Genomic DNA, 57,671 nt, shown 5'->3' with positions numbered 1-57,671 from the left:
CCGATCTCCTACTCGATGTTCCGCATCATCCGCGTGGCGAACAAGTGCATCGAGAATATCGACATGGTGCAGAACGCCAAGCAGATCGACAAGGACGACCTGATCGGACAAGCCTATTTCGTGCGGGCGTTCGCCCACTTCACCCTCTGCCGGATCTTCGGCGGCATGCCCTACCTCGACAAGGCGCTCGAAGCCGACGACGAATGGGACATGACGCGCCTCTCGGCCTGGGAGACCTACACGCGCTGTGCCGAGGACCTCGACCGCGCCTACGACTATCTCCTCGCCGCCGGGAAAGTGCGCCGCGACGCGGGCCCCGGCTCGGAAGGCCACCTCACCAGCAGCGACATGGCCTATCCGAACGGCGTCGCCGCCAAAGCGCTGAAAGCCCGCTGCCTGCTCTACGCGGCCAGCGAACTGAACAACCTGCACGGACAGAGCGACTGGGAGGACGCCGCCGAAGCCTGCGCCGAGGCGATCCGCATCGCCGAGGAGAACGGCTACGAAATGCTGCCCTTCTCCGAATGGAACAGCAACTTCTACGGCACGAAATACACCAACGAACACATCTGGGCCTGGAACTACGGCAGCAGCAAGATCAACACGAGCACCTGGTCGGGGACTTTCGCCTATCCCGCTTCGAACTACACGAACGGCAGCGGCGACTGTCCGACGCAGAATTTCGTGGACCGCTTCGAAACGCTCGACGGCGACCCGCTTCTGACCGAGGCCGACCGGGAGGCCGCCGCGAAACTCGGCCACTACAACGAACAGGCTCCTTACTCGAACCGCGACCCGCGGTTCGACAAAACCATCCTCCACGACGGCAGCGTCGTCGGCGGATGCCCGACCGGAATCAACATCCACTACGATCCGGCGACCGGAACCTATCCCACCTCGTCGCTCAACAACAACAACCGCTCGTTCGGCATCGCGTGGGGTTCGAACGACTCGAAAGGGTATTCCAACACGGGCTATTACGTCAACAAGCTGTGGAACGGCCAACTGGGAACCTCGGCCGCTCACCAGCACACCGACCCGCTGATCCGCATGGCGGAACTCTACCTCAACTACGCCGAGGCGGCCAACGAAGCCTACGGCCCCGACGGCAGTGCCGGAGGGCTGTCACTGACGGCGCTGGACGCCGTGAACGAAGTGCGCAACCGGGCCGGGATGCCCGACGTGCTCGACAAGTTCACGGGCAGCGCCCCGCTGCTGCGCGAACGCATCCGCAACGAACGCTGCGTGGAACTGGCCTTCGAGGGACACCACTACTACCACGACATCCGCCGCTGGAAGATCGCCCCGCAGACCATGTCCCAGACGCTTACGGGCATGTACATCGAGAAGGTGCCGGTTTCGGACGAATACCCCTGCGGACGTCGCTACGTCCGCCAGCCGATCCCCAACAACCGGCAGTCCAACTGGAAAAACGCCATGTACTACCTGCCCTTCCCCGCAGCGGAGGCCAACAAGATGAAGAATTTCGTCAACAATGAACTTTGGTAGAATCTTAGCCCGAATATAAAACCATGAGAAACCGCAACATACTCCTGACCGGCACGATGCTCCTGCTGGCGGCCGCAACGGCCGCGGGCGCCCCGCAAGGCGGCGGGCAGGGTTCCGAAGGACCGGTGCTGACCGCCGAACGGATCGCCGCAGACTCCGCGATCCGGGCCCGGCGGACCCTGCGCGTCTATCAGACGCTCGAACTGCCTTACGCCCGCACCTTGAACAAGGCGGTCGCCACGGGCAACTCGACGACCTATTACGAACACGACATCGACAAATACCCGACCAACGATTTCCGCAACTCGCTCACGGGTGTCGTCGCAGGACTCACCGTCCGCGAAATGACGGGAGTGCCCGGCATGACCTACGGCACGGAAGGGGGCCGTACGGCAATCTCCGCCCGCGGCGAGACGCCCACATACGTCGTGGACGGCATGCCGGTCTACATCACCCAGCTGCAACTCGATCCCGAGGAGATCGAGAGCATGACTTTCATCCGCGACATCGCCGACAAGGCGCTGCTGGGCTCGCGCGCCGCCGGAGGCATACTCTACATCACCACCCGCCGGGGAAGGACTCACGGACGGTCGATCCGCGTCGGCTTCGAAAGCGGCGTGAGCGTCGTAGACCGCTTCCCCGAATGGGTCAACGGCGTCGAGTACACCCGGCTCCAAAACCAGGCGCGCATCAACAGCGGCTATCTCCCGCCCTACTCGAACGAGGCGATCGAAAACTACGCCCGCAAAGACCCCTACGACCTGACCTATCCGAACGTCGACTACCGGTCGATGATGTTCAAGGACACGAAACCCTATTACAAAGCCAACGTCACCATCGACGGAGGCACCCAGAAACTCCAATACAGCGCCTACGTGGGTTACGCCGGCGAGGGCGACATCTACAAGGTGGGCAGCAAGGCCGATTTCAACCGGGTGAACGTCCGCACCTATCTCAAAGCGGCCGTCACGCAGGACCTCCTGATCGACCTGGGATTCAGCGGAGGAATCAGCTTCCGCCGCCAGCCCCGCTACGGCTACGGCAGCTCCTCGGCCACGGAGTTCGAAAGCGCTCTCAGTCAGGTCACCACGATCCCTGCGATCGCGTTCCCGCTGATCGTCTCGCACGACGAGGAGACGGGCAACAAGATCTACGGCGTCAGCACGGTCTACCAGGACAACCCCTACGCATCGCTGACCGAGAACGGCTTCTCGACTGAACGCGGCCGCTCGGGAGTGGTCAACGCCACGCTCTCCTACGACCTGCACGCGCTGGTCAAAGGGCTCAAATTCCAGTCCTACGTGGGGCTGAACCTCTTCAACATGAACCGCATCGGCAAGAACCCCGACTACACGGCCGTCATCTACGACCCCGTCACGGAAGAGACCGTCAAAACTTCGCACGAGGGAACGCAGGTCTCCGGCAAATCGAGCATGGGCAAATGGACCCATCAGGGACTCTACCTGCACGAACGGCTGAGCTACGACTACCGGAACGACGACCACCGCGTCGGGGCTTCGGCGACCTGGTGGCTGGAATCGGTCGAGCGGACGGGCAACGCGGTCCGCGAACGAATGATGTCGCTCATCGGCACTTTCGACTACGCTTACCGCGGCAAATACCTCTTCCAGGCCGTCGTGAATTACGCCGGATCGCCGATGTTCGCACCCGGCAGGCGTTTCGAAGCATTTCCTGCGCTGGGTCTGGGCTGGGTCGTCTCCGAAGAGGGATTCATGCAGGACGTGAAATGGATCGACTACCTCAAGGTGCGCGGGCAGGCCGGCATGATCGGCTACGGCTCGTTCGGCTCGCAGGACCTCTACGAAGACAACTACACGAAAAGCTCGGGCATCAAGTTCGGCCCCTACACCACAGGCTACCAGTGGATCGGATCGACCAACGCCAACCAGTCCTACGTCAACACCATCTCGCGGCTGGGCAATCCCGACCTCACCTGGGAGAAGCGCAAGGAGTTCACCGTCGGTATCGACGCCGCGCTGCTGGGCAACCGTCTTTCGGTCGAAGCCAACTACTACAACATCCTGCGCGACGGAATCATCACCGAGATGAGCGGCACGCTGCCAGGAATCTACGGCATGGACGGCATCAGCACCTATGAAAACTACAACCGCATCCGTTACCAGGGCTGGGAGGCGGCGCTCTACTGGTCCGACCGGATCGGCGATTTCCACTACACGGTGGGCGGAAGCCTCACGACGATGCGGGGAAAATACCTGCGCTACAACGAAAACGTCGTCTACGACTATCAGAAGGTCACCGGCACGGCGACCGGCTCCTACCGGGGATACGTCTGCCTGGGCAAATTCACCTCGCGGGAGGAGATCGAGACTTCGCCCCGCCAGCTCTTCGACGACGAAGTGCAAGTCGGCGACCTGAAATACGCCGACCTGAACAACGACGGACTCATCGACAGCAACGACCAGAAGGTCATCGGCAACAGCAGCCCCCGGTTCGACTACTCGGTGAGCATCAACCTGCGCTACCGGAATTTCGACTTCACGATCGTCGGAACGGGCCGCGCTTCATACGACACGGGGCTGACCAACAAGTATTTCTGGAACGGATGGAGCACGGGCACCTACTCGCACTTCGTGCGCGACAACATCGGCGGCGACTATCCCCGTCTGACGTACATCAAGCAGACGAACAACTTCCAGGCCTCGAACTTCTGGCTGCGCGACGGAGGTTATTTCAAGATCCAGAACATCGAGCTGGGCTACAACGTCCGCTTCCGCAGCCAGTCGGCCGTCAAGGGACTGCGCGTCTTCCTGCGCGGCGCCAACCTCTGCACCATCAGCGGCATCAAGGACGTAGACCCCGAAAACATCAATGCCGGCGTTACGACCTATCCGCTCTACCGGACCTTCACGGCCGGCTTCAAATTCACCTTTTAACCTGCAAGGACATGAAAAAACTGATAATCGCGCTGGCCGCCGTCCTGACGTTCGCAGGCTGCTCCGACTTCCTCGAACCGCTGCCCAACGGCCACTATACGGACAAAAACCTGCTGGAATATCCCTCGATGATCCGCGGTTTCGTGGAAAAGAGCTACGACCTGCTGCCCAAGCTCTACTCCGGCGGCGAATACGTCTACCTCGACGGCGCCACCGACGACGCGGTCATCACGGCGCAGACCCACGCCATGCGCCGTTTCGCGGTCGGCACGGGAACTCCCGCCAGCGACCCGTTCAAAACTTTCTGGATCCGCGACTACCGCGCCATCATGTACGTCAACAAATTCCTCAAAGACCGTCTGGGCATCAACACCCGCTACATGATCGACAACGAGCAGAACCGCCGCCTGCAACGCGCGTTGCAGGGCGACGCCTACGCCCTGCGGGCCTGGTACCAGTTCGACCTGCTGCGCAAATGGGGCGGCCGGGGCACCGACGGGCGGCTGCTGGGATTTCCCATCCTGCTCGAACCCGTCGATGTCTTCGACGCCGACGCCGGCTCATTCGAACGCGCCACCTACGAACAATGCGTGGAACAAATCCTGAAAGACTGCGATTCGGCGCTGGTCTACCTGCCCGCAGCCAACCGCGACTGGCTGGCCGAAGACATCTCGGTGCAGGGCGCCGTGCGCTGGCACCGCTTCGACGGCGTCGCCGTGAAGGCGCTGAAAGCCATGACCTGGCTGCAATGGGCCTCGCCGGCGTTCAACCCCGAGAACGATCCGAAGCGCTGGGAGAATGCGGCGAAATATGCCGCCGAGGTGATGGACTTCAAGATCACGCAGGACGGCGCCCACGGATTCGACCCGACCGCCGCTTTCACCTGGACCGATCCCAACAGCCCCGAGATCATCTGGTCGTCCGACTATTCGAAAGGCAGCACGATGGAGAATCTCTTCTACCCCGACGGGTTCCTCGGAACGGGCAGCGTGGGACCGACGCAAAATCTGGTCGATGCCTTCCCGGCAGCGAACGGATACCCGATCGACCATCCGGAAGCCAATTATAACGAGAACACGCCCTACGCCAACCGCGATCCCCGTTTTTACAGCACCGTCTTTTATAACGGCGCCGAAATCCGCCGCATCACCAACAACGAACTGATGTACACGTTCGACACCTCGGTCGGCGGACGCGACGAAGCGGGCGGCGTGAACAACACGATGACCAACTACTACATCCGCAAATACGTCTACCTGGGCTGGAACAAGGACGACGACAAGGTCCAGACGATGCCCAAGTCGATCTTTTTCATGCGCTGGACCCACATGTGCCTGATCTTCGCCGAGGCCGCCAACCGGGTGTCGGGTCCGACGACGGAACTCTACGGCTACACCCCCAAGCAGGCCATCGCCTATCTGCGCAGACGTCCGACCAACGACGGAATAGCGGGAGTCGGAGCGACGGCGGACCCCTATCTCGACGAGTGCGCCGCCGCGGGTCCCGAGGAATTCGAGAAGCTCGTGCGCAACGAACGCCGCATCGAACTCTGCTTCGAGGGGCAGCGTTTCTACGACCTGCGCCGCTGGGCGACGGACGTTTCCGAACTCAACGACGTAATCAACCGCCCCCGGATCACCCGCCAGTCGATCGCCTACGAAGAGGTCGAAAAGCGCAGCTATCCCTCGCTCTACGTGCCGATCCCCTACACGGAAGTAGTCCGCATGAAGGGCATCGTTCAGAACGCAGGCTGGTCCAACTGGGAATAAAACCGAAAAAACGATACTTATGAAAAAAATACTTGCAACACTGCTGGCTGCCGCGGCCCTTGCGGGATGCTACGACGAATACGTCAAAGATTACGATTACAGCGGCGTATACATCGCCTACCAATACGACTTGCGTACGTTCGTGGTCGGGGAGGGCATGAAATTCACGGTCGGGTCGGTGCTCGCGGGCGTCATGGACAACGAGCGCGACCGCTCGGTCTACTACGCGCTCGACGACGAACTGGTGACCGGGGACCTCGCGCCCTTCAACGGGCTCGACGAACTGGGACAGCCTTCGGCCCCGTTCACCGCCTTCGACGTGATGAGCGGCAAATCGACCTCCGGAACGGTGAGCCAGAGCTACGTCACCGCGGCCGTCAAGGCCAGCGGCATCAAAAAGTTGACGCCGCTGCCGCGCGAATACTTCACGGTCAGCAACGACGAGAAAATGACCATCCGGCGGGGCCGCCATACCGGAACGATCACCGTACAGGCCGATTCGGCGGCATTCCTGGCCGACGCCCAGGCAAGCCGCAACCCCTACTACGCCGTCGGATTCCGCATCACCAGCGCCGATGCGGACACGATCCTGCTTTCCAAATCGTTCGAGGTCATCGCCGTACGCTACGAGAACAAGCTCTTCGGCAACTACTACCACGGAGGCGTAACGCAGGTGGTGAATGCCCAGGGAGAGGAGCTTTCGAAAGAGGTCTACCCGACGGCCGTTCCCAGCGACGAGGGCACGCACGGCATCTACACGCTGACGACCGACGCGCCGGATGCGCTGACGACCAACTACATCGGCACGAAGGAGGGATCGGTGCGCCTGACGCTCGACGGCAAGGAGATCCGCGTTTCGGGATCGGTGGACGGAAGCAAGGAGATCGAGGACCTGGGGAGCGGCTTCAACGGCGCGCGGCTGCTCCAGAACCGGAAGCTGTACCTCCACTACCGCTATCCGAACGGCGACGGGACCTTTACGGAGGTCCGGGATACGCTGACGTTCCGCAACCGCATCCGCGACGGCGTGAACGAGTGGCAGGACGAGAATCCGAAAAACTACAACTGATCCCGGCAATGTTCAATCGAAACGGCCTTCGGCGGGATGAACCCGACCGAAGGCCGTTTCGCATCGCCCGGCGGCGTCACTTGCGGGGCCGGTTGCGGAACGGAACGTCCATTCCGACGCCCGTATCGCCCTGCCGCTTCATCCACCCTTTCAGTTCGCGTTTCATGCGGTCGATCCGGGCGCGGTACGCAGGGTCGCCGATGCGGTTGTTCATCTCCCACGGGTCGTCCGCAAGGTCGTAGAATTCGAATTCCGGGCGGTGCACATAACGTCCGACCAGCCTCCGGGCAACGGAATCCCGCTTCGCGGCGTCGGTCCAGACGGGCCACCAGCCTTTCCGGTTAGCGGGCTTGCGGAGATCCATGAAGGTTTTGTAGAACGAACTGTCGGGAAGCAGGTTCCAGATCAGGACGTAACGCCCGTCGCGGATACTGCGGATGGGATAGGCGTTGCCCGCAGTGCAGTTGTTGTGCATGGCGTAGGCATACCGGCGGGCTTTCGCCTGCTCGCCGAAGAGCACCTTTTTGAAACTTTTCCCGTCGAGTTCCCGCCGGCGGCGGCCTCCGGCAAGGTCGATGAAGGTCGGAAGCAGGTCTTCGTACTGCACGACGGCATCCGAAACGCGTCCGGGCCGGATGCGCGCCGGATAACGCGCCAGCAGGGCGCTGTGCACGCCGGGATACCAGCAGGTCCACTTGCCGCCCGGAAGCTGGGGTCCCTGCTCGCCGAGAAACAAAACCAGCGTATTGTCCAGCTCGCCGCACTCGGTCAGCGTCTCCAGCACCGAACCGACCTCGTCGTCCAGCGCCCGGACCTCGGCCAGATAATGGGTAAAAATCTCGCGCATGCGCCGGTCGCCGATGCAGTTTTCCGGCATGACGAGGCGATCCGGATCGAATTCGGAGGGGTCTCCCCAGGTCCAGGGGGCGTGGGGATGGATGCTGCACACGAAAAGCAGGAACGGCCTGGGATCGTCGCGCGCGATGAACTCCCGGATGCCGGAGGTGTCGTAGGAAGCCTCGCGGCTCACGCAGTTCACCGGGAATCCCGGCAGCTCCTCGAAGCGGTAGACGTCGGGATTGACGGGATGGTTCTTGCCCGCGCGGGCCACCCGGTAACCCTCCTCGGCCATGTATTCGCAAACGGTCTTCGTGCCGAGAAACGTGTCCTTGTGGTTGAGCCACGAGCCGTGGCGCGCAGGATAGAGCCCCGTATAGAGCGACGCCCGGATCGGGACGCTCATCGCCATCGAGGCATAGGCGCCGGTCATCCGCAGCCCTTCGCGGGCCAGGCGGTCGATGTTCACCGTTTCGAGGTTCCGGCCGCCGTAACAACTGATTTCGGACGACAGCAGATCGTCCGCGACGATCACTACGATATTGGGTTTTTCGCCCTGTGCGGCCGCCGCCGACACGGGAAGAAGCCCTGACGCCAGGGCTGTGATCCGGATAAACCGGGTTGCAGAGTCATGCATGACATTCGTTTTTTGATGATTGTAAATTTACAAACATATCCCCGCGATGGAATGCCAGAATATCGTCAATCGATAACAGAAAATCGGCAGGAGATCCGCTTCCGCACATCCGGGGACGGATGAAGCCCTCCGGCCGCCGGAAGGGCTGGCGCAAATCGAAAAAAATAGCTATCTTTGTTTGAACCCGAACCTATGGACATGAACCTCCGCACTGTTTGTCTTGCAGCGGCTCTTCTCACCGCCTGCACGCCCCGAACCCCCGATGTTACGACCGAACCTTTCGGAACCCTTTCGACGGGAGAGCCCGTCACGCTGTACCGCCTGAGCAACGGAACCGGCTCCTCGATGGAGGTCATCGACTACGGTTGCCGCGTGGTGCGGATCTGCGTCCCCGACCGCAGCGGCCGCATCGACGACGTGGTGGTCGGATACGGCGACATCACCTCGTTCGAAACGGGCAGCGAACGTTTCTTCGGAGCCCTGATCGGCCGCTACGGCAACCGCATCGGCGGCGCCTCGTTTCCGCTCGACGGCGACACGGTGTACCTCACCCCGAACGAGACGCTGGGCGGCAGGCCCGGCCATCTGCACGGCGGAACGAAGGGATTCGACCGCGTGATGTGGCGGGGCGAAGCGCTGCTCGAAGCCGACCGGGCCGGCGTGCGGTTCTCGCGCCTGAGCCCCGACGGCGAGGAGGGCTATCCGGGCAACCTCGCCTGCACGGTCACCTACTGGTGGACGAAAGACGACATATGCCGCATCGAATACGAAGCCGCGACCGACAAACCGACGGTCGTCAATCTCTCGAACCACACCTATTTTAATCTCAAAGGGCAGCACGGCGGCTATGTGATGGACCACGAACTGCAAGTCGAAGCCGACCACTACTTCCGGAACACGGCCCAGTACGTGCCGGACGGAGCGATGCTGCCGGTGGAAGATACGCCTTTCGACATGCGCAGCCCGCACCGCATCGACTACGCCATAGACACGCCCGACCCGCAGTTGCAAATCATGCGGGGTTTCTCGGTCTGCTGGGCCCTGCGCAACCAGACGGGCGAACTGACCCGGGCCGCGAACCTCTACTCCCCGCGCAGCGGGCGCGGCGTGGAGACCTGGACGACCGAACCGGGGCTGCTGACCTATACGGGACGCGGTCTGAACGGGCGGATGATCGGCAAAAACGGCGTGCCGCTCGAAAAATTCGGCGGCATGCTGCTCGAAACCATCCACTTCGCCGACTCCCCCAACCGGCCGGATTTCCCCTCCACGGTACTCCGTCCCGGCGAACGTTACCGTTCCGTCACCGAATTCCGTTTCTATGCAAAATAGGCTTTCGTTTTGTCCGCTCTTCGACATTACATACTCCTGGCACTGCTGACAGGATTTTCCGGGTCCGGCCTTCCGACAGCCGCCCGTGCCGCCGGGACAGCCTCCGACGCCCCGGATTTCAACTTCACGCACTACAACTCGGGAAACAGCGAACTGCCCTACGACCGGGTGAACAAAATCGTGCAGGACTCCCAGGGATTCATCTGGTTCGGAACCTCCTCGGGACTGAGCCGCTTCGACGGCATCCGCTTCCGCAACTACACCAAAGAGGAGATGGGGCTGAAATCGGCCTACGTGATCGCCCTCTGCACCGATTCCGAAGGCAATCTCTGGATCGGAACCGACCGCGGGGTCTCGGTCTACGACGTTGACCGGGACCGTTTCGAGCCGTTCCTCCGCGAGAGCGACATCGGAACGGTCATCCGCAACAAGGCCAACGTCATCCGCCGGGGCCCCGACGGGGTGATGTGGATTTCGGTCAACAACCAGGGACTTTTCGCCTACGACCCCCGCACGCAGTCCCTCCGCAACCACTTCTTCGAAAACGGCCGGCAGACACTCCCGGTGAACATCCGCACACTGCACATCGATGGCGACAACGGCCTGTGGATCGGGCTCTTCTACCATTCGTTCCTCTACATCGGCCACGACAGCACGGGCCGTCTCCGACTGAACAACTCTCTACAGATCACAGAGTTCCGAAACGACAACGTCGCGGCCGTCAACTCGGCTCCGGACGACAGCGAAACGATCTACGTGGCCAGCGCCCGGCGGGGGCTCTGCCTGCTGAACCGCAGCAGCGGCCGTATCCGGACGCTGATCCCCGTCCCGTCGCGGGGTTTCACGCCCGAAGACCTGTACGTCGGCCGGGAGGGCATCGTCTGGATGTCCACCAGCGAAGGCGTGTACCGCTACGACCCGCGAACGGATTCGGCCCGAAAACTCGCATACGACAGCCGCAACCGTTTTTCGCTCTCGGACAGCCACGCCTTCGCGGTCTTCGTCGACGCCTCGGACGGCATCTGGATCGGAACGAACGTCGGAGGAGTGAACTATTGCGGCGCTTTCCAGCAGCAGTTCGAAAAGTATTACGCCGTCGACGGGCATTCGCTGGAAGACTGCCTCGTGCGGGGCTTCGCGGCCGACGACGCGGGGCGCATCTGGATTGCAACCGAAAACGAAGGGCTGCTCCTTTACGACACGGAACGCCGCACGTTGAAGCGCATCGTGCACGGCCAACTCCCCAACACGCAGTTCTCGATCTGCTGCGAACCGGGAGCGCTGTGGCTGGGAACCGACAAGGGACTTTACCGACTCGACGTTCGGACCCGGGCCGTGCGTGAATACGAAACGCTCGGCTGTTCGGCGAGCATGCTGGACCAGCGCGTATTCGCCATCTACCGGACGGCAAAAGGCGAGCTGTTCGTGGGGACGACCGTAGGGTTGCTGCATTACGACCGTCAAAAAGAGGCGTTCGACCCGATCGACGGATTCGAGGGCGTTTTCGTCACCGGCATGGATGAAGACGAACAGCAGAGACTCTGGGTCTCGACCTATGCCAACGGGCTGATATGCTACGACCTGACGCAGGGTGAAATCACGGCCAACCACATCGGGACGGAGGACGACCCGGGTCCGCTCAACATGCTCTTCTCGGTATTCGCCGGCTCCGGAGGACGCATCTGGACCACGAGTTTCAACGGAGGGTTCGGGTGCCTCGACACCGCCACCGGACGCTTCGAGAGCTACGACACCCGCAGCTGCGACCTGCTGCCCACGAACATCTTCTTCCAGGTGCTCGAAGATCACGCCGGGACCGTATGGGTGAGTTCGGACAAGGGACTCTTCGCCTTCAATCCGCAAACCAAGGCCATCCGGCGTTTTACGATCTTCGACGGACTGCTGAACAACGATTTCAAGAACTGCGGACTCCGCTCCGCGGACGGCGACCTCTATTTCGGCTCCCGCAGCGGTTTCATCCGCTTCAACCCCGAGAAATTCGACCGCGAAAGCGGAGATCCCCGGCTGGCCGTCACCGAATTCCGCATCGGCAACGAACTGGTCGTCCCCTCCGACGACAGGTGTTCGCCCCTCGTCCGCAACGTGGACCGCACCCGGTCCATCCACCTCTCCCCGCGGCAGAATTCGTTCGGATTCGGATTCGCCGTCCTCAACTCGACGCTGCCGCAGCTCAACACCGTAGAGTGCCGGCTCGTGGGCTACGACACACAATGGCGCCGCACGGTCGCCGACAATACGATATTCTATTACAACGTGCCGGCCGGAACCTATTCGCTCGAAGTCCGCAGCCTGGCGCCGGGGACCGCACAGCCCATCAGCCACGAACCGCTGTCGATCGTGGTGGAGCAGCGCTTCTACAAGAGCACGGCCGCCATCGGGCTCTATCTCCTGCTGTTCGCAGGCGTGCTCATCGCAGCGTTCAAGGTCTACTACAAGCGGGCCATCGCCCGGGAGAAGCGCAAGCACGAAAACTACAAGAAACAGAAAGAGGCGGAGCTCTTCCAGCAAAAACTCACGTTCTTCTCGAATATCGTACACGAGATCAAAACCCCGCTGACGGTGATTCACACGCCTTTACAGCAGATACAGGCATCCGGGCACCTCAGTCCGGCCGACCGCGACAACCTGCAGGCGATCTGCAACGGCACGCACTATCTCGACCAGCTGGTCCGGGAGCTTCTCGACTTCGTGCGGGTCGAGAAGCGCGGCTACAAGCTCGACTGCAAGCCCATGAACATCGTGGAGCGCACCGGATTCCTCTGCTCGACGTTCCAGGAGACCGCCAAAGCACGCAACCTGCGGCTCTCGTTCACGGCGGAAAGGGACAATATCCGCATCGACGCGGACGAATCGGCCATGAACAAGATTCTCAACAACCTGCTGCACAACGCCCTGAAATATGCGGAATCCTACATCGAGGTAAACGTCCGGTCGCACGGCGGGACGGCGGCGGTCTCCATCACCAACGACGGGGAGCCGATCTCGCCCGAACAGCGCTCCGAAATATTCAAACCTTTCGTGCAGTACGACAAGTCCCCCGGGTCCCGGAGCTTCGGCATCGGACTCTCCCTCGCCCGTTCGCTCGCCGAAATGCACGCCGGGACGCTCGAACTCGCCGACGACACCCTCCGCACCACGTTCGTACTGACGCTTCCGGCCGCGGCGCCCCTTCCCGAAACGGCTGCCGGACAAGAGCCGCCGGCGCCGCAGGACCGGTCGCTGCCGCTGCTGCTGCTCGTGGAGGACAACCGGGAACTCACGGCCTATCTCAAACACAAGCTCGCCGCCGACTATCGGGTCATCGCCGTACACGCGGCCGAAAAGGCCGTCGCCGTATTGCAGGAACAGGAGGTGGACATCGTCGTCACGGACATCGCCCTGCCCGGCACGAACGGCATCGAACTCTGCCGCACGATCAGCTCGGATTTCGATCTCTCGCACATCCCCGTCATCGTAACATCGGCCATCTCGGACACGGCGACGAAGATCGCCTGCATGGAAGCCGGAGCCAGCACCTATATTGAAAAGCCTTTCGGGCTCGACTATCTCGAAGCCTGCATCCGGGCCATTCTGGACAAGCGCGCCCGGCTGAAAAAAAGCTACCAGAACACGCAGGAGCCGCTCGATCCCAAACAGTTCGGGCTGCACAGCGCCGACGAGGAATTCCTGCGCCGGATCGACGAACTGATCATGCAGCACCTCAACGAACCGGCCTTTTCCAGCAAACAGATCGAAGAGGCGCTCTTTCTGAGCCGCTCGACGCTGATCCGCAAGGTCCGGGCGCTGCTCGACACCACCCCGAACGACTATCTGAGGTCCAAGCGGCTCTCGATAGCGGCCCAGCTGCTCGCCCAGAACAAGTGCCGGATCAGCGAAGTCTGCTTCTCCGTAGGATTCAATTCCCCCTCCTATTTCGCCAAATGTTTCAAGGAGCAGTTCGGCGTATCGCCCGCCGAGTATCAGAAACAATAGTCCCGGGCCGTCGGAAAATAGCCGATAAGAGGATTTTTCCAACCGATGCGACGATTTTTCCATTCCCGGTCCACCCTGTTCCGTCGTAAAACAAAAGCTCCTACATTTGCCGATGAGGACCTCAACGCTGCCATGCAGCCGGCCGGACGGAATTCGGATCAACCTAAAATCAACCCTTATGAAAAATCTCAAACTATTCCGTGCAGCAGGAACGGGAGCCCGATGGCTCATCGTCGCCTGCCTCACGCTGTTCTGCTGTCAAAGCCTGTGTGCGCAATCGCAAAAAAACGCGGACCACTCCTGTACGGTCCGCATCCTGGACGACGACGGAAATCCCGTATCCGGCGCCGCCGTCGTCGTGAAAGGCTCGAATACGGGCGAAATCTCCGACGCCAAAGGCTTCGTCCGCTTCCGCAACATCCCGCGCAACGCCACGCTGCTGGTGACCTACCTCGGCATGGACAACCGCGAGGAGCCGGTCAACGGCCGCTCGGCATTCGACATCAGGCTCTCGCAGGGCAGTCTCGTGATGGACGAACTGGTCGTAGTCGGTTACGGCGTACAGCGCAAACGCGACCTCTCGGGAGCCGTGGCCCAGGTCAAGGGCGACCTGATCAACGAATTCGCCAACGTCTCGGTGGCGCAGGCGCTCCAGGGACGTGTCTCGGGCGTGCAGATCAACCAGCTCAACGGACAGCCCGGAGCGGCCATCCAGGTCCGCATCCGCGGCGCCAACTCGATCAAGGGCGACAACGAACCCCTGTGGATCATCAACGGATTTCCCGGCAACATCAACATGATCAACACGTCGGACATCGAGTCGGTGGAGATTCTCAAAGACGCCTCGGCGACGGCCATCTACGGTTCACGGGGAGCCAACGGCGTAGTGATCGTCACGACGAAGGGCGCCAAGGAGGGCAAGATCCGGGTGAGCTACGACGGCAGCGTCGGCATCCAGACCCTCTACAAGCAGATGGACGTGCTCAGCGGCGACGAATACATGACCTATCTGAACGAGAAGGCCCGTGTCAACGACCAGCCGGCGGTCTTCACGCCCGAACAGATCGCCGCCAACGTGTGGAACACCAACTGGCAGGACGAAATCTTCCGGTCGGCCGTGATCACCAACCACGCCGTGGACATCACGGGCGGCGGCCCGACCTTCAAGGGGTCGCTCGGCCTGAGCTACTTCGATCAGGACGGCATCGTCAAGAAGGGCGGATACGAGCGCATCTCGATCCGCACGAATCTCGAATACAACATCTCGAAATACGTCACCGCTTCGGCGAACATCATCTTCAGCCGGTCGAACCACGACCAGATGAACTCGCAGGGCGGCAGCCGCGGCACGACGGTGATCAACTCGGCCCTCACGGCCTCGCCGCTGGCCACGCCGCACTACGACGACGGCTCGTGGAACGACTTCCAGACGCAGCCCACCGCCGGCATGAATCCCGTGGCCTATCTGCACGAGGTGAAAAACCGGCGGTATGCGAACCGGCTGCTGGCCAACGCCGCCCTGACCGTAAAACCGGTCGACGGGCTTTCGATCCAGGTCGCCGCCAACGTGCAGAACAGCCAGGCGCGGAGCGACCATACCCGCTCGCTCGCCTATCCGAACTACGACGGTGCGGCGTCGATCAGCTTCGACGAGGTGGTCGACATCACCAGCAACAACATCATCACCTATGACAAGGGCTTCGGCCGGCACCACCTCAACGTCATGGGCGGCATCACCTACGAACAGAGCGTCTCCAAGTCCGTCGGCACGGGAACCGCATCGGGATTCCTGAGCGACGTGGTGGAATCCTACGACCTCGACGCCGCCGATGTCAAGGGCCTGCCCACATCGGGTTACTCCGACTGGCGGATGCTCTCGTTCCTGGGGCGCATCAACTACAACTTCGACAACCGCTACTTGCTCACCGTGAACTTCCGGGCTGACGGTTCGTCGCGTTACAGCAAGGGCAACAAGTGGGGCTATTTCCCCTCGGCAGCCGTCGCCTGGCGCATTTCGCAGGAGCAGTTCCTCCGGCAGGCCGACTGGCTGTCGGACCTCAAGCTGCGCGTCGGTTACGGCGTGACCGGCAGCACCGCCATCTCGCCCTATTCGACGCAGAACACGCTCGAATCGGTCAATATCGTGTTCGACAAGACCACCACCGTAGGCTACGCCCCCAAGAACACCTACCTCGGCGACCTGCGCTGGGAGACCACGGGGCAGTGGAACGTGGGTCTCGACCTGGCGCTGCTGAACAACCGCATCCGCCTGACGGCCGATTACTATCACAAGAAGACGACCAACCTGCTCAACGACGTCGAGATGCCCCGGTCGAGCGGCTACACCACCGCCCTGCGCAACGTCGGGGCGATCCGGAATGCGGGCGTCGAATTGCAGCTCGACACGCGCATCATCGACAAGGCCGTGAAGTGGGACTTCGGCGTCAACCTCTCGGTCAACCGGTCGAAGGTGCTTTCGCTCTCCGACGACAAGGACATCTTCGGAAGCACGGTGAGCAACACCATCATCAGCGACCAGCTCAACCTGATGCGCATCGGCGAACCGATGTACGTCTTCTACGGCTACGTCGAGGAGGGATACGACGACAACGGACAGCTCGTCTACAAGGACCTCGACGGCGTGGACGGCATCACCCCGGCCGACAAGACGATCATCGGCAACCCGAACCCCGACTGCCTGCTCAACTTCAACACGGCGGTCAGCTACAAGGGATTCACGCTGAGCGCATTCTTCCAGGGCTCGATCGGCAACGACATCTACTCGCTCAGCATGGCCTCGGCCGCCTACGATTACAGTTCGAACGCCAACACCCTGCGCGAAGTGCTCTACAACCACTGGACGCCCGAAAAGCCCCATGCCAAATATCCCAATCTCCGTCAGGACATCGCGCTGAAGATGTCGGACCGCTTCGTCTACGACGGCAGCTACATGCGTCTGAAAAACCTCGAACTGAGCTACAACATCCCGTGCAGCAAGAGCCGCGTCATCAGCAAGGCCCGCGTCTATGTCAGCGCGCAGAATCTCTGGACGATCACGTCCTACCCCTTCTGGGACCCCGACGTGAACGCCAAGGGAGGCAGCACGTCGCTCGCTCAGGGCATCGACGCCAGCTGCTATCCCGGAGCCCGGACCTTCACCCTGGGATGCCGGCTTGTTTTCTAACGACCTAACCTTCGCAAACCATGAAACACATCCTATTCATACTGCTGGCCGCCGCCGGTATCGCAACGTCGCTTCCGTCGTGCGAAAAATGGGAGTTCCTCGAAGAACATCCCAAAAAGGTAGACGCCACGACCTTCATGTCCAATGCGGCAGAGGTGCAGAGCGTCATCAATTCGATCTATTATCAGCTGCGCCGCCAGGTGGGATTCGGGCGCTATCTCTCGGTGCTGAGCGAAAGCCTGGCCGACTACTGCTACGGACGGGGAAACTACGCCACCTCCTACGCCACGGGCCTCACCTCGGGCGGAGTGAGCTTCACGAACGACACGTGGGCCGTTCTCTACCGGGCGATCCGCTTCTCAAACGAAATACTCTCGCAGATCGGCGATGCGAAGCTCTCGCAGCTCGAATACGACCATCTGAGCGGCGAAGCACGCTTCCTGCGGGCTTTCAGCTACTCGTATCTGGCCCGTTACTACGGCGCCGTGCCCTTCTTCGACGAGCACAACATGCACGACTTCAACAAGCCGCGCACGCCCGAACGCGACATTTGGGAATTCGTCGCCCGGGAAGCCGCCGATGCGGCCGGGCTGCTGCCCGAAAGCGTCGCCCAGGCGGGACGTCCCGCGCGCTATGCGGCGCTGATGCTGGAGACCGAAGCCCTGCTCTACCTCGAACGCTGGAGCGAGGCCGCAGCTGCCGTCGGCGAGGTGATCGACTCGGACCGCTACGGGCTGGTGGAGGTCTCGAAGGCCGACGACTACGAAAAAATCTACGGCACGACGGCCAACGCCACGCGCGAGGAGATCTTCTATTTCAAATACAACCAGGACGACGGCAACAACTTCATGTCAATGTATCTTTGCCGCCCGAATCCGGTGCGCGACGGCGGAAACGTCGGCATCTACACCGACTACGAGAAAAACCTCTTCGTCAAAGGATGGGACAAGGCCGACCTGCGTTACCAGTACAACCTCTGGATACAGACCGGCAACGGCACGCTCAATTCGCTGACGAAAACGGGCATGATCTGCCTGAAATTCCGCGACTACAACAGCACGGGAGCCGCCAACGACTTTCCGGTGTACCGTTACGCCGACGCGCTGCTCTACTACGCCGAGGCGATCTGCCGCCGCGACGGCAAACCCGACGAAACGGCCATGGAGGCGCTCAACCAGGTGCACCGCCGCGCCTACGGTCTGAAACCCACCCGTCCGCAGGGCTCGGACTTCCGGCTGGCCGACTACGCCACGCAGGACAAGTTCATGGAGCTGCTGCTTCAGGAACGCGGCTACGAAACCGCCTTCGAAGGAAAACGCTACTGCGACCTGAAACGCTGCGGCAAACTGGCCGAATACGCCGTCAGGGCGGGCCGTGTCGCGGCCGAATCGGAGGTGGGCCCCGCAGCCTACTGGTGGCCCGTACCCGCCGACGAATTCAACTACAACACATCACTCGATCCGACCAAGGATCAAAACCCCGGATATTGACAGACAGACCATTATGAAAAAGGCACTTATCTATTTCACGATCGCTCTCTTCACCGCAGCCTCCTGCGGCAAGGAAACCCCTGCCCCGGCGCAGCGCTGGTCGCAGGAGCGCGCCAACGCCTGGTATGCGGAGCAGGAGTGGCCCGTAGGCTTCAACTACGTCGCGGCCACGGCCATCAACCAGTTCGAAATGTGGCAGGCGGAGAGTTTCGATCCGGAGACCATCGACTACGAGATGTCCAAGGCCGAGGAACTCGGATTCAACACGGTCCGCATCTTCCTGCACGACATGGTGTGGGAGGCCGATCCCGCCGGATTCAAGCAGCGCATCGACGCATTCCTCGGAATCTGCCGCAGCCACGGGATCAAGACCATCGTGACTTTCTTCACCAACGGCGGCCGGTTCGAAAACCCGCAGCTGGGCAAACAGCCCGAATCGATCCAGGGCATCCACAACTCGCAGTGGATACAGAGCCCCGGAGCCCCGTCGGTCAACGATCCGGCTTCGTGGCCCCGCCTCGAACGCTACGTCAAAGACATCCTCACGACGTTCCGCGACGACGACCGCATCCTGTTCTGGTGTCTCTACAACGAGCCGGAGAACTTCAAACAGGGCGCCCAAAGCCTGCCGCTGCTGCGCGAGGTCTTTAAATGGGGGCGCGAAGCGAACCCCTCGCAGCCGCTCTCGTCGCCGCTCTGGATATGCCCCGGAGCACACGGCACGCGCAGCAATTTCCCGATCGTCTCGTTCCTCGGGGAGAACTGCGACATCATGACGTTCCACTGCTACTACGGACCCGAGGAGATGGAGACCTTCATCTCCCTGATGAAGCAGTTCGGGCGGCCCATGGTCTGCCAGGAGTACATGGGGCGTCCGCGCTCGACCTTCGAGGAGATCATGCCCATACTCAAACGCGAGCGGGTCGGAGCCATCAGCTGGGGACTCACCGCCGGGAAGTGCAACTTCCATCTCCAATGGTCGAGCAAGGCCGGCGATCCCGAACCCGAGATCTGGTTCCACGACATCTTCCGCCTCGACGGCACCCCGTACAGCCAGCGGGAGGTAGACTTCATCCGTTCCATGACGCAAGACAAAAACATGAATTAACCGCTAATTCCACCGAATATGAATCTTCGACACAACATATCCAGCCTCCTGCTGCTGGCGCTGGCCCTCTCGACGGCCGCCTGCTCCAAGCCGTCGGCTGACGAAAACCCCAATCCCAAACCGGGTACGGGCGGCAGCGACCCCGCGCCCGTCGATACGGAGATCACTTCGATCCACGACCTGAACGCGACGCAGGGATACCTCAATTCGCACGCCTCGGAGTGGCAGGGCAGTTCGCTCGAAATGGATTTCCGCTCCTTCATAAAGCTGGAAAAGCCCCTGCTTTCGGCCGTGAACGCCCGCTACCCCCGCATCAAGAAGCTCAAAGACAACACCTTTCTGCTTATCTACCAGCAGGGACCGTCGGCCCACGATGTCTATTACGCCCGCAGCAGGAATTTCATCACATGGCAGAACGCCGACGAACAGCTCTTCGCCAAGACGGACATGAAGCAGTACGAAAGCAATGTCGACGACCGCGTGCTTTTCACTTCGGCCGATGCCATAGTGCTCGACAACGGAGACATTCTTGCCTTCGCCTCGTTCCGGCTCAACAAGGGATACAGGCTCAACCCGCTGAACAACGGCATCATGATGCGCCGTTCGTCCGATAACGGAAAGACCTGGAGCGAAACTCAGATCATCTACCGCGGCACCACCTGGGAGCCGTCGGCCCTCCAGCTTTCGACCGGAGAGGTACACGTCTATTTCACGGATGCGAACACCACGACGGGCAATTCGGGCACGTCGCTGCTCCGTTCGACGGACCGCGGAGCGACCTGGACCACCGTCGGCAAGATCATCCGCCAAAAGGCCGGAACAGCCACAGACGGATCGGGAACGGTGATTTTCACCGACCAGATGCCCGTAGCCATCCAACTCAACGGCTCGGAGCGGATCGCCGTGGCGTTCGAATCGCGGTTCGGGCGCACGGGAACCTCCGAGGACAAATACCACCTGGGACTGGCCTATTCGAACGACAACTGGGCGGCAGGTCCCCCGGCAGGCGACGAAGACGGCCCCGCCGAGCGGCAGAACAACATCTTCCTGAATCAGGCAGCGCCCTATCTCCGGCAGTTCCGCTCCGGAGAGACCGTTCTTTCATGCAACATCAGCGGCGTATTCAACATGCGAATCGGGGATGCGAAGGCATGGTCGTTCAGCGATCCGATGCCGGGATTCCCCGGCAGGGGTTCATGGGGTTCGATCGAACCGGTCGACGACCACACGCTCGCCGCAGTCTTCCCGGATGCATTCACGCAGACGATCGACGATAAGGAAACCGCCAGCGCCCGCATCCAGCTGGCGAAATTCGTCCTGAACCACCGCATCAACGCCACGCAGTTCACCCCCGCCCTCACCGGTAGCAGCGCCCATTGGAAAGAGGTGCAGGACGCCCTGTTCATCGGCAGCGTCTCGCAGGCCCAGGCCGTTTTCCGCTTCGCTTACGACGACGACAACCTCTATTGCCTCGTGGAGCGGCTCGACAACGGGCTCGCCGCGGCGGACGGCATCGACCTGATGATTCAGAGCGGAAACGCCACCGGAGACCCGCTGATCCTGAAAATCACCCCCGATGCGGCCAAGGGCACGCTCGTATGCGACAATACGGCGGTGACATGCGCCGCGACCGTGCTCGGCACCTTCGACGAGACGGACAACGACCGGGGCTACGTGGTCGAACTCGCCATCCCGCGCGACCGGATCAACGCGGCCGCCGACCGCATACTTTTCAACGCCGTGCTGCACGACGCCGCCGGCGACGACACCTTCACGGGACTGGCCGCCGGCAACTACGACAAATGGCTGCCCGTCGAGCTTAAAGTGCCGGCAGAACCCGTTCCCGAACCCGAACCGGGAGCCGACGACGACAACGGCCGCGGCCCCGGATGGAGCAACGGCGAAGAAGTCAACCCCTGGAAATAACCGTTAACAACCGAAAACATCATGAAAACACACCATATCATCGTCATTGCGGCCACCATATGCGCATCGTTCGGATGTTCGCAGTTCGAGGAGGAAATCGACCTGCGGCAGCAGCCGGAGACGGACCTGTCGATCCGGTCGGTCGTCGCGGAGCCCATCGCGCAAACCCGCACGGCGCTCGACAACCAGCGCAACGTCGTCTGGAAATCGGGCGACCGCATTCAGGTGTTCAGCGCCGGGAATCCCTCCGGAGCGCCCTATGTCACCGCTTCGGACAACACCCGCACCGGCATTTTCAATCCGGTCGAAAGTTCGAAAACCGTCACCGACGCGCAGCGCTATGCCGTCTATCCGGCCGACGCCCTGACGAAAGGGCTTTCGGGCGACACGTTCGAAATCGACCTTTCGGCGCTGGCCGGACAATCCTACGCATCGGCCCTCGGCGCAGGGTCCGACATCGCGGCGCTGCCGATGGTGGCCGCGACCAATGACAATACGTTCGAATTCAAGAACGTCTGCGGCGGCCTGTTGCTGCGCGTCAACGACTATCAAGCGCTGGGCATCAAGATCGCACGTATCGAAGCGACGGCCCGCGGCGGGGAGCAGATCGCCGGAAAGATCACGGTGGAGGCCGCGACGGGAACCCCGCAGCTGAATCAGGGGACGACGGGAACCTCGGTCACGGTGGACTGCGGAAGCGGAGCCAACATCTCCTCGAACGGCGACCTCTCGAAACCGGACGGATTCCTCATCTTCCTGCCCGCCGGAACCTATGCGCAGGGATTCTCGTTCAGGATCACCGACACCGACGGCTGCCGCTACGAGATCGAGACGGCACAGGCCGTGACAGTGACGGCCGGCGTCGTAACGCCGCTGCAAAGCCTGCCGCTGACGCGCTATTACGGCACGGCGAACTGTTACCGGGCGGACGCCTCGGCCCAGACCCTCTCCATCGACGCCACGCCCTATTATACGTTCAGCCGGAACTACGTGCACGAGGGAATCCGCTGCACGGACGCTTCCGGAGCGCCGGCCGGCGTCCCGGCCAAGGCCCAAATCGTCTGGCAGCAGCCTGCGAACGGGGCTTCGGGCAGTGTGGTCGACGCCCCGGCGATGGAGGGCGCGACGCTGAAAGTGCCCGTCACCGGCACGAAGGGCAACGCCGTAGTGGCCGTATGCAAAGCGGACGGGACTATTCTCTGGTCGTACCATATTTGGGTCAGCGAGGCGCAGGACATAGCGTGCCGTTTCGAAGAGGCCGGTTCCTTCGAAATGCTCGACCGCAACCTGGGGGCCACGTCGACGACACCCAAGGACCGCAACGCCTACGGCGTGTTCTACCAGTGGGGACGCAAGGACCCGTTCGCCCGCAACCTGACGGCGACGCGTCCGGGCAAAACACCTTATGAAAGCGCTTCGAGCGACCTGGTGAAGACCGAAGACGCCACGGAGGCGACCGGAACCATCGCCTATGCGACGCGCAACCCGCAGACTCGCCTGCTGGCGGCCAAGGAGTGGTACGTCGGAGCGGGCGGCAACGACCTGCTGTGGGGCGGTGCACCCGAGGGGGGGGGCTCCGTCAAAACGGTGTACGACCCCTGCCCGGCGGGGTACCGCGTCCCCGATGCACGCCATTTCGCCGAGTTGAAATTCACGTCGAAAGCCGAATGCGACGCAAACTACGGAATGCTGTTCGCCCTCAACGGCGAGGATACGAAATCGTACTTCCCCACGACCGGTTATCTGGAAGCGGACAAACATATCACAAAATATCTGGAATACCGCGGATACATGTGGCTCAACGCCGGCGATCGCCTCTACTTAAACAATGCGGGCGTGAATACAAAGGCCGAGCCGCATGCGAAAGGCATGGCCGTGCGCTGCGTGAAGATCGAGCAATAACCGAACATTCAATATCCAACAAAGAACGAACAGCATGAAAAAAACGAAATTCGCACTCGGCGTTCTCGCGGTGCTGCTCTGCGGCAGCGCCGACGCCCGGAACGGCGAGGTGAAAATGCGCGAGGGAACCATCACGCTGCCCGCCTACCGGGTGAATGCGCCGGAAAAGGCTCCGCTCTTCGAACGCGACTTCGCCTACCAGCGGGCCAAACGCGGCGTCTATCCCTACGCCATGAACGACAATCCGACCAACGAAAAGGCCGACACCACCTACCGGGCCCTGTTCCTGGAAAACGACTATCTGGAGGTGTGCGTACTCCCGGACATCGGCGGAAGGCTTTTCTACGCCACAGACAAAACCAACGGATACGAGATTTTCTACCGTCAGCACGTCATCAAACCCGCCAACGTCGGCATGCTCGGCGCATGGATCTCGGGCGGCGTCGAATGGAACGTCTTCCACCACCACCGCGCGACCAGCCAGTATCCGATCGACTACAAGCTGGTGGACAACGGCGACGGTTCGAAGACGATCTGGGTCGGCGAGGTCGAGAAACGCCACCGCATGTCGTGGGCCATCGGCATGACGCTCTATCCCGACCGTTCCTACATCGAGGTGAAAGGCCGCTTCTTCAACAACAGCCCCGACCGGAACTCCATGCTGCACTGGAACAACGTCGCCACCCACGCCAACGAGAACTACCAGATCGTATTCCCGGAGAACACCGAATTCGGAACGTTCCACCACAAGAACAGCTTCATGCGCTGGCCCGTTCCCGATGCGCCCTACTGCGGCAATCCGGACTACATCGGCAAGGATGTCAGCTATTGGCGCAACCTCCCGGCCCTGATGGGCGGATCGGTGTTCGTCTACGACCTGCAGGACGACTTCATCGGCGGATACGACTACGGCAAGAACGCCGGCACGATGCTGGCCGGAAACCGCCACATCAACAAAGGCGGCAAATTCTGGACCTGGGGCCACATGAACTACGGCCACGAGTGGGACTGCAAGACCCTCACCGACGAGGACGGGGCCTACGTCGAACTGATGACGGCCGCCTACTCGGACAACCAGCCCGACTACTGCTGGCTCAATCCCTACGAGACGAAGGAGTTCACGGCCTACTGGTACGGCATCCGCGACCTGAAACACGTCAACAGGGGCAACGAACACGCGACGGTCAACATGGAGATCGGCGCCGACGGACGGCTGCATCTGGCCGCCAACGTGACCCGCATCCGGCCCGACGCCCGCATCGTCGTGCGGCGCGGCGGCAAAACGCTCTACGAGACGACCGCCCTGATCGCCCCGGACAAACCCTTCGCAGCCGACACGAAGGTCCCGGCCGCAGAGGTCGCCGAACCGTCGGAGGTGACCATGTACCTCTACGACTCGGAGGGCAACGAGCTGATCAGCTACCACCCCTACAAGCTGGACCGCACCAAGCCCATGCCCGATCCCGTCGTGCCGCTGAACCCCGATCCGAAAAGCGTGGAGAACACCGAGGAGGTCTACTACCTCGGCATGCGGAATCTCCAGTTCCACAACGCCCACGTCGATCCGAACGACTACTTCTTCGAGGTCGTCCGCCGCGACCCGGGCGACGTGCGCGCCAACACGCAGCTCGGCATCCACTACCGGAAGCAGGGCGATTTCGCCCGGGCCAAGAAGCACCTGCGGACCGCCCTCAAACGGCAGACCGCCAACCAGACCCGCGTCAGCGACGGGGAGTCGATGTACAACCTCGGACTGATCCTGAAGGCGGAGGGCAAATACGCCGACGCCGTCGATACGCTCTATCGCGCGGCCTGGGACTACGAGTACGCCTCGGCGGCCTATTTCCAGCTGGCGCAGATTTCGTCGCTCACGGGCGACAGCGGCCGGGCGCTTCAGGAGGCGCAGATGGCCGTCGCCTACAACGGCATGAACCTCGACGCGCGCAACCTGCTGACGACCCTGCTGCGCCGCTCCGGCCGGCAGGAGGAGGCCGCCCGAATCGCCGCCGACGTCGTGGCGTTCGATCCGCTCAACTACTACGCGACCTACGAACTGGTCCGCATGGGGAAACTCCCCGAGGAGACCTTCGCACGGCTGCTGCGCGGCGTGAGCGAATCCTATCTGGAACTGGCGCTCTACTACATGAACAACGGTTTCGGCGACGAGACGGACGACATCCTCGCCCGGAGCGAGTCGATCGCCCCCTACCCGACCGTGGAGTACTATCAGGCGTGGCGGGCCGACGCCCGGGGCGACCGGGCCGCCGCCGGGAGACTCTTCGCCAAGGCCGAGGCCGGAAGCACGGATTACGTCTACCCGTTCCGGCTGGAGACGGTCGCCGTCTACGAAAAGGCCCTGGAATACATGCCCGGGAGCGCCAACACCTGGTATTATCTGGGCAACCTCTACTTCCAGAAGCAGCCCGCACGCGCCATGGAGTGCTGGGAAAAGGCCGTCGAGCTCCGTCCCGACTTCGCCATGGCCCTGCGCAACCTCGGCTGGGGCAGCTTCTTCTTCGCCGGGGACTGTCCGGCCGCGGCCGAATGGTACCGCAAGGCGATCGAAGCGGACCGGGAGGGCAACGCCATCTTCCTGGCCGAGTGCGACGAGATTCTGGAACGCATGAACGCGCCGCTGCAAACCCGCTACGAACTCTTCGCCGGCAGGGAGGCGCTCTATGAAAAGCGTTACGACTCAGAGACGAAGGCTATCAAGCAGCGCATTCTCCACGGCGAATACGAGGAGGTGCTCCGGCCGCTGCTCACGCGCTTTTACAGCCGCCGCGAGCACATCGAAGACCTGCACGACATCTATGTCGATGCCTGCCTGCTCTCGGGCCTCAAGGCCCGGAAGGACGGCGACGACCGCAAGGCGCTCAAATACATGCTGATGATGAACGAATATCCCGAGAACCACGGATACGCCCATCTCGAATACTACGCCCGCGACGCACAGGTTTACTACAACATCGGACTGGCCTACGAACGTGTCGGCGACCGGCGCAACGCCCGGAAATATTTCAAAATGGCGTCGCAGGTCGAAGTCCGGGACGCGGACGGTATCTACAACTACGAGAAAGCGCTCGCAATGAGGAAAATCGACCCCAAAGCCCCGGTCGGCGACATGCTCCGCAAGATCGTCGAGACCGGAGAGGCCGGCGTGACGGACTATGTTCAGCGCTTCTTCGAGAGCTTCGGCTACGGAGAGTATCCCGAGGATGTGAACGCACGCGCCTACTACATGCAGGGCATCGGCCACAAGGCGCTGGGCGACGAAAACCGGGCAGCGGAGTGCTTCCGGAAAGCCCTGGAACAGCGCAACGACCATCTCTGGGCCAACTACTACCTCGGAACGATCCGATAACACCCATCCATGTTCAACCGCGGGGGCCGGCAGGCCCGGCCCCCTCTTTACCCTTCCGACCCCATGAATCCACGTATCCTTTCCCTGCTCGCCGCCTGCATCCTGACGATCGGTCCGGCCGCCGCGCCAGCCGAAGAGAGACCGGTGCGCCTGCACACGCTCGACGAAATGAACACGGCCGCCGCGCCGCTGAACTCCCACGCCGGAGCGGAGCGGTACAGCGTGCTCGAATCAGTCCGCGCCTACCGGCAGCTGCTCCCGGCCGAAAAACTGAAGACCGACCGGACGGCCATCTATCCGCGCATCAAACGCATGGCCGACGGACGCTACATTCTCTTCGTGCAGGGAGGGCAGATCGCCTCGCGCATCTACTACTGCACGAGCGACGACCTCCTGCACTGGAGCGACACGCAAATCCTGTTCGAGCCCTACGCCGTCACGACCTCCGAGGGCAGCGACACGCGCTGTTTCTCGACCGTCGATGCCGTCGTACTGGCCGACGGCGACCTGCTCGCCGCCTGCTCGTTCCGCGCCGCGAAGGGCTACAAACACAACGTCGGCTGCGGAATCATGCTCCGCAGGAGCCGCGACAACGGAGCCACCTGGTCCGACGAAGAGATCATCTTCGAAGGCACCAACTGGGAACCCTATCTGCTCCAGCTGCCCGACGGACGCATTCAGTGCTACTTCACCGACTGTCTGCCCGCCACCCGCAATTCGGGGACCTCGGTGATCACCTCCACGGACAACGGCCGCACCTGGCACGGACACATGCGCGTCTGCCGGCAGTACAAGTACGACGACAAGGGCGTGCGGATCTTCACCGACCAGATGCCCTGCTTCCGCCTGCTCAACGACGGAGAGACGCTTTTCGGGTTCCTCGAAGCGCGTCTCGAACCCGACGGCCCGCAGGGCAGCAGCATCTACACGATGTCGACCGTCCGCAACCGGGGATTCGACTGGCAGCCGCTCGGCGAGAACACGGCCGGGCCCGCGGACCGCGAAACGAACCTCTTCAAGGGATGCGCCGGATACGTATCGACCTTCCCGTCGGGAGAGATCGTCGTTTCGTGCAACATCGACCGGCTTTTCAGCCTGAAAATCGGCGACAGCCGGGGCCGCGTCTTCAACGGACGGTCGTGGGACGAGGACTGGTACCGGCCTTTCGACGGCAAAGGCTTCTGGGGCAGTCTGGAACCGATGGACGCCCACCGCGTCATCGGCACGATGCACTGCGACGAAGGCATCCAGATCGGCGTCTTCTACCTCAACCACCGGATCGACGCCCCGAAAGCCCGCATCCGCCCGGACGGCGACGGCCGGGAGTGGCGCAGCGACCAGGCGCTTTTCATCGGCAGCGACTCCCCGACCGAAACGATCTTCCGGGCCTGTCACGACGACAAACGGCTCTATCTGCTGGCCGAACAGCTCGATCCGGCGTCGACCGGAGGAGCGGAGATCAGGCTCTCCGTCGAGTGCGGCGGACGGCGCGTCGATCTGACCATCGCCCCCGAGGGTTCGGTCGCCAGCCCGATCCCCGGCGTTCGCGGCGCCAGCCGCGCGGGGCTCACCCCTGCGGGCGTTCCGGGCCGCGCCACGGAGATCGCCGTGCCGCTCGCCGCATTGCAGGCCCGACCGGGCGACACGCTGCGGTTCAATGCGACGGTTCGCAGCGGAGCGGTCGAAGACGGGTTCACCGCCGCGACGGACGACCCCGAAACATGGATGCGCATCGAACTGAAATAACCGCAAAACGAAACAACCCATGAAACGCGAACTTTTCTATCTGTCGCTGGCCGCAGCCGGATTCACCCATCCATCCGCGGTGTCTGCCGGAGAGAAGCCGAAGCAGCGCCCCAACGTCATCATCATCTTCGCCGACGATCTGGGGTGGGCCGAACTGGGGTGCTACGGCAACATGTTCAACGAAACGCCCGCACTCGACAGTCTGGCGCGGTGCGGCGTGCGGTTCACCGACGCCTATGCCTCGGCGCCGATCTCCTCGCCGTCGCGCGCAGGACTGATTTCGGGCCGTTACCCGCTGCGCGACGGAATCACCGACTACATCAAACCGAGCTCCCCGATCCACCTCGATCCGTCCCGCGCCTCGCTCCCCGAGGCATTGCGCCGCAACGGCTACCGCACGGGAATCATCGGCAAATGGCACCTTTCGGGATACAAGGCCAACGGGGCCCCCGTCGAACGGCATCCCGACGAATACGGTTTCGACGAGGTGATCCTTTCGGCCGAGGAGAGCATCGGCAACGGCTCCTATTTCTATCCGTGGCATCACCTGAAGTCGGTGACCGAGGCCGAAGAACACGAATTCATCGTCGAACGCATGAACCGCGAGGCGCTCGGCTTCATCGAACGGAACAGCGACCGGCCCTTTTTCCTCTACCTGAGCCACTACGCCGTGCACACGATGGTGCACGGCCAGCCCGAACTGGTGGATTATTTCCGCAGCAAGCCCGGATGCAGCCACAGCGCGCCCTCCAAAAACAACCCCGAAAACGATCCCTACAAGAAATGGCCGGCGGATTATCTGGCCAAACCGCACAATCCGCATCTCGCCGCCCAGTTAAAAGTGATCGACGACGGTGTAGGGATGATCGTCGAAAAACTGGAAGAGCTGGGGATCGCCGACAATACGATCGTGATCTTCACGAGCGACAACGGAGGTTCTCCCCAGGTGACCGACAACGGACCGCTGCGCGGCGGCAAGGGAACCCTTTACGAAGGCGGCACGCGCGAACCGATGATCGTCTGGCAGCCGGGGCGGATCTGCGGCGGAAGGGTCTCGGAACTGCCGACCAACAATTACGACTTCTATCCGACGCTCTGCCAGCTGACCGGAACACCGCTGCCCGAGGGATTCGAACCGGACGGGGCGAGCATCGCCGACGAACTGCTCGGCACCGGAAAGTGCGACGCCGAACGTCCGCTCTACTGGTATTTCAAGATACAGGGCCGGAAGAACGGCGGCCGCTGGTGCAGCTCGGTGCGGGCGGGCGACTGGAAACTGATCGAATTCCACGACACGGGGGAAAAGGAGCTTTACAACCTGCGCGAAGATCCCGGCGAAACCCGCAACCGGATCGGCGACGCCCCCGAACGGGCGAAACGCCTCGCAGAACAACTCGCCGGCTGGCGCCGGGAAGCGGAAAAATAGGGAGCCGCCGGCCGGAGAATGCAGGCAGCTCCCGGTCCGAAGGGCACGGCAGGCCGGAGAACGCGACCGTTCAGGGCTTGCCGTGCCCTTCGTTTCATCGAGGGATTGTCACCGGCCTGGAACCGGGATCATTCCGACACACGGGATTCCCGGTCAAAATAATCGATCAGCGCATAGGCGTTGACATGAACCTGCTTCATGGCTTTCAGAAAATCCGTGTAGGGTTGACAGTCCACCGAAACGATACCTTTGTTGCAATAAGCCTCTTCACCGCTCTTATTCCTGTAAACCGCATCGCGGTATTTGAAATGCACCCATCCGACGCAGTTCCGGGCACGCAACAGGTGAAGCGTGAAATTCTGGTAAAAACGTCCGCGATCGGCCTGCGTGCGCACAAGCCAGCCGCCGCCCTCCCTGTTCTCATACGGAATGCCGTTGCGGACGGCATCCTCCCCCTTGACATAGAATTCGGTGACGAAAAAGGGCTTGCCTCCGGACCATGCCTCCAGATCGCGCATGTATTTCTCTTCGGGCGTCCAGACCCCATAATAATTGATCGAAATCGCGTCGCAGTATCGGGCACAGGCCCGTACGGTGATCTCGTCATATTTCGGAAACCCGTGCAGGCGGCTTCCCAAAATCAGATGGTTCGGATCGTAACGCTGCAGCGCTTCGGAAGCAGTCCGGAAATAGTAATCGGCCACATAGGCACGGAACGCCTCTTCGTCTTCTTCGGTGATTGCATCGGGTGCGACGCCGCGGAGTCGCAGAAACTCAAGCGCCGCCTCCTTGGCATAGGCGCAGCTCTCGGGAAGCGGCGTCGGATTCCGGGCATCCGTTATGCCCAGAAAATTACGCAGCAGGATCGTCTGGTCGGCAAAATACTTGCGCCATCCGATAAATCCCAATTCATTGTCGAGGTAGTAGCCGATGCAGTGTTTGTCGTCGCGGAACCTGGTGCAGTTCTCGCGGGCGTACCGGTCCAGGTGATCCAGATAGTCGGGATGGAAAACCGCGATCAGCCGGTTGAGCTTCAGCCGGTCGATCTCCGTATTCCACACGAACGACCGCAGCATGTAGGCCAGGTCGATATAGGCCAATTTCCGACCGCCGGAATCGAGAATCCGCTCACCACACCCCGAGGCCATAACATCGGAGTAGTGTTTGAGGGTGAAAGCCCCGAAATTGGCATAGTTGAAACCGTTTTCCCGCAGCAGGCGGGCCGTTTCGCGGCTCCATTGCCGTTCGCCGGGCATCCCGGCGCAATCTCCGAGGCTCTGCGTTCCCATCAGCACGAGGCATCCGCCGTCGGGATCGATGAAATACCAGCGGCCGTCGAATCTCCCGAGGCGGAAATACCCCGGACGCCCGATGACAACCGACGGCTTCTTCAGGTCGCGGCGTCCGCCCCACCGGGTCAGGCGAATCCGGTTCGGCCGAAAATCGCGCAAGCTGTCGACGACGAGTGTCCGGTCCGACTCGCCGCTCTCCCAGCCGGTATATTCCAGATTCCGGATTTTCTGGTATTCCACCGTACAGCGGTTCCCGTAGGGCATTTGCTGCCCGAAACCGGGGTTGCCGAGGCTGAAAGCCATCGACAAGAGAAATATTCGGATTTTCATCGTTCGCTCTTTTCAGTATAGAAACGGCCGATCTCGGCCGCATATTTCGTATAGAGCGATCTGCAAAGCCTGAAAGCATCTCCCCGGGGCCTCTCCGCAAAACGTCCCTTCCGGCCGACCCACTCCCACTCGAAGTCCTGCAACTCCTGCAGCAACGCATCCTCGTCCGGCTCGCCGTCACTTTGCAGCCGGTCGTAGAAACGGCGCCAGCGCTCCTTGTAGTAGTCCGACACCAGTCCCGACCAGGTGCGGTTCGCATAGTCGTTCAGCGAATAGCCGCGGCCGCCCCAGGTGGTGAGGATGTTGCGGGCATCGCGTTCGAAATAGTCCTTCTCGGCGGGCGTCGCCCCCATCCTGCGGGCGTCGGCAATCCATTTCCCGAGCAGGAAATAGGCATCTGCGGCGACCAGCCGGTCGATATCGTCCAGCAACTCCAGCAGGCGCGCCGAAAGCCGGGCGACCGTTTCCCGGTCTCCGCCGCGGCAGGCGGCGATACACCGCTCGTTCAGATTCCCGAAGTAGTTTTCAAGACATTGCCGGGGAATGTTGACGCAATCGAAACGGCTGGATGCTGTCCGTTCCGGCCGGGCGAGCGTCAACTGTTCCCAGACTCTCAGCAAATCGCGGTTGTCGTAGTCGAGATGCGGACCGCTCCATTTCGAACGGCCTTTCATGTTCGGACGGGCGCAAACCGCCGCCGAACGGTTTCCGCTCGGAGCACAGTAGATCTTGTCGTAAAGGATTCGCCAGGCCTGTCGGTAATGCACATCGATACGTCCAGAATGGCGGTCGGCCAGCCGGTCGATCCACCCGGCATCGTCGTATAACTGCGTCCAGGCGCGGTCCAAGACATATTCATACATAAACGGATTGACATCCAGCCCTTCGAGCGTGCAGCCGATCCCCACGAAATTGCGCCCGGCCTCCGCATAGGCGCGGTCCAGTTTCCGGCTTACGTCCTTCACGTCGCCCGCAAGCATCGTATTGCCGCCGAAATTGCCCAGATAGGACCAGATGAAAGGCTGACCGTAGAAAGATTCCGTGCTGCGCCACAGCTCCACCTTGTCGCAATAATAGTCCAGCATCAGCAGCTTTCCGTCCGGAACGGCGCACAGATAGGCTTTCAGCCGTTCGGGAGTCCAATCCCTGCGCTTGTGGTAAAAGACCCAGGCCATTTGCAGCCAGACGGCATCCTTGTCGAACTGCGTGATCGACTCGTACGTCAGCCGGGCGGCCCGTGCCAGATACTCCGGGTCCCAGTTCGGCGGATCGAGCTCGTTGAAGGGATCGACCCCATAGACCGAACTCTCGCCGAACAGCCGCCGCTGTTCCTGCATGTAAGCCTGTTGTATCCGGTTGAAAAGCGGCTCGGCAGGGTTCAGGTAATAGCTGTTATACGGCCTCTCGAAACTTGTCCACGGATTGAGCCGTTCGATGTCAGCATCGGGGAAAAGCGTTTTCAGGGCTTTGGGCACATGCCCCGTGAAAGAGGTGAAGACCGGCTGAATACCGAGCTCCCGCTCCCGGGCGATGATGCGTCGCTGCAATTCCAGCTGCCCGTCGATCCACGACTGCGGCAGCGGCCCGTGCCAGGCGTCGATATTGGCCATGCGGTGCCAGGGCAGATAGGAAGGCCCGGTGAAATAACCGCGTATCGTATCGTCGTCCAGCCCGAACCGCCGCCAGACGCGCTGCCAGACGGCTTCCTGTCCCGTAGTCGCCAGCGCCATCGTGACGCCGTTCAAAGCCATCCAGTCGATGAAATGCTCCCACTCGTCCCACTGCCACCAGTTGAGCGAATAGCCGTAGGTGCAATAATTCAGAAAAAACCGGTTGCCGACCCGCGCCTCGCGTTCGACACGTCCTTCCACGGCCGGCAACCGCTTCGGCTCGTCGATCTTGTCGCGTCGGTACCATGTCACCGTGACACGGCAATATTCACGCAGGTAGCAGTTCAGGCCGAAGGCCATCGAGACCGCCGAATTGCCGGAGATATGCAACTCGTCACCGTGCATTTCGAGCACGAACCGGTCCCGGTCGGAAGGAACGTGCACAAACCGGATACCGGCTCCCAACCGCGGCAGGATACGCCGGGCCAATGCGGCGGCAGCTTGTGTTTCGGCCGTACCGGAGGCCGAGGCGGAGCGAACCGCAAGCAGCGGGATCGCCGCAAACAACAGAATAAGCAGTTTTTTCATGTTCGTATCTCATTCGGTGACGCGCAGGGCCTCGATCCGGCCTCCGCCCTCGGTAATCAGGATGCGCATTTCGCTGGCATTGGTCCGACGGAAGCGATAGAGGGTCCCCGACCGGGAGAAGCGTATCGGATAACTTCCGACCGTCAAGAACTGGCCGCCGCCCGACATGAGCTGCACCTCGAAAGTGCCCTCCGAATCCTTCGACCAGCGAATCTCCACCCCTTCGGGCCGACCATCGCCCCCGGTCGGCAGGATCAGCGATCCACCCTTGTCGAGCGCATACGGACAGCGAATCTCCTCTTTCGGCGCCACGGGTCCCTCGCCATCGACCGTGACGGTAGCTTTCAACCGGATGTCGGTGGACGACGCCCCGATCAGCACGTCGAAATCCCCGGGTTCGACCACCCGCTCCATCCGTTCGTTCAGCAGCGATAGGTCCTGCGGACGAACCTGCATGGTCACACGGCGCGTCTCGCCGGCTTTCAAATGCACGCGGTCGAAGCCGCGCAGGTTCTTTTCATAGGTGGTCACTGACGAAAGCACGTCATGAATATAGAGTTGCACCACCTCGTCCCCGTCCCGCTGCCCGGTGTTGGTCACGTCGAACGACACCCTAAAAGGCTCGTCCTGGCGGATCGTCTGCGGTTCGATCCGCAAGTCGGCATACTCGAACGTCGTATAACTCAGCCCGTAACCGAAATCATACAACGCCCCGTTGATACGGGTCTGGTTGCCGCCGGGGCCCGGCGTGAGTCCGCCGTCGGTATTGGCCGCAGGTTTGTACGGGAAATTGAAGGGTATCTGCCCGACATGCCGCGGAAAAGTGACCGTCAGCTTTCCTCCGGGATTGTACTCTCCGAACAGCACCTCGTAGACGGCCTGCCCGCCGTGAGCTCCCGGATACCATGCCTCGACGATGGCATCGACATGCGCATCGGCCCAATTGATAGAGTTCGGACGGCCGTTTATCATCACCAGCACCGTGGGTTTTCCGGTCGCCTCGACCGCCCGCAGCAGCTCCTCCTGGCGGCCCGGCAGGTCGAGGCTCGACCGCGAACAATTTTCACCGCAGGTGCGGGAACCGCCGCCCAGGACCACAACGGCCACGTCGCTCTCCGATGCGGCCTCTGCGGCCCGCCGAATCCCGGCTTTCTCTTCGGGAGTCATCTCCTCCCGAAAAATCTCGGACAAAGGCCAGGCGGCATCGACCAGCTCGCATCCTTTTTCATAGACGATCTCGCACCGCGCGCCCAGATTCCTTTTCAGTCCGTCGAGCACCGAGGTGACCTCGACGGCCAACGGACCGTAATGTCCCAGCGCGAATCCCCGGGCGTCGGCGTTCGGTCCCAGCACGGCGATGCGGCGAATCTTCCGGGCATCGAGCGGAAGCGTGCTGTTTTCGTTTTTCAACAATACGATCGATTCCCGCGAGGCTTGCAGGGCTACCTCGTTGTGCTCCGGACCGTCCACCTCACGGTCGGCAGCGGCCAGGTCGGTCTGATAAGGTCTGTCGAACAAACCGACGAGGAATTTCACACGAAGCACGTCCCTGACCCGGCTGTCCAACAATTCCTCGGTGATAAGCCCCTCCCGGAGGAGCTGCCGCAGCGGCATCACATAGGTCTCGGGGTGCCAGAAATTGCAGCGTACGTTAAGCCCGGCCTCGATGCTCTGCCGCACGGCATCCAACTGGTTGACAGCCGTATGGTGCTTGTTGTGGAGATACTCCACCGAACCGCTGTCGGAAACGACGTAACCGCGAAACCCCATCTCGCCGCGCAGGCGTTCCGTGAGCCAGTAGCGGCTGCCCTGGATCGGCACTCCGTCGTAGTCGTTGTAACTCGACATGACCCCGAGAATCCCGGCACGCCGGATAACCTCCCGAAAAGGCATCAGATGGATATTCTCCACCTCGCGCGGCGGCATCTGCGGATCAACGCGCGACATGCCCTCGCGGGCCCCCTTGTTATTGCTGTAAGCGGCGAAATGCTTGGCCGTCGAAGCGACCTGGTAATCGGTCTGCATGCCCGAGGCCATCGCCACGCCGAGTTCGGCCACCAGATAGGGGGATTCGCCGAAAACCTCTTCGTAGCGGCCCCACCGCTGGTCGCGCCCCACGTCGAGGACCGGAGCGTAGATATTCGTATACCCCAGCAGCCGGGCTTCGCGGCCGACAATGCGTCCGGTTTTACGCAGCAGTTCGCGGTTCCAGGTATGCCCCATGCCCAGCTGGGACGGGAAATTCGTCGCCCGGTAAGCCTCCACGCCGCGAATCCCCTCGTTGGTCATGTCGACGGGAATGCCCAGACGGGTCTCCTCGACAAAAAAACGCTGCGTTTCGTTGATGGCCCACGCATGGCGCGACGCCGGCCATACCAAGTCGCAGTCGAGCAGGGGCTTGCCCCACTGCACGAATCCGTTGAGGTGCTCGTCGATGGCCCCGAGCCCGTCCTTCCAGAGCTGATTCTTCCAACCGGGTGTCGGCAGCGAATCCTGCAGCACGCGCTTATAGCCGTAGAGCGTCACCAGCTGGCAGGTCTTCTCTTCAATGGTCATCTGCGACAGCAGGTCTTCGATCCGGTCGTCCAGGGCGGCCTCCGGGTCCTCGTAGACATCCTTGCGGCCGTTCTTGTTGAAATCGATCCAGCCTTTCCGGTAGATCGGATTATTCCCCGGATCATACCGCTCCGCAGGCTCCGACGCACAGGCCGGAGATTCCGTGCAGCAGGCCAGGCCGACCACGGCCAGACCTGCTGCGAATCGTTTGGTTATCCGCAAATTCCTCATCGGCGTTCCTGCTTTTCGAAGATTCCCAGCCGATAACGGGCTTCGGACTTCCACACCTCCCCGCGCGAAACGACCCGGTTCCCGCAATAATCGAAATAGAGTTTGTTGTAACCGTCCTGCGGCGTATACATGCTGCAAAAGAACCGGTTCTCGGGCATCCAAGGCTCATAATCCACTTCCACCTCCGCGAACAGTCCGCTTTCACGGCCCCAGATGCGGACCTTGCGCACGTCCCGGCCCTCGACCGAAAGCGTCCGGTCCGAACGGCTTACATCATAAACCCGTTCCGAATCGTCCATGACGAGCCGGTCGGTGATCTGCGTACCGTCGTTCAGGCTTCGGGCGATGGGCAGCATGGCCAGCTTCATGTTGTCCACTTCGACCTCTTCGAGCCAAGTTACCTGTTGTACAATCTCGATCCCGCCGGTCGAAAAGGTCAATTCTTTGATGTGTCCGGCAATGGGACGATCCGTTCCGTATTCATACATCTGCGATTTCTGCCGGAATTTCACCTCCCGGCCGACCCCGTTCCCAACCCGGGCAAGGTCCTGCGGCTCGCCGTCGAGCAAGAGACTCACCTCCGACAGTTCCTCGTAGCCGTGGAAGCCGCCCGTGAAATCGGGCATCCGCCGCCCCTCTTTCAGTTGCATGAACGCGCATTCCCACTCCCCGGGATAGACGAATTCTTTACTCAGTCGGTTCTGGAACGTATAATCCCCGGTCCGCTCCACGTCATAGGCCCGTGTCAGCCGCCATAGCCGGGTGCATTTGGCCGGATTGAGAAAATAGTCCATGTCCACCCTGATATAGCGGGCTTCATGTCCTGCGCAAGGCAGAAACAGGGAAACTTTCGAAGGCGTCTTCACCAAGAGCACTTCATCAGCGGCGGTCGTCTGGGCCGAACAACTTCCGAACAGTCCGGCAGCCAGTAAAAACAATATTTTTTTCATATCAGTCAGCATAAACGGCATTTTGTTCGAGGTTGGGATTCAGGTCTATCTCCAATTGCGGAACGGGAAGCCAGATCTTATAGCTCCGCCAATTGTCCTTCAGCAGGTCGATGCCGACGGCCACATTGTTGGGACCGCCCTCCGAAGGTAATTCTTCGATAGTCTCCGTAATTCTGCCGAAACGGATCAGGTCGATCTTGCGCTTCGATTCGTAGCAGAGTTCGCGGCCGCGCTCTTCGAGCAGCTCCTCGACGAAATCCGAACGGTAGTACGCCTCGTTGAGCTTTTTCAGCGAAACGTCGCCGGCCAGGACCCGTTCGCGGACCGGATCGAACTGCTTGCGGGCACCGGATTCATCGCCCGTGAAATAGAGCGCCTCGGCATATTGTAACCGAACTTCGGCCATACGCATCAATGGATAATTCATGACACATTGATTGGCACTGATACTGGAACGCTCCTTCGGGTCCGAGACCCGGAACTTGCCGGTACACCACAGCGCCGTAGAGGTTCCGGAGGCGACGCCCGACGATTCGGCCGGAACATAGTATCTGTAACCGTCGACCGTCTCCGAAGGAATCTTGCTCAGGTCGCTTCCGTACCGGTTGTTCGGATTGTAGGCGCCCGTGATATTGCAGTCGCGGCGCACATCCGCGTTGTCGTACGAACGATAGAGCTTCATCGTCGGGAACATGCGCTGGTAACTTCCGCCGACGGTCTTGGCATCGCCAACGGGACTCAGCACGTAGTACGACACCATACAATGCTTCGTATTTTCGGCGTATTCGGCCATCAGCAGGCACTCCTTGTACTGCGCCTCCTTCGACATTTCGTAATAGAGTTTCCGGTAGTTATTCTTGTCGAGCAGTTCATAGGGACTTTTTTCGACCACCTCTTTCAGAACGTCGCGCGCCGCAAGGCTCATCGCCTCCTCGTCGACCCACCCGAAATCATTCAACGGCTGGATGCCGACCAGCTCCTTTCCGACATCGTAACGTTTGCAGCTGGCCAGGTAATTATAGACCGATCCCAGATAGGCGGCTGCCGTCCAACGGTTAGCGCCCGACTTGAAAACACCCGCATCTTCCAGCTCGTCCCAGGCATATTTGAAATCGCCGATGATTTGGGTGTATACCCGTTCCAGGTTGTCTCGGGCCGCCGTCGAACCGACAGCCGGCGCATCGTAGACGGGAACGCCGCCGAACGTCTGCGCCAGATGCAGGTAAAAAAATCCCCGCAGGAACCGCGCCTCGGCTTCGTAGGCCGTGCGCCGCTCGGGAGTCAGATCGTTCTCGCCTTTCAGTTGTTCGATAAGCGTATTGCAGCGCGAAATGCCGCGAAAAAACAGAATCCAGAAGTTGCGAATCTCCGCATTGTCGGTTTGATACGAACCTCGCAGCAGGTCGTAAAGCGTACCTGTCGAAGCCGGATTGCCCACAATCTCGTCACTGCACCCCTCCAACACATAGATCAGTCCGTAATAATAAGACATCTGAGAAGAGTTGATCATGCTGTAACAACCGCTCAATGCCTGCCTGAAGTCGTCTTCGGTTTTGAAGAACGTCTCCGGAGAAGTGGTCGAATACGGATATTGAGTCAGAAAATCGTCGATGCAGGAAGATGACGACAGACCTGCCGTCAGCAGCGACGCATAGAATAATAATCGTTTCATATTCTTTGATCCTTGGAAATTAGAAAGTGATGTTTACGCCTGCCATATAGTTCCGGGTACGCGGATACGACGTTTGATCCAACGCCCGCAGGAATTTTTCGTACGAACGCACCTCGGGATCGAGTCCCGAATACCTGGTGAAGGTATATACGTTGTCGATGAGCAGATATACGCGCAGCTTGCTGATCCCCGAGCGGCCGAAATACTTTCGTCCGAAGGTGTAGCCGACATTCAGATTCTTGATGCGCAAATAGGAACCGTCCTCCACATAGTAGGTGGAAACCTGCTGGTCGGTCTGGTTAAGAAGCCGTGCATAGACGTTCGATCCGTTCTCAGGGGTCCATCGGCCCTCCCACGCCTCGGTCGAGAGATTGTTGATATTGTTGTTCAGCGAGGGTTCCAGCTGGCGGCGGAAGGCATTGAGTATCTTGCCGCCGTAGGAGCCGTCGATGAAGACGCCGACATCCAGGCTGCCGATGCGGAACTCGTTGTTGATACCGAAATTGAAGAGCGGATCGGTGTTGCCGATGGCCGTCCGGTCATTGGAGTTGACGACGCCTTCGCCCGTCAGATCCCGGTACTTGCGGTCGCCCGGTGCGACCGTCTTGCCCTCGAATGAGGGTACCCCCTCTTTAAGCGTATATTTGAACCGGCTCATATTTTCCGAGGTAATGACCGAGGGATCGACAACAGTCCCCGTATTGGGATCGGTCCAGTCGAAATCCGAGAGCTGGTAGTTCCCATCCCAGACATAACCGTACACCACTCCGATAGGTTCTCCGACAATGACGCGGGCGATCTCCTGCCCCGAGAACGAACCGTAATTCTGAGACACGGGGAAATAACGCTCCTGACCGCCCAGCGAGATAAGCCGGGTCTTGTTCGTATCGAAATTCACGGTCGTCGTCCAGCCGAATTTCTTATGGTTGACGTTCTGCGTGGTCAGCGTAAACTCGAAACCCTGATTGGTCATGCGACCGAGATTTTTCCACTGCTTCGAATAACCCGACTGCGAGGGAATACTGGCATTGTACAACATGTCGCGCGTGTCTTTGAGGTAGTAGTCGGCGGTCAGGGAGATGCGGCTTTTGAAAAGATCCAGGTCAAGACCCACGTCGTACTGATAGGTCGTTTCCCATTTCAGCCCGGGATTTCCCGAATTGGTGATGGCCATGCCGTAATTCAGGCTGCCGTTGGAAGCGTAATAACTCGATCCCATTTGCGAAAGGTAGGAGTAAGAGGTGATCCGGTCATTGCCCGTAATACCCGCGCTGGCGCGGATCTTAAAGTTGTTGATCGCTTTAACCTCTTTCATAAATCCCTCCTTGTCGATGCGCCAGGCTGCCGCCAGCGACGGAAAATAACCGACACGGTTGTTTTTGGCGAAATTCGAGGAACCGTCGACGCGCATGTTGACCGTCAGGTAATAGCGGTTGTCGAAATTGTAGCTCAGCCGGGCGAATGCCGAGGCGCGGTTCGTCTGGTAAACGTTCGAATTCCACGACTGGGGCGTCAGGCCCTTGCCGATGTCGAAAACTCCCGTGCTCTGGTCTTCGAAGTTGTCGACGCGGGTCGAAGAGTTCTCATAATGGTAGCCGTTGATCTCGACGCCGACCAACGCTCCGAAATTGTGGACCTTATTGAAACGTTTCGTATATTCGGCCGTCGCGTTGAGCGTATAGCCGAGCGTTCCGGTATTCGTGATCTGCGAACGTCCGTCGCTGCCGCGCCCCCAACGGCTGCGCGAGGAGTAAAACTCGCTCAGTTTCGAATTCGTATCGGAGAGCGAACCGCTGACACGGATGCGCAGATCGGCGATCGGCTTGTACTGCACGTAGACATTGCCGAGCAGCCGGTCGAACAATGAGCGCTTGTAAACTTCGTTGGAGATCATCGAGGTCAGATCGACATAGTCGGCGTATTCGCCGGCCAGCTCGCTGGCCGTGTACAGAATCACGGGACGTTCGGTGTACATCATCTGGACGATACCCGTGTAACCGCCCGTGCCGGAAACGCCGCCGCTGCTCATGGCGCCCTTGTTGTCCACCCGCCCGAAAGTAGCGGAAATGCCCGCCGAAAACTTCCGGTTGATCTCGTGGTCGACCTTGATACGGCCCGAATAGCGTTGAAAGCCGTTGCTCTCGATGATACCCTGCTGGTCGTAATAGCCCAGCGAGGCGGAGATCCGGGTCTTGTTCGCGACGGTATTCAGCGAAACGTCGTAATTCTGCATGAACCCCGTGCGGGTCATGGCGTCCTGGTAATCGAACGTCTGCAAACCGTCCCCGGCCACATTGCGCGGCACCACGCCGTTGCCGTCCTGATAATCTTTGCCCCAGATCTCCTTGTCCGAGCCACGAGCGAATTTGTAGTCGACATATCCCTGTCCGTCGAGCACATCAAACTGTCTGGTAATCTGTTGCACGCCGAAATACATATTCAGGTTGATGTCGGTCTTCAACGAGGAGCTGCCGCTCTTGGTCGTGATGATGATGACGCCGTTGGCGCCGCGCGCTCCGTAGATGGCGGCCGCCGAAGCGTCTTTCAGCACGTCGATCGACGCAATGTCGTTGGGGTTGATCGACGCGAGCGGGTTGTAGGTGTTCTGGCCGCCGCCGGCCGAAGAGGTCGCCACCTCGCCCTCGTTCACGTCGATCTGCATGCCGTCGATGACATAGAGCGGCGCCGTGCCGGCATTCAGCGAATTGGTGCCGCGGATGGTGATGTCCACGCCGGCCCCGGCCTCGCCCGACTGCGTCGTGACACGCACGCCGGCCATGCGCCCCTGCAGCGCGGAAGTGAAATCGGTCGAGCCGGTCTTCATCAGTTCGTCCGAACGCATGGCCGCCACCGATCCCGTCAGGTCCTTGCGCGGAACGGCGCTGTAACCGATGACCACCACCTCGTCGACCGAGCGGATCTCTTCCTGCAAGGTAATGTCGTAATGCGTTTTCCTGGGCTGGATATTGACCTCGGCAGTCTGGTAGCCGATGAACCGGACCTGCAACGTTCCCGCATTCACCCCTTTGATCGTGAATCGCCCGCGGGTGTCGGTCGTAGCGCCCGACTGCGTCCCGGCAACGACGACCGCCGCACCGACCACCGGGCTGCCGTGCTCGTCGACGACCCTGCCCGTAACCTGCGGAACATCTTGTTTCGGCTGCGCCGACGCCACGGAACACGGCACCGGAACGAAAAACCACACTGCGATGAAAAGCAATATGTAGACAAACTTTTTCATAAATTTCCGAATATTAGTAGTTTTCGATTGTCGAACCGCATGGATCACTTGTCGAAACGGTCCATGACGGCGTAAACATTCCGGTTCAGACGGCCCACGCCTTCGAGGAATCCGAGCCAGGGATAGAATTTGGCCGAAACCAGCCCCCGATTGCAGTTGTTGTCGGCCGTGCTCGTAAAAGCGTCGTCGTAGGCGAAATAGGTCCATCCGGCGCAGTTGTCGGCTTCGAGCAGCCCGAGACAGAAATTCTGGTAGAAATCGCCGCGGGCGATCTGCGACGGCACCACCCAGCCGCCTCCGCTGAGGTTGTTGTAAGGCGTCCCGTCGTAATTGGCGTCCTCTCCCTTCACATAGAATTCGGTGACGAAAAACGGACGGTCGCCGGTCCACGAACGGAACTCTTCCAGGAAATCGGCTTCGGGAGTCCAGACCCCGTAATAATTGATCGTCACCACATCGCAATACTTGGCACAAGCCTGCAACGTCTGTCTGTCGTATTTGCCGTTGCTGTGCAGACGGCTGCCGAAGATCAGGTGGTTGCGGTCGTATTTGCGGATAACGTCGTGATACTGTTTGTAATACTTTTCGGCGACGCGCGAGCGGAACTCGTCATAGGCATCCGAAAGCCCGAGCCGGACGACATCCGCAGTCTTCGTGACGGTCATGACCTCGGAGCGGTTCAGCCCCTTCTCGACGACGAACGCCTCGGCATACCGGCGGGCCGCCGCCGCATCGGGCAGGGCGAGAAACTTATGCAGCAGCACATCCTGATTGCCGTACCGGTAGTCCCACCCGCGGAAGCCCAGTTCGTTGTCGAGCTGGTAACCCAGCATATAGGGATCGTCGGCGACCTGTGCGCAAATCTCGCGGGTTTTCTCGTCGAGATAGGTTTCGTAACGCTCCTCGAAGATCAGGTTCAGCCGATTCATGTCGCGGTCGGTGTCGTCATAGGTCCACGGCAGGTTCCGGGCGTCGTCCCACATAAAGGACCGCAGCATGTTCAGGGCTACGGAATGCGAATTCTTTCGGCCCTCGGCGGGATTCAGTATCCGCTCGTTTCGGGCGTTCAGTTGATACTGCGGCCGTACGCCCGTGAAATCGGCATGGTTGAATCCGTAGGCGAGCAACAGTTCCGCCGTTTCGGCGGCCCAGTCGTCCGCCGATGCAAAACGGCTGCTCTCGGGATAAGCGACGTTTTGGGTGCCACGGATGATATTCACCCCGCCCTCCGGATCGACGAAGACCCAGCGGCGCCCGACGCGGCCCAGGCGGAAATAACCGTCCGTACCTTCGATATCCGTCGCCGTCAGGTCCTTGCGGCCTCCCCAGGCCGTCAGGGCCGGAACTTCGGGGCGGCAACTCCCGGAGACAATCCGCGAGGTCGTTTCCGTCCATTCCGTATCGCCCGGTTTCTCCTTATACTGCCCCGTCCTGGTTTCCAGAACGAGACGCTCGGTAAAATCCTTTTTATGATCGGATTCGATATCGTGTTCCGTGGCGCATCCCGCCGTCAGACCGGCGGCAAGCAAAGCCACACTAATGATAAAACAGTTCAGATTCATTGTTTTTCGGTTTGTTGATGGTTGAATTATCGCGTTTCACGCATGCAGCGCACCGGACGGGCATTACCGTGACCGGTATTGTTATTGTTGTTGACCAAGCCGTTCTTGATCTGCAGCTGGTGGGAATTGTTCGACCCTTTGGTAACGCTTCCCGTGTAATAATAGGCTTCGGCCCCCATGCTTCCCAGCGAACCGCCCGAGTTGATCTCTCCGGCCGCGGGGAAGAAGACGCCTGCGGTGTCCGAACTGCCGGCCCGGAAGAAATAGCCGTTCGAGAAACCGCCGACCACCCAGGTCGTCGAAAAGGCCGTAAAGGCATCGATCGTCGGCACCTTATACCCCGGCGGACACGGATCGTAGACCGTCTTCATGCCATAGGGCCGTGCATTGGTCGCCGCATCGACCTTGTTGCCGTCGGCATTGCCCCAGAGATCGTAGTTGTGGGCATCCATCCAGTGCACCGTGCTGTTGGGTTTGTAGTACGTGTCGGGAGACGTAATGCCCGAAGCGATGGTTATGCCGTACCCCTTTCCGAAACCTCCGTTTGCCGTCACGATGCGGGCAATCTCGTTGTTGTCGCCGTCGAACCGGACGAAGGCCGGCCAGTTGCCGGAGGTGTACGGGCTCACGAAGGGGTCCTTACGGCCCCACTGGTACTTCATGCCGCAGTAGCAGAGCGGTTTGTAATAAGAGTTCGAGGCCACACCGTGCTGGTAAACCTTCGTGGTGAACGATTTTCCGGTAGGGATGGTTTTCGACTCGTCGGTATATTGGATGACCGTGATCTCACCCTCGCGTTTCTTGGGGAATCGGGTCGCATCGCCGTCCAGGCGGCACATCGCGCCCAAGTTGCGGTCCATCAGCGAAAAGCGGTTCAACCCCTGCGCTACGGCCGTTTCATTGGTATTCGCATTGACGATCACATCGTCGGTGTTCAGTTCATCGGTGAACCAGATCTGCCACGACCAGACGATCCGCCCGGCTGCATCGCAGAGCGCGATAACGGCATTCGAAGGTACGACATGATCGCTCGTCGTAAATTCGATGGAGGAGCCGTCGTACTTCACATCCGTAATCTGGCTGACGCACTCCTGCCAAAGCACGCGGGCCGACACGCCGCCCGACAAAGCCGCCGAAGCGATCTCGGAACCGTTATAATCGGTGAATCCGGCACCGTCGGGAACCCCCGCATCGCCGTTCCCCATCACCCGGGCATCGAAACGGTAGGTACCGGGCGCATGGACCAGGTAGGTGTTGGCCGTACCGTCAGCCGAAAGGTCGGTGGTGGTCTCCACACGATCTTTTTTCAGGGGATTGAGATTCGGAAGCACCATCACGTCGATATCGGCGGCACCTTTGCCGCTCGTTTGGCTGAGCACGATCCAATCGGGAGCCGCGGCTTCCCAGAAAGTATCCTCGGATTTCGTCTCGCCGCTCTCGTATTCGAGATCCACCTTGCTCTCGGCGATTCGGATACCTTTGACGGCCGTAGACTGGGTTTTGTTGGCGCCGAGGTAAATAAGCTGTTTGTTGTTGGCCTCTTCACCGATAGCTCCCGAAGTGACATTGAAGGTGTAATCCTGCCGGATGGGACCCGGCGAAAGGCTCAGGGAGAGCTTATTGACGGTTCCCGGTTTCAGGTCCGCCGCCTCGCAGGCCGAAAGTTCGAGCGAGCTTTTGGACGTGCTGCCCGAAACCGAAAGATTCACTCCTGCAAGTTTCGCAGGAAGCACGACCGCACGGGCCTGATAGCGCTTGCCTTTCTCCATCGTGAGTCCCTCGCCGAAATCCAGGGTCACACTATTACCGGTCGTTGTCCGCATATTGACCGTCGTAGTCGCCGCGTCGAGTTTGTAGGGACCGGTAAGCCCCTTGCCGGTCCCGGCCCCGACGGTGGTCAGCGAGAGCGTTTTCAGCACGAAATCGCTGGTGGCCGAAAGTTCCAGATCCAACAGCGACAGTGCGGGAAAGAGTTGCAGTTCGACGTGCTTTTCTCCGGACGACTCCTTCACGACAGCCAGCGCACTGCTGACCATGTATTTCTCGATCCCGTCGCTCACGAGCTGTGTTTCGGCCAGTTCGAGCGACAGTCCCGACGGATCGGATTCAGACGTTTCCGACAACGCCCGGGAGGGGGCTATCGCATAAAAGATATGCGACCGGCGGCCGTACTCCCATTCCTGTTCGGCTGAGAAACCGGCGACAGAAGCGTCCGTTCCCGGCGAAGTCCGGGCATAGGTCGTCCACAGCTTCGTCGGCGCATAATAAAGGTCCACGGCATCGTCCGCATACCATTGAAGCTGGTACGGTTCGCGGTCCGCATCCGCATATTCCAGGGATGCAGCCTTCACCGTCGCGCGGGTTCCGACCGTATAGGTACCCTCGGGTCCGAAATCATCCGGTTCGATACAGCCGCCCGCCAGTAACGATACAACTACAAACAGGGTAGATTTTTTAATCATAGGTTTTAGGTTTAGGTTGACTTCCGTTCGGTCGGACGTTCACCGTTCCGACATTACAAATTAATTATTTTTCCACCGCTCCCAAGGGATAGGATCGTCCGGATTTGGGGGTAATTTTTGATTCCCGGGCGAAAATACAGGCGTCCGATCTCCGTCCCGCAGTAAAATATGCGAAATTTCCGACCAAGGCGCAGGGTAATTTTGAACGGATTTACGGGTAGTTTCGACCGGCTGAAAAAATAGTTCCGATTTTCGCCGGAATCCTTTTTTTATCGGAAACGAGTATTTAAATTTGCGTATGGCCCTCTCTGAAACCATTCACCACAAGTTCCTGAAACTGCTGCTGCCGATTTTATGCCTGATCCCCCGGCCCCTGCCAGCAACTTCGTTCCGGTTTATCCGCATGAGCCGGCTCGAATCGTTTTCCAACAGCTCGGTCTTCTCGATCTATCAGGACGGACTGGGAGCCATATGGCTCAACTCTAATTACGGACTTTACCGCTACAACGGCACATCGCTCGACTTTCTGCAAAAACCGATGCCCATGCGCCCCCTTTGCGGCAACGGCGGCGAGCGGGTCTACGTCTGTTCCTACAACGCCATTCTCTGCTATGACATCCGCACGAACCGTCCCCGGCGGCTCTGTTCCCCGGAGATCGACTATCCGAACTGCGCCTTATATGCCGAAGAGGAACAGTTGTGGGTCGGATCAGGCAACCGTATTTACAAGCGCAGTGGGGATTCGCTTCGTATGCGACACGAACTGCCTCACCCCCATACGTACATCACCGCTCTTTGCCGTTCGCAGGCGGGAACCCTGCTGGCCGCAACGTCCGAAGGCGGACTGTACGAGATCGACGGTGACGGCAAAATTCACAGCCGCATGGCCGTCGCCGGAAACATCTGCACGCTCTACCCGGACAGCAGGGGTGATCTTTGGATCGGAACGATGGACCGCGGCTGCTGGCGGCTCGGCTGCGACTATAAGGTCGCCGGACACTACCACCGGGAGGCTTCCGGAGGTATGCAGCTAAAAAACAACCTGGTCCGGACCTTCTGCGAAGACCAAAAAGGAAATCTCTGGATCGGGACAATGAGCGGCGTCGACCGTCTCGGAACAGACCGTCTGTGCCGCACGGACGAGTTGGGGGCCCTCGGCGAAAGCTCGGTATGGAGTCTCCGGGCCGACAACCAGGGCGGCATCTGGGTCGGTACGTTCTACGACGGAATCTACTACTGCAACTCCGACAACTACCCGTTCAATCCGATCCTGCTCCCGGCCGAACGCAAGGTAAAGCTCATCAACGCCATGGTCGAGGACAAACGCGGCGACCTGTGGATACTGACCGACAAGTTCGGCATGTTCCGCCAATCGGCGCACGACAGACAGATCCGTTACATTGCGGGCAGCGGCAGCCACAAATTCAAATCCGCCTGGTACGACGCCGACGAAGATGCCATCTGGGCCGGGTCCTACATGGGTACGCTGCGCAAATACGACATCGCGGCCCAGAGCTGGTCGGACTACACGTTCCGCAGCGAAGACGGCACAAACGGTCCCGAAACCGTCAACGACATCAAATGTCATGACGGCAGGCTTTATCTGGGAACCACACACGGCGTGCTCGTATTCGACAAACGGAGCGCACAAGTGGTCCGCAGCCCGATCAAAGGCTACAATGGGATCGTCTTCTCACTGGCGTTCGACGCCCTGGACCGATTGTGGATCGGCGGCATAGGCGTCCATATCCTCGACCTTAAAAGCGGACGCATGACCCGTTACGTCGGCCACGACAGCAACAGTTTGAATTTCATCAAACTTTTCTGCGACCACGACGGCTGCATGTGGGGTGCCAGCCTCGGACAAGGGTTCATTCGTCTCGACATGCAGCAGGAAGTGCGCTATACGCAGGAAAACATCGGTCTGGCTGACAATTTCACCAGTTTCATCGGCGAAGTAGATCCCGACGTTCTGCTCATCGGCACGAACAGCGGACTGTCGCTGTTCAATACCCGAACCAACCGCTGTTACAACTATAATCACAACAACGGACTGAGCATCAGTTCGGCCCGGAGCGGCTGCATCCTCAGACGCGCCAACGGCGACATCGTGATCGGCGGCATCGACGGTATCGAGACCCTCACGCCCTCACAAGTCGAGTTCTCCGACGACAGCATCGACATCGCCTTCGACCGTCTGATCGTCAATAACCGGCGGATCTACCCGGGTATTCCCGACGAGAGGCAGCCGATTCTGCGGCAGGAACTCCCATTCACACAGAAACTCGTGCTGCAGCACCGCCAGAGAAATCTCTCGGTGGAGCTGGCTTCGTTCGACTTCGAAAAAGTCTATCCGATCTTCTACGAATACATACTCGAAGGTTACGACAACGAATGGACTCTCTTTTCGCCCGAACATCCGATCGTCTACATGAACCTGCCGCCCGGCGATTACCGGCTGTGCGTACGCGCCTCACATTCCAAATTCGGCAACGACCATACGCAGATCACGCTCCCCATCGAAATCCGCGCCGTCTGGTATGCCACCCTGCCGGCCCGCCTGCTCTATTACATCGCGGCCCTGACCCTGCTGGGCTGGTTGCTTTATGCTTTTTACTCACGGATGCTGCTGGCCGAACGACTGAAACAGAAGGAGACCGAGAACCTCGAACGCATGCGCTTTTTCATCAATATCTCGCACGAACTACGCACGCCGCTGACGCTTATCATCGGACAACTCGAACTTTTCTTCCGCAACCACGGACACTCCTCCGTCGGGATGGAGAACATCGAGAATACCTATCGGAACGCCCTGAGCATGCAGCGGATCGTCTCCGACCTGCTCGATTTCGAGAAGCAGAATCAGGGATATACGAACATCGCGGTTTCGGAAACGGACCTCGGCGCATTTATCGCCGATATTCGGGATTCATTCGCTCAATATGCCAACTACCGCAACATTCGTCTGAAACTGCATCTCCCCGCCGAGACGGTGACCGCGAGCATCGATAAAAAACAGATGCAGCGAGTCTTTTCCAACCTGCTCATCAATGCGTTCAAATACACGCCCGACGGCGGACGCATCGACATCGGCATGCGCATCAAACACCACCGCAGGGAAGACAATACCGTTACGATCACCTTTGCCGACACAGGATGCGGCATCTCGGAAAAAGCCCTGCCGCACATTTTCGACCCCTTCTACCAAGACACCGCGACAACCTCGCGCGACCGCCACAACCACGGCACAGGCATCGGACTGGCCCTGAGCCGGGGCATCCTCGAACTGCACCACGGAACTCTGACCGCACAAAACAATCGGAACGGCGGTGCGCTCTTTACCGTCACGCTCCCGTCCGGCCAAAAATGGTATGCCGGCGACGACAAGGTTACATCCGTTGAACAATCCCGTCCGGAATGCGTCTCGGCTCCTCTGCCGTCCCGCATCCACACTCCCGCACCCGTTGCCGCAGAGGCCCCGGAAAAAGGCTATAAGATGCTGATCGTCGAGGATGACGCCGAACTGCGGACCCTGCTGTATTCCATTTTCAAACGGGACTACCGGGTCTGCGAAGCCTCCGACGGCGCCGAGGGGTACAGCATGGCCAAAAAACTGCAACCCGACATCGTTATCAGCGACGTGGTGATGCCGGTGATGGACGGTCTGAGCCTCTGCGGCAAACTGCGTCAGGACCTCGAAACATGTCACATCCCGATCATCCTGCTGACCGCCCAGCCTTCGACCGGCCTCAGTCTCGAAAGCATCAGCCAGGGAGCAGACGATTATATTACCAAACCGTTCAACATCAGCCAGCTCGAAGCGCGCTGCCGCAACCTGTTGGAGAACCGGCAGCGAATGCGCCGGAAATACAGCCGTTCGATAGCGGGTTCCGAGGTGGTGACCACCAACGACAAGGACGCCAATTTCCTGACTGCTGCAACCGAAGCGGTCGAGCGCAATCTTTATAAGGAAGACATCAACGTCCAAACGCTGTGCCGCGAACTGAACGTCAGCAAAACGATTCTGACCCAGAAAATCAAGGGTATTACGGGGCACAGTCCGGGAGAATTCATCGAAATGATCCGGTTCAAAAAGGCCGCAACGCTGCTCTGCGACGGCGGGCGGCTGATTTCGGAGGTTTCCTACGAATTGGGGTTCAGCTCTCCCAAATATTTCACAATCCGTTTCAAGAAACAGTTCGGCCTGACACCGACGCAATTTCAGGCCGAACACGCTCGGACCAAACGCTCCGAATAAACGGAAACGGATAAATCAGAACGGGTAGCCGACGCCGAAATTCAGCGCCGTATTCTTCCAGCGGAAATTGTGAATCCACCGCTCGCCGGCGGGATTGTTGGGATTGTGGAGCTGGATGCCCCAGTCGAGGCGCAGCACGGCGAATTTGATGTCGAAGCGCAGGCCCAGACCCGTGTTGAATCCCAATTGCTTGTAGAACCGGTTGAAGCGGAAGACCGCATCGTCCGAATACTCTTTCGGATTCTCCCGGATGTACCAGATATTGCCCAGATCGAAGAAGGTCGCCCCGTGGATGATCCCCCAGACCGGGAAGCGCAGTTCGAGGTTGGCCTCCAGCTTCACGTCGCCGGTCTGCACCGGGTAGTCGTTGTGGGGGTTGGCCACCGAGCCCTGTCCGAGGGTCCGGGGCGTCCAGCCGCGCATGCCGTTGCTGCCGCCGCAGTAGAACTGGCGGTCGAACGGCACGGAGGAGGAGTTGCCGTAGGCCATCGCCACGCCGCCGTAAAGACGTCCGACGAGCGCCGTCACACCGCCCAGCATGATCTTCCGGCTGACGCTCAGGTCCGAGCGGAAATACTGCGAATAGCGGATGCCGAAAATCGAATAGTAGTCCTTGCCCTTGGCCGGGGAGAAGAACATATGCTCGACGGCATCGATCAGGTTGCCGGCGGTCTCACCGTTGAAGCGGATGTTCGTGGCGTTGCCCCCGAGGTTCTTGCGCTGGTTGTTGTAGCTGTAACCGAACGAAAGGCCACCTATGAACTGCGTCGTGAAACTCTCGAGCAGGTAGCGGTTCTGGGTGAGCTGCGGCTCGCCGTTGGGACCCGAGTTGTTGACCATCAGGAACGAAGCGTCGAGATCGTTCACATCGACTACATTGATGTCGATCGGCCGCAGCGAGAACGACGAATAGCGGTTGTTGGTCCACATGTAGGTAATGCCGGCGCTGGAAAGCGTGCGGCGGTAATAGGGACGGTCCTGGAAATTGACCGACAGTTCGATCTTGGTCCGGGGCTGGTTCACCGAGCGGAAACGCCCCGGCAGGAGGAAGCGCGGGAAAGTCAAACCCGTGGTGACGCCGAACTCCGTGGCCCGCTTCTTCTTGGCATCGGGCGCCTTCATAAACTCGTAGCCCGCCGTAAAGGAGATGTCGAACGACTCCGCCCCGCGGAAAATATTGCGGTTCTGGTAGCCCAGCGTGGCTTTCAGTCCGTAGAAGCTCGACGTGGTGCTCCCCTCGAGGTCGACTTTGACACTCTGTTTGAGCGTCGGCGTGCAGAGGATGTTGCACGTGAGGTAGCCCTCGCGGGTATAGAGCGTCCGGGTCGAATCGGCCGTCGCGCCGATGAAGGAGACGTAATTGGTGACATCCACCGGCTGGGGCTGCTCCTCGAAGGCGATCTTGGCGCTCTTAAAATATCCCAGGGCCATCAGGTCGGTATAGGCGCGGTTGACCTGCGCCGAGTTGTAGACGTAGTTGGGATAGAGCGGCACGGCCTGCCGGAGCACCGACGGACGCAGGTTGGGACGCTGTTCGTAGATGATGTTCAGGCCCCGGTAATAGAGCGTGTCGAGGCGCGCGACCAACGTGGTATCGGTCCGCGCGACGGTCGGATCGTAATCCGGGAAGATATTGATCCGGTCGATGCGGTAGACCATGTTGTTGTCCATGACGGCCTGCCCGCGGGCATTGTAGCCCGTAAGGTACTGTTTGACGACCACGCGGAGGTCGACCTCGCGGTTGCCGCCCAGCGTGTCGGCCCGGAACATGATATTGTTGACCGAAAAATTGTAGTACCCCCGCTCTTTGAGGTAGGAGGCGATGCGTTCCCGCTCGGCGTCGAGCACCGTGACGTCGTAGATATTTCCCCGGCGGAGCAGCGTGTTCGCCGTATCGGGCAGCACGATCTGCTCGAGAAACTCGTCCTGAAATTCGTAGGAGATCGAGTCGATGCGGTAGGGTTCGCCCTGATGCGTGCGGTAAGTGATCCGGGCCCGCTTGCGGCGCGACGTGGTATCGACCTCGAACGACGACCGCGAATTGAAAAATCCCTTCGAATCCATGTAGACTTTCAGGTTCTCCGCGCTCTTCTCCGTCAGCCCCATTTCCAGCAGCACGGGCGCCTGCCCGATCTTGCGCTTCCAGTTGTTCCAGCGGTTGTCCTTCGACGGATTAGCCTGCTCGTAGAGCCAGACGTAGAAATTGGTCCCGAGGAAACGTTTGTTAGGGGTTTGCCGGATGTATTTCTCCAGGTCGGAGGCCGTGATACGGTCCCTGCGGGGCGTCGATTCATCGTCCTCAATCTTCACCTGCTGCACGAGGTACTGCCCTTCGGGAATGTGGCGCGTGACGCTGCAGGCCGAGCCGAGAAGACCCAGCGCCGCGGCGGCGAATATGCGGCACACCCGATGCACAGTATCAGTTGTTGAAGAACCCTTTCTCTTTCAGCAGGGCGAAATAGGATTTCGAGATAGCGAGGTTGTCCTTGCGCACGTAACGCCGCTCGGTGAAGATCTTCGCCAGGTTCGGCAGCCCGTTCTCCGCCAACAGCCGCTTCGTGAGGTCCGACTCCTCGCGTTCGGCCCACAGTTCGTCGATCTCGGCGGCGGTGTAGTCGGTGTATTTTTCGTAATGCACCACGGCCTCCAGCGGCAGGCGGTCGGTCAGCCCGGGCGACTCGTCGGGATAGCCCATGACCACGGTAGTAAGCGGAATGACCCCTTTCGGGAGCTCCAGGATGCGCGAAATATCGCTTGCGGTGTAGATCGTCGTGCCGAGGTAGCAGATACCCAGCCCGTGCATCTCAGCCTCGACACAGAGGTTCTGGGCCGCCAGCAGGGCGTCGGTCGAAGCATTCAGGAACCAGGCGAAATTGTCGTAGGCGGGATCGGCGTCGCGCTGCTCGCACCACATCGTGAAGCGGTGCACATCGGCGCAGACGGTCACCACACACGGAGCCTCACGGACCATCGGCTGGTTGAAATGGCACGGCGCAAGTTTCTCACGGAGAGCCTGATCGCGGGTCACCACCAGCGAATAAAGCTGCATATTGCCGCAGGTCGAAGCGCGCGAAGCGGCCTCGAGACACTCCTGCAGGAGCTCCTCGGGAATGGGCGTCGAAAGGAACTTTCGTATCGAACGATGCTTGAAAAGCACACTTTTCATAACGGGAATTTTTAAACCGGTATTAATACATAACCGCGCGCCGGCGGGCAGCGTCGCGGATATTTTTCACAAAATTAGCAAAACTTTTAGAAGTTTTACTATTTTTGCGCATACATAACTCCCCGAAATGCAGACGGAATTCACAAAATACGAGGGTGCGGGCAATGACTTCATCCTGATCGACAACCGCGACGGCGTCTTCACGCCTGATGCGGCGGTGATCGCCCGGCTGTGCGACCGCCATTTCGGCATCGGCGCCGACGGGCTGATGACCCTTGCCCGCAACGCCGAGATCGACTGCTCGATGCGTTATTACAACGCCGACGGGTCGGAAGGCGAGATGTGCGGCAACGGAGCCCGCTGTTTCGCGCTGTTCGCCCACCACCTGGGCATCGGCGGCGAAACCAAGTATTTCGATGCCGCGGACGGGCTCCACACCGCCCGCATCTGCCGTTCGAAAGGCTCGGCAGGCGAGATCGAACTGGGGATGACCGCCGTCCGGGAGATCCGCACGGGCGAGGGCTGGTGGTTTCTCAATACGGGAGTACCCCACTATGTGGAATTCGTCGACGACCTCGAATCGGTCGACGTCATCGGCCGCGGACGTATCATCCGCCGCGACACGGCCCGCTTCCCGCAGGGCACGAACGTCAATTTCGTACAGGTGACGGGCAACGGCACGATCCGCGTGCGCACCTACGAGCGCGGCGTAGAGAACGAGACCCTCGCCTGCGGCACGGGAGCCACAGCCGCCGCCATCGTCACCAATTTCGTTCTCCAGCGCCGGACCGCGCATTTTGCGGTTTCGGTCCCCGGAGGAGAGCTTGCGGTACGGTTTTCGCATGAACCTGAAACACAGACCTACACGGACATCTGCCTGACAGGCCCGGCACGCCGGGTCTTCGGAGGGGTGTTCGACAGCGAAAATTTCTAAACAAACCAGTTTTTCCCCATGAAAACACAAAAGGGAATCCGTGAACACGAAACGGACGAACTTCGGAAAGCCAAACGCCTCGAGCCGATGCGCAAAAGCGGCAAGGAGCGCCACACGTTGTACAGCAGTATCGAAGAGGACGAGGAGGAGATAATACTGCCCCGCAAACGCGAATCGGCGCTCGACTACCTCGACGAAGAGGAGGAATAAACGCGAATTCGATGATCGAAAAATTCATTATGGCAGGGCCGACGGCCCTGCACGTCTGCGACTCCGGGCAAGGGGACAAATGCGTCGTGTTGCTGCACGGCTACCTCGAATCGATGCTCGTCTGGGAAGATTTTATTCCATTCCTCTACAAGGAACTGCGGGTGGTTACGTTAGACCTGCCCGGCCACGGCATCTCGGTCGTCACGGGCGAGGAGCACTCGATGGAGTTCCTGGCCGACACCGTGGCCGACGGGCTCCGGGAGCTGGGGATCGAACGCTGCACGCTCGTGGGGCATTCGATGGGCGGCTATGTCGCCCTGGCCTTTTGTGAACGCCATCCCGAAATGCTCGACGGCGTGGTGCTGCTCAGCTCGACACCCAATGCCGACACGCCCGAGAAGGCTGAAAACCGCCGCCGCGAGATCGCACTCGTGAAGGCCGGGAAGAAAGAACTGCTGGCACGCGTGGCCCCCGAAGCGGGATTCGCCGAAGAGAACCGCTTCCGGATGAAAGACTATATCGAGGACCTCACCGAACAGGTTTTCGTCACCGAGGACGAGGGGATCGTCGCCCTGCTGAACGGGATGATCGCCCGCAAGGACCGCAACGCAATGCTGCGCGAAACGAAAGTCCCCGTGCTGTTCATCCTCGGTCGCAAGGACGGCTACATCCCGGTCGAAGCCGCCGAAAAAATGGTCGCCGAACACCCTGAGGCACAGGTTGTATGGCTCGAAAATTCAGGACACATGGGCTTCCTCGAAGAACCCGAGACCACGGCACAGGCCATCCTCGGATTCCTGAGTTCGGAAAAACGGCTTTAAGAAGGGCGATTTATGCGCCCGAAATGCATCCGGAAACAGAAATTGTCTATCTTTGTAGAAACCCGGTTCCGTCATGCCCCGGCATACGGGCCTAAAAATCGGAAAATATGACACCCGAAGAGATGATTTTCTGCCAGAGTTGCGGCATGCCCATGACGGCCACGGAACATTTCGGCACCGAAGCCGACGGAACTCCCAACAACGATTACTGCGCCTATTGCTACAAGGAGGGTGTTTTCACCCAGGAGTGCTCGATGGAGGAGATGATTCAGCATTGTGCCCAATTCCACGAGGAGTTCAGGCACGAAGACGGGCGCACCTACACCCGCGAGGAGGCCGTTGCCGGCATGCGGGAGTTCTTCCCGCATCTCAAACGGTGGAAAAAATAGTATGATCACCCGTCATCCCCTGGGGCGTCACGACCTGGCGATCAAACGAAAGGATATGGTCCTCGAAATCGGTTCGGGGCATAACCCGATGTATCGTTCCGACGTCATTGCCGACAAATACATGCAGGACAACACGCACCGCTGCGGGGAGATACTGATCTATCCTCACCAGCAGTTCATCAAAGCCGACGGCGAATTGCTCCCCTTCGGAGAGAAGGCGTTCGACTATGTGATCTGCAACCAGGTGCTCGAACACGCGGAAAATCCCGAACAGTTCATCGCCGAGATCGTGCGGGTCGGGAAACGCGGATACATCGAGACTCCGAGCATGCTCGGAGAGCTGATGTTCCCCAAGGAGTCGCACAAATGGGTGATCCTGCTGGTCGACAACAAGCTGGTCTTTTATGAGAAATCCCGAATGCCCGGCAACTATCGCAACAATTACGGGGAAGTTTTTCTCAACTATCTGCCCTATCAGTCGTTACCGTTCAAAATGCTCTACGTCTCGGAACCCAACCTGATGCTCAACCGCATCGAATGGGAAGGCGATTTTGAGTGTCTGGTCAATCCGGAGAATGACTATTACAGTCGTTTTTTCACCCAGAAATGGGACCGGGAAATGACGATGAAGATATTCCCGCCGCGCCGGGGAATCACCGAGATTCGCCGGACCCTGCGGGCCAGCTATTACCTCATTCGGGAGAAGCTGGTTCAGAAATTCCGCAAACGCCCCGAGCCCCTCACGGTCAGCGAATACCTCGCCGGCTTAAGAAACCGGCCTCATGCCACCCGCCCCTCATCGCACTCGCATCGAAGACGGCGATAAGTAAACCTTATCACGCATTGCCCAAATCCCCGCAGATACAACAATTCCCCCCCCCTACTCAACGTTGCGATTAAGCGAGGGCAAAGCCCAACTTGTTTGCTCTGCCGAGCGTGAACAACGAAAAGGAACTTAAAGGGGGATGGGATTGTCAATATAGTCGGCGGCCAGCCGCGACTTTAAGAAAGCCGTTTTACGGGCGATGGCAGCCAGTGAGTTCCAGAAGCCATTCCGCGCTTCCACCCTAAACAAAAAAACCTACTATCGACGTCATACAAAAAGAAAGCCGGACCCTTTATTAGGATCCGGCTTGAAGAGGCGGCTACCTACTCTCCCACGGGAAAACCGCAGTACCATCGGCGTAAGTGA

The 57,671-nt window shown here is 60.1% G+C and carries 31 protein-coding genes (1 of these 31 running past the window's edge); 20 read left to right on the top strand and 11 right to left on the bottom strand.

The window, feature by feature from the left end:
- The 4 genes in view from BLU78_RS09335 to BLU78_RS09320 are tightly spaced (at most 23 nt apart) and all read left to right on the top strand, a layout consistent with a single transcriptional unit that may run on beyond the window.
- Window positions 1-1,509, top strand: the 3' portion of a protein-coding gene (locus BLU78_RS09335; RefSeq protein ID WP_026020880.1) for a RagB/SusD family nutrient uptake outer membrane protein. The gene continues 357 nt to the left of window position 1, outside the view; only the last 1,509 of its 1,866 coding nucleotides appear in the window; its start codon lies off the left edge, out of view; the stop codon is at window positions 1,507-1,509.
- A gap of 23 nt (window positions 1,510-1,532) precedes the next feature.
- Window positions 1,533-4,424, top strand: coding sequence for a SusC/RagA family TonB-linked outer membrane protein (locus BLU78_RS09330; RefSeq protein ID WP_010266836.1), 2,892 nt, complete (start codon window positions 1,533-1,535; stop codon window positions 4,422-4,424).
- A gap of 11 nt (window positions 4,425-4,435) precedes the next feature.
- A complete protein-coding gene (locus BLU78_RS09325; RefSeq protein WP_010266837.1) occupies window positions 4,436-6,193 on the top strand; it encodes a RagB/SusD family nutrient uptake outer membrane protein in 1,758 nt (585 codons plus the stop codon).
- A gap of 19 nt (window positions 6,194-6,212) precedes the next feature.
- On the top strand, window positions 6,213-7,262 hold the full coding sequence (locus BLU78_RS09320; protein WP_010266839.1) for a DUF1735 domain-containing protein: 1,050 nt from the start codon (window positions 6,213-6,215) through the stop codon (window positions 7,260-7,262).
- 76 nt (window positions 7,263-7,338) lie between these two features.
- On the opposite strand, the gene BLU78_RS09315 is transcribed toward BLU78_RS09320, so the two are convergent.
- Window positions 7,339-8,736: a sulfatase family protein gene (locus tag BLU78_RS09315; RefSeq protein ID WP_010266841.1), complete on the bottom strand. Its 1,398-nt coding sequence runs from the start codon at window positions 8,734-8,736 to the stop codon at window positions 7,339-7,341.
- A 198-nt stretch (window positions 8,737-8,934) separates the two neighbouring features.
- Between BLU78_RS09315 and BLU78_RS09310 the strand changes: the two genes are divergently transcribed.
- The 10 genes from BLU78_RS09310 (at window position 8,935) to BLU78_RS09265 (ending at window position 30,207) form a co-directional block, all read left to right on the top strand.
- Window positions 8,935-10,068: an aldose epimerase family protein gene (locus tag BLU78_RS09310; protein WP_026020882.1), complete on the top strand. Its 1,134-nt coding sequence runs from the start codon at window positions 8,935-8,937 to the stop codon at window positions 10,066-10,068.
- A gap of 9 nt (window positions 10,069-10,077) precedes the next feature.
- Complete coding sequence (locus BLU78_RS09305; RefSeq protein ID WP_010266848.1) at window positions 10,078-14,061, top strand: hybrid sensor histidine kinase/response regulator transcription factor; 3,984 nt, start codon at window positions 10,078-10,080, stop codon at window positions 14,059-14,061.
- Window positions 14,062-14,239: 178 nt separating this feature from the next.
- Window positions 14,240-17,245 carry a SusC/RagA family TonB-linked outer membrane protein gene (locus BLU78_RS09300; RefSeq protein ID WP_010266852.1) on the top strand — a complete coding sequence of 1,002 codons (3,006 nt, stop codon included), beginning with the start codon at window positions 14,240-14,242 and terminating at the stop codon, window positions 17,243-17,245.
- Between the two features lie 20 nt (window positions 17,246-17,265).
- Window positions 17,266-18,735, top strand: a complete 1,470-nt coding sequence (locus BLU78_RS09295; RefSeq protein ID WP_010266856.1) for a RagB/SusD family nutrient uptake outer membrane protein — start codon at window positions 17,266-17,268, stop codon at window positions 18,733-18,735.
- 13 nt (window positions 18,736-18,748) lie between these two features.
- Entirely contained in the window at window positions 18,749-19,843 is a 1,095-nt protein-coding gene (locus BLU78_RS09290) for a glycoside hydrolase 5 family protein (RefSeq protein ID WP_010266859.1), read from the top strand.
- 18 nt (window positions 19,844-19,861) lie between these two features.
- Entirely contained in the window at window positions 19,862-21,769 is a 1,908-nt protein-coding gene (locus tag BLU78_RS09285) for a hypothetical protein (RefSeq protein WP_010266862.1), read from the top strand.
- Between the two features lie 21 nt (window positions 21,770-21,790).
- Window positions 21,791-23,671: a hypothetical protein gene (locus BLU78_RS09280; RefSeq protein WP_010266865.1), complete on the top strand. Its 1,881-nt coding sequence runs from the start codon at window positions 21,791-21,793 to the stop codon at window positions 23,669-23,671.
- 34 nt (window positions 23,672-23,705) lie between these two features.
- Complete coding sequence (locus BLU78_RS09275) at window positions 23,706-27,035, top strand: DUF5107 domain-containing protein (protein WP_010266868.1); 3,330 nt, start codon at window positions 23,706-23,708, stop codon at window positions 27,033-27,035.
- A 63-nt stretch (window positions 27,036-27,098) separates the two neighbouring features.
- Complete coding sequence (locus BLU78_RS09270; protein WP_026020883.1) at window positions 27,099-28,781, top strand: exo-alpha-sialidase; 1,683 nt, start codon at window positions 27,099-27,101, stop codon at window positions 28,779-28,781.
- 19 nt (window positions 28,782-28,800) lie between these two features.
- Entirely contained in the window at window positions 28,801-30,207 is a 1,407-nt protein-coding gene (locus BLU78_RS09265) for a sulfatase (RefSeq protein ID WP_010266874.1), read from the top strand.
- A gap of 128 nt (window positions 30,208-30,335) precedes the next feature.
- On the opposite strand, the gene BLU78_RS09260 is transcribed toward BLU78_RS09265, so the two are convergent.
- The 8 genes from BLU78_RS09260 to BLU78_RS09225 are packed head-to-tail and all read right to left on the bottom strand — an operon-like array spanning window position 30,336 to window position 46,701.
- Complete coding sequence (locus BLU78_RS09260) at window positions 30,336-31,829, bottom strand: hypothetical protein (RefSeq protein ID WP_143029385.1); 1,494 nt, start codon at window positions 31,827-31,829, stop codon at window positions 30,336-30,338.
- Entirely contained in the window at window positions 31,826-34,027 is a 2,202-nt protein-coding gene (locus BLU78_RS09255) for an alpha-N-acetylglucosaminidase (RefSeq protein ID WP_026020884.1), read from the bottom strand. The genes BLU78_RS09260 and BLU78_RS09255 overlap by 4 nt, the downstream gene beginning before the upstream one ends.
- A 9-nt stretch (window positions 34,028-34,036) precedes the next feature.
- Complete coding sequence (locus BLU78_RS09250; RefSeq protein WP_010266881.1) at window positions 34,037-36,814, bottom strand: glycoside hydrolase family 3 N-terminal domain-containing protein; 2,778 nt, start codon at window positions 36,812-36,814, stop codon at window positions 34,037-34,039.
- Window positions 36,811-37,764 carry a hypothetical protein gene (locus BLU78_RS09245; RefSeq protein WP_010266886.1) on the bottom strand — a complete coding sequence of 318 codons (954 nt, stop codon included), beginning with the start codon at window positions 37,762-37,764 and terminating at the stop codon, window positions 36,811-36,813. The genes BLU78_RS09250 and BLU78_RS09245 overlap by 4 nt, the downstream gene beginning before the upstream one ends.
- A gap of 1 nt (window position 37,765) precedes the next feature.
- Complete coding sequence (locus BLU78_RS09240) at window positions 37,766-39,436, bottom strand: RagB/SusD family nutrient uptake outer membrane protein (RefSeq protein ID WP_010266888.1); 1,671 nt, start codon at window positions 39,434-39,436, stop codon at window positions 37,766-37,768.
- Window positions 39,437-39,455: 19 nt separating this feature from the next.
- A complete protein-coding gene (locus BLU78_RS09235) occupies window positions 39,456-42,677 on the bottom strand; it encodes a SusC/RagA family TonB-linked outer membrane protein (protein WP_010266892.1) in 3,222 nt (1,073 codons plus the stop codon).
- A gap of 44 nt (window positions 42,678-42,721) precedes the next feature.
- Window positions 42,722-44,239, bottom strand: coding sequence for a hypothetical protein (locus BLU78_RS09230; protein WP_010266894.1), 1,518 nt, complete (start codon window positions 44,237-44,239; stop codon window positions 42,722-42,724).
- Between the two features lie 26 nt (window positions 44,240-44,265).
- Window positions 44,266-46,701, bottom strand: a complete 2,436-nt coding sequence (locus BLU78_RS09225; protein ID WP_010266897.1) for a fimbrillin family protein — start codon at window positions 46,699-46,701, stop codon at window positions 44,266-44,268.
- Between the two features lie 298 nt (window positions 46,702-46,999).
- Here BLU78_RS09225 and BLU78_RS09220 point away from each other — a divergent pair, with 298 nt between their 5' ends.
- Window positions 47,000-50,959, top strand: coding sequence for a hybrid sensor histidine kinase/response regulator transcription factor (locus tag BLU78_RS09220; protein WP_010266900.1), 3,960 nt, complete (start codon window positions 47,000-47,002; stop codon window positions 50,957-50,959).
- Window positions 50,960-50,974: 15 nt separating this feature from the next.
- On the opposite strand, the gene tamL is transcribed toward BLU78_RS09220, so the two are convergent.
- Entirely contained in the window at window positions 50,975-53,365 is a 2,391-nt protein-coding gene (gene tamL, locus BLU78_RS09215; protein WP_010266905.1) for a translocation and assembly module lipoprotein TamL, read from the bottom strand.
- A 13-nt stretch (window positions 53,366-53,378) separates the two neighbouring features.
- Window positions 53,379-54,125 carry a nitroreductase family protein gene (locus tag BLU78_RS09210; protein WP_010266910.1) on the bottom strand — a complete coding sequence of 249 codons (747 nt, stop codon included), beginning with the start codon at window positions 54,123-54,125 and terminating at the stop codon, window positions 53,379-53,381.
- A gap of 127 nt (window positions 54,126-54,252) precedes the next feature.
- On the opposite strand from BLU78_RS09210, the gene dapF reads away from it, so the two are divergent.
- The 5 genes from dapF (at window position 54,253) to BLU78_RS09185 (ending at window position 57,305) form a co-directional block, all read left to right on the top strand.
- Window positions 54,253-55,059, top strand: a complete 807-nt coding sequence (dapF, locus tag BLU78_RS09205; RefSeq protein ID WP_010266914.1) for a diaminopimelate epimerase — start codon at window positions 54,253-54,255, stop codon at window positions 55,057-55,059.
- 18 nt (window positions 55,060-55,077) lie between these two features.
- The gene (locus BLU78_RS09200) at window positions 55,078-55,269 is read left to right on the top strand and encodes a hypothetical protein (protein WP_010266918.1); all 192 of its coding nucleotides are present in this window, start codon (window positions 55,078-55,080) and stop codon (window positions 55,267-55,269) included.
- Between the two features lie 11 nt (window positions 55,270-55,280).
- Window positions 55,281-56,090, top strand: coding sequence for an alpha/beta fold hydrolase (locus BLU78_RS09195; protein WP_010266922.1), 810 nt, complete (start codon window positions 55,281-55,283; stop codon window positions 56,088-56,090).
- A 107-nt stretch (window positions 56,091-56,197) separates the two neighbouring features.
- A complete protein-coding gene (locus BLU78_RS09190; RefSeq protein WP_010266924.1) occupies window positions 56,198-56,479 on the top strand; it encodes a zinc ribbon domain-containing protein in 282 nt (93 codons plus the stop codon).
- 1 nt (window position 56,480) lies between these two features.
- The gene (locus BLU78_RS09185) at window positions 56,481-57,305 is read left to right on the top strand and encodes a class I SAM-dependent methyltransferase (RefSeq protein ID WP_010266927.1); all 825 of its coding nucleotides are present in this window, start codon (window positions 56,481-56,483) and stop codon (window positions 57,303-57,305) included.
- Window positions 57,306-57,671 lie beyond the last annotated feature (366 nt).

Source organism: Alistipes timonensis JC136 (assembly GCF_900107675.1).
In the GTDB taxonomy this organism is placed as follows: Bacteria; Bacteroidota; Bacteroidia; order Bacteroidales; family Rikenellaceae; genus Alistipes; species Alistipes timonensis.
The sequence above is the reverse complement of the archived record's forward strand: the minus strand, read 5'-3'. Positions and strand labels throughout refer to the sequence as shown.

What these genes read in the sequence shown, in the direction of transcription:
- BLU78_RS09285 (WP_010266862.1), top strand. Translation starts at nt 19,862, where the DNA reads ATGAATCTTCGACACAACATATCCAGCCTCCTGCTGCTGGCGCTGGCC.
- BLU78_RS09275 (WP_010266868.1), top strand. Translation starts at nt 23,706, where the DNA reads ATGAAAAAAACGAAATTCGCACTCGGCGTTCTCGCGGTGCTGCTCTGC.
- BLU78_RS09300 (WP_010266852.1), top strand. Translation starts at nt 14,240, where the DNA reads ATGAAAAATCTCAAACTATTCCGTGCAGCAGGAACGGGAGCCCGATGG.
- BLU78_RS09190 (WP_010266924.1), top strand. Translation starts at nt 56,198, where the DNA reads ATGACACCCGAAGAGATGATTTTCTGCCAGAGTTGCGGCATGCCCATG.
- BLU78_RS09320 (WP_010266839.1), top strand. Translation starts at nt 6,213, where the DNA reads ATGAAAAAAATACTTGCAACACTGCTGGCTGCCGCGGCCCTTGCGGGA.
- BLU78_RS09270 (WP_026020883.1), top strand. Translation starts at nt 27,099, where the DNA reads ATGAATCCACGTATCCTTTCCCTGCTCGCCGCCTGCATCCTGACGATC.
- dapF (WP_010266914.1), top strand. Translation starts at nt 54,253, where the DNA reads ATGCAGACGGAATTCACAAAATACGAGGGTGCGGGCAATGACTTCATC.
- BLU78_RS09310 (WP_026020882.1), top strand. Translation starts at nt 8,935, where the DNA reads ATGAACCTCCGCACTGTTTGTCTTGCAGCGGCTCTTCTCACCGCCTGC.
- BLU78_RS09195 (WP_010266922.1), top strand. Translation starts at nt 55,281, where the DNA reads ATGATCGAAAAATTCATTATGGCAGGGCCGACGGCCCTGCACGTCTGC.
- BLU78_RS09240 (WP_010266888.1), bottom strand. Translation starts at nt 39,436, where the DNA reads ATGAAACGATTATTATTCTATGCGTCGCTGCTGACGGCAGGTCTGTCG.
- BLU78_RS09330 (WP_010266836.1), top strand. Translation starts at nt 1,533, where the DNA reads ATGAGAAACCGCAACATACTCCTGACCGGCACGATGCTCCTGCTGGCG.
- BLU78_RS09295 (WP_010266856.1), top strand. Translation starts at nt 17,266, where the DNA reads ATGAAACACATCCTATTCATACTGCTGGCCGCCGCCGGTATCGCAACG.
- BLU78_RS09315 (WP_010266841.1), bottom strand. Translation starts at nt 8,736, where the DNA reads ATGCATGACTCTGCAACCCGGTTTATCCGGATCACAGCCCTGGCGTCA.
- BLU78_RS09200 (WP_010266918.1), top strand. Translation starts at nt 55,078, where the DNA reads ATGAAAACACAAAAGGGAATCCGTGAACACGAAACGGACGAACTTCGG.
- BLU78_RS09255 (WP_026020884.1), bottom strand. Translation starts at nt 34,027, where the DNA reads ATGAAAAAACTGCTTATTCTGTTGTTTGCGGCGATCCCGCTGCTTGCG.
- BLU78_RS09230 (WP_010266894.1), bottom strand. Translation starts at nt 44,239, where the DNA reads ATGAATCTGAACTGTTTTATCATTAGTGTGGCTTTGCTTGCCGCCGGT.
- BLU78_RS09210 (WP_010266910.1), bottom strand. Translation starts at nt 54,125, where the DNA reads ATGAAAAGTGTGCTTTTCAAGCATCGTTCGATACGAAAGTTCCTTTCG.
- BLU78_RS09260 (WP_143029385.1), bottom strand. Translation starts at nt 31,829, where the DNA reads ATGAAAATCCGAATATTTCTCTTGTCGATGGCTTTCAGCCTCGGCAAC.
- BLU78_RS09290 (WP_010266859.1), top strand. Translation starts at nt 18,749, where the DNA reads ATGAAAAAGGCACTTATCTATTTCACGATCGCTCTCTTCACCGCAGCC.
- BLU78_RS09280 (WP_010266865.1), top strand. Translation starts at nt 21,791, where the DNA reads ATGAAAACACACCATATCATCGTCATTGCGGCCACCATATGCGCATCG.
- BLU78_RS09220 (WP_010266900.1), top strand. Translation starts at nt 47,000, where the DNA reads ATGGCCCTCTCTGAAACCATTCACCACAAGTTCCTGAAACTGCTGCTG.
- BLU78_RS09245 (WP_010266886.1), bottom strand. Translation starts at nt 37,764, where the DNA reads ATGAAAAAAATATTGTTTTTACTGGCTGCCGGACTGTTCGGAAGTTGT.
- BLU78_RS09185 (WP_010266927.1), top strand. Translation starts at nt 56,481, where the DNA reads ATGATCACCCGTCATCCCCTGGGGCGTCACGACCTGGCGATCAAACGA.
- BLU78_RS09225 (WP_010266897.1), bottom strand. Translation starts at nt 46,701, where the DNA reads ATGATTAAAAAATCTACCCTGTTTGTAGTTGTATCGTTACTGGCGGGC.
- BLU78_RS09250 (WP_010266881.1), bottom strand. Translation starts at nt 36,814, where the DNA reads ATGAGGAATTTGCGGATAACCAAACGATTCGCAGCAGGTCTGGCCGTG.
- BLU78_RS09325 (WP_010266837.1), top strand. Translation starts at nt 4,436, where the DNA reads ATGAAAAAACTGATAATCGCGCTGGCCGCCGTCCTGACGTTCGCAGGC.
- BLU78_RS09235 (WP_010266892.1), bottom strand. Translation starts at nt 42,677, where the DNA reads ATGAAAAAGTTTGTCTACATATTGCTTTTCATCGCAGTGTGGTTTTTC.
- BLU78_RS09265 (WP_010266874.1), top strand. Translation starts at nt 28,801, where the DNA reads ATGAAACGCGAACTTTTCTATCTGTCGCTGGCCGCAGCCGGATTCACC.